48 protein-coding genes and 2 tRNA genes (1 of these 50 running past the window's edge) are annotated in these 57,671 nt (G+C 62.1%); 11 read left to right on the top strand and 39 right to left on the bottom strand.

Annotated elements, in window-relative coordinates:
- Positions 1–590, top strand: partial view of a transglycosylase SLT domain-containing protein gene (locus tag DL240_RS05000; protein WP_111728779.1) — the 3' portion only. Its footprint begins 1,621 nt before the window's first position; the window shows 590 of its 2,211 coding nt (coding positions 1,622–2,211); the start codon falls outside the window, past its left edge; it ends in the stop codon at positions 588–590.
- A gap of 19 nt (positions 591–609) precedes the next feature.
- On the opposite strand, the gene DL240_RS04995 is transcribed toward DL240_RS05000, so the two are convergent.
- Together DL240_RS04995 and DL240_RS04990 are read right to left on the bottom strand one after the other, a co-directional pair.
- The gene (locus DL240_RS04995; protein WP_111728778.1) at positions 610–1,959 is read right to left on the bottom strand and encodes a BamA/TamA family outer membrane protein; all 1,350 of its coding nucleotides are present in this window, start codon (positions 1,957–1,959) and stop codon (positions 610–612) included.
- A complete protein-coding gene (locus DL240_RS04990; protein WP_111728777.1) occupies positions 1,952–3,499 on the bottom strand; it encodes a sigma-54 interaction domain-containing protein in 1,548 nt (515 codons plus the stop codon). Before DL240_RS04990 ends, DL240_RS04995 begins: the two co-directional genes overlap by 8 nt.
- Positions 3,500–3,650: 151 nt before the next feature.
- On the opposite strand from DL240_RS04990, the gene DL240_RS04985 reads away from it, so the two are divergent.
- Complete coding sequence (locus DL240_RS04985; RefSeq protein WP_111728776.1) at positions 3,651–4,211, top strand: AgmX/PglI C-terminal domain-containing protein; 561 nt, start codon at positions 3,651–3,653, stop codon at positions 4,209–4,211.
- Positions 4,212–4,233: 22 nt separating this feature from the next.
- Here DL240_RS04985 and mltG read toward each other — a convergent pair whose 3' ends face one another.
- A complete protein-coding gene (gene mltG / locus DL240_RS04980) occupies positions 4,234–5,340 on the bottom strand; it encodes an endolytic transglycosylase MltG (protein ID WP_111728775.1) in 1,107 nt (368 codons plus the stop codon).
- 5 nt (positions 5,341–5,345) lie between these two features.
- Complete coding sequence (gene ruvX, locus DL240_RS04975) at positions 5,346–5,798, bottom strand: Holliday junction resolvase RuvX (RefSeq protein ID WP_111728774.1); 453 nt, start codon at positions 5,796–5,798, stop codon at positions 5,346–5,348.
- A gap of 140 nt (positions 5,799–5,938) precedes the next feature.
- Here ruvX and DL240_RS04970 point away from each other — a divergent pair, with 140 nt between their 5' ends.
- The gene (locus tag DL240_RS04970; protein WP_111728773.1) at positions 5,939–8,353 is read left to right on the top strand and encodes an efflux RND transporter permease subunit; all 2,415 of its coding nucleotides are present in this window, start codon (positions 5,939–5,941) and stop codon (positions 8,351–8,353) included.
- Here the strand turns inward: DL240_RS04970 and serS are convergent.
- The gene (serS, locus tag DL240_RS04965) at positions 8,334–9,611 is read right to left on the bottom strand and encodes a serine--tRNA ligase (protein WP_111728772.1); all 1,278 of its coding nucleotides are present in this window, start codon (positions 9,609–9,611) and stop codon (positions 8,334–8,336) included. The genes DL240_RS04970 and serS overlap by 20 nt on opposite strands.
- A gap of 276 nt (positions 9,612–9,887) precedes the next feature.
- On the opposite strand from serS, the gene fsa reads away from it, so the two are divergent.
- From fsa to DL240_RS04950, 3 genes are all read left to right on the top strand, one after another.
- Positions 9,888–10,538, top strand: coding sequence for a fructose-6-phosphate aldolase (gene fsa / locus DL240_RS04960; RefSeq protein WP_111728771.1), 651 nt, complete (start codon positions 9,888–9,890; stop codon positions 10,536–10,538).
- Between the two features lie 61 nt (positions 10,539–10,599).
- Positions 10,600–11,142 (top strand): FxsA family protein, encoded by a 543-nt coding sequence (locus DL240_RS04955; protein WP_111728770.1) that lies wholly within the window; start codon positions 10,600–10,602, stop codon positions 11,140–11,142.
- Between the two features lie 123 nt (positions 11,143–11,265).
- The gene (locus tag DL240_RS04950) at positions 11,266–12,060 is read left to right on the top strand and encodes a PHP-associated domain-containing protein (RefSeq protein WP_111728769.1); all 795 of its coding nucleotides are present in this window, start codon (positions 11,266–11,268) and stop codon (positions 12,058–12,060) included.
- Positions 12,061–12,152: 92 nt separating this feature from the next.
- Here DL240_RS04950 and DL240_RS04945 read toward each other — a convergent pair whose 3' ends face one another.
- Positions 12,153–13,043: a carbohydrate kinase family protein gene (locus DL240_RS04945; RefSeq protein WP_158542359.1), complete on the bottom strand. Its 891-nt coding sequence runs from the start codon at positions 13,041–13,043 to the stop codon at positions 12,153–12,155.
- Positions 13,044–13,251: 208 nt separating this feature from the next.
- Here DL240_RS04945 and DL240_RS04940 point away from each other — a divergent pair, with 208 nt between their 5' ends.
- The gene (locus DL240_RS04940; RefSeq protein ID WP_111728767.1) at positions 13,252–14,985 is read left to right on the top strand and encodes an aldehyde dehydrogenase family protein; all 1,734 of its coding nucleotides are present in this window, start codon (positions 13,252–13,254) and stop codon (positions 14,983–14,985) included.
- A 16-nt stretch (positions 14,986–15,001) separates the two neighbouring features.
- Here the strand turns inward: DL240_RS04940 and DL240_RS20940 are convergent, their stop codons facing one another.
- Positions 15,002–15,334 carry a Rieske (2Fe-2S) protein gene (locus tag DL240_RS20940; protein WP_111728766.1) on the bottom strand — a complete coding sequence of 111 codons (333 nt, stop codon included), beginning with the start codon at positions 15,332–15,334 and terminating at the stop codon, positions 15,002–15,004.
- A 63-nt stretch (positions 15,335–15,397) separates the two neighbouring features.
- Here DL240_RS20940 and DL240_RS20935 point away from each other — a divergent pair, with 63 nt between their 5' ends.
- Positions 15,398–15,736, top strand: coding sequence for a nucleotide pyrophosphohydrolase (locus DL240_RS20935; RefSeq protein WP_111728765.1), 339 nt, complete (start codon positions 15,398–15,400; stop codon positions 15,734–15,736).
- Here DL240_RS20935 and DL240_RS04925 read toward each other — a convergent pair.
- The 6 genes from DL240_RS04925 to DL240_RS04900 all read right to left on the bottom strand — a co-directional run bounded on the left by DL240_RS04925 (position 15,733) and on the right by DL240_RS04900 (position 22,971).
- The gene (locus DL240_RS04925) at positions 15,733–17,373 is read right to left on the bottom strand and encodes an ABC transporter ATP-binding protein (protein ID WP_111728764.1); all 1,641 of its coding nucleotides are present in this window, start codon (positions 17,371–17,373) and stop codon (positions 15,733–15,735) included. The two genes, DL240_RS20935 and DL240_RS04925, sit on opposite strands and share 4 nt — an antisense overlap.
- A gap of 12 nt (positions 17,374–17,385) precedes the next feature.
- Positions 17,386–18,498, bottom strand: coding sequence for a rod shape-determining protein RodA (gene rodA / locus DL240_RS04920; protein WP_111728763.1), 1,113 nt, complete (start codon positions 18,496–18,498; stop codon positions 17,386–17,388).
- Positions 18,499–20,484 carry a penicillin-binding protein 2 gene (gene mrdA, locus DL240_RS04915; protein WP_111728762.1) on the bottom strand — a complete coding sequence of 662 codons (1,986 nt, stop codon included), beginning with the start codon at positions 20,482–20,484 and terminating at the stop codon, positions 18,499–18,501.
- Positions 20,485–20,520: 36 nt separating this feature from the next.
- A complete protein-coding gene (locus DL240_RS04910; protein WP_111728761.1) occupies positions 20,521–21,036 on the bottom strand; it encodes a hypothetical protein in 516 nt (171 codons plus the stop codon).
- Between the two features lie 5 nt (positions 21,037–21,041).
- Positions 21,042–21,872, bottom strand: coding sequence for a rod shape-determining protein MreC (gene mreC, locus DL240_RS04905; protein WP_111728760.1), 831 nt, complete (start codon positions 21,870–21,872; stop codon positions 21,042–21,044).
- A 61-nt stretch (positions 21,873–21,933) separates the two neighbouring features.
- Positions 21,934–22,971, bottom strand: coding sequence for a rod shape-determining protein (locus tag DL240_RS04900; protein ID WP_111728759.1), 1,038 nt, complete (start codon positions 22,969–22,971; stop codon positions 21,934–21,936).
- 379 nt (positions 22,972–23,350) lie between these two features.
- Here DL240_RS04900 and DL240_RS04895 point away from each other — a divergent pair, with 379 nt between their 5' ends.
- On the top strand, positions 23,351–25,093 hold the full coding sequence (locus DL240_RS04895) for a peptidylprolyl isomerase (protein WP_111728758.1): 1,743 nt from the start codon (positions 23,351–23,353) through the stop codon (positions 25,091–25,093).
- A 439-nt stretch (positions 25,094–25,532) separates the two neighbouring features.
- Here DL240_RS04895 and DL240_RS04890 read toward each other — a convergent pair.
- From DL240_RS04890 to DL240_RS04865, 6 genes are all read right to left on the bottom strand, one after another.
- Positions 25,533–25,604 (bottom strand) — tRNA-Gly (locus DL240_RS04890).
- A 164-nt stretch (positions 25,605–25,768) separates the two neighbouring features.
- Positions 25,769–25,840 (bottom strand) — tRNA-Gly (locus DL240_RS04885).
- A 105-nt stretch (positions 25,841–25,945) separates the two neighbouring features.
- Positions 25,946–26,818 (bottom strand): hypothetical protein, encoded by an 873-nt coding sequence (locus tag DL240_RS04880; protein WP_146618108.1) that lies wholly within the window; start codon positions 26,816–26,818, stop codon positions 25,946–25,948.
- 179 nt (positions 26,819–26,997) lie between these two features.
- Positions 26,998–28,893, bottom strand: coding sequence for a molecular chaperone DnaK (dnaK, locus tag DL240_RS04875; protein ID WP_111728756.1), 1,896 nt, complete (start codon positions 28,891–28,893; stop codon positions 26,998–27,000).
- 155 nt (positions 28,894–29,048) lie between these two features.
- Entirely contained in the window at positions 29,049–29,279 is a 231-nt protein-coding gene (locus DL240_RS20860; protein WP_111728755.1) for an FmdB family zinc ribbon protein, read from the bottom strand.
- Positions 29,280–29,526: 247 nt separating this feature from the next.
- Positions 29,527–30,945 (bottom strand): cytochrome c biogenesis protein CcdA, encoded by a 1,419-nt coding sequence (locus DL240_RS04865; protein ID WP_111728754.1) that lies wholly within the window; start codon positions 30,943–30,945, stop codon positions 29,527–29,529.
- A 100-nt stretch (positions 30,946–31,045) separates the two neighbouring features.
- Between DL240_RS04865 and DL240_RS04860 the strand changes: the two genes are divergently transcribed.
- Positions 31,046–31,888 (top strand): redoxin domain-containing protein, encoded by an 843-nt coding sequence (locus DL240_RS04860; protein ID WP_111728753.1) that lies wholly within the window; start codon positions 31,046–31,048, stop codon positions 31,886–31,888.
- Between the two features lie 129 nt (positions 31,889–32,017).
- On the opposite strand, the gene DL240_RS04855 is transcribed toward DL240_RS04860, so the two are convergent.
- The 5 genes from DL240_RS04855 to DL240_RS04835 all read right to left on the bottom strand — a co-directional run bounded on the left by DL240_RS04855 (position 32,018) and on the right by DL240_RS04835 (position 39,044).
- Positions 32,018–33,343 (bottom strand): hypothetical protein, encoded by a 1,326-nt coding sequence (locus DL240_RS04855; protein ID WP_111728752.1) that lies wholly within the window; start codon positions 33,341–33,343, stop codon positions 32,018–32,020.
- Between the two features lie 57 nt (positions 33,344–33,400).
- Entirely contained in the window at positions 33,401–34,384 is a 984-nt protein-coding gene (locus DL240_RS04850) for a hypothetical protein (RefSeq protein WP_111728751.1), read from the bottom strand.
- Between the two features lie 251 nt (positions 34,385–34,635).
- Complete coding sequence (pnp, locus tag DL240_RS04845; protein ID WP_111728750.1) at positions 34,636–36,741, bottom strand: polyribonucleotide nucleotidyltransferase; 2,106 nt, start codon at positions 36,739–36,741, stop codon at positions 34,636–34,638.
- 359 nt (positions 36,742–37,100) lie between these two features.
- The gene (rpsO, locus tag DL240_RS04840; protein WP_111728749.1) at positions 37,101–37,370 is read right to left on the bottom strand and encodes a 30S ribosomal protein S15; all 270 of its coding nucleotides are present in this window, start codon (positions 37,368–37,370) and stop codon (positions 37,101–37,103) included.
- A 165-nt stretch (positions 37,371–37,535) separates the two neighbouring features.
- Complete coding sequence (locus DL240_RS04835; RefSeq protein WP_146618107.1) at positions 37,536–39,044, bottom strand: prolipoprotein diacylglyceryl transferase; 1,509 nt, start codon at positions 39,042–39,044, stop codon at positions 37,536–37,538.
- A 102-nt stretch (positions 39,045–39,146) separates the two neighbouring features.
- Between DL240_RS04835 and DL240_RS04830 the strand changes: the two genes are divergently transcribed.
- Positions 39,147–39,482, top strand: a complete 336-nt coding sequence (locus DL240_RS04830; RefSeq protein ID WP_111728747.1) for a hypothetical protein — start codon at positions 39,147–39,149, stop codon at positions 39,480–39,482.
- A gap of 19 nt (positions 39,483–39,501) precedes the next feature.
- Here DL240_RS04830 and DL240_RS04825 read toward each other — a convergent pair whose 3' ends face one another.
- From DL240_RS04825 to mraZ, 15 genes are all read right to left on the bottom strand, one after another.
- Positions 39,502–40,275 (bottom strand): RNA methyltransferase, encoded by a 774-nt coding sequence (locus DL240_RS04825; protein WP_111728746.1) that lies wholly within the window; start codon positions 40,273–40,275, stop codon positions 39,502–39,504.
- A gap of 72 nt (positions 40,276–40,347) precedes the next feature.
- Positions 40,348–41,658 (bottom strand): cell division protein FtsZ, encoded by a 1,311-nt coding sequence (ftsZ, locus tag DL240_RS04820; protein ID WP_111728745.1) that lies wholly within the window; start codon positions 41,656–41,658, stop codon positions 40,348–40,350.
- Between the two features lie 225 nt (positions 41,659–41,883).
- On the bottom strand, positions 41,884–43,116 hold the full coding sequence (ftsA, locus tag DL240_RS04815; protein ID WP_111728744.1) for a cell division protein FtsA: 1,233 nt from the start codon (positions 43,114–43,116) through the stop codon (positions 41,884–41,886).
- 132 nt (positions 43,117–43,248) lie between these two features.
- Positions 43,249–44,049, bottom strand: coding sequence for a cell division protein FtsQ/DivIB (locus tag DL240_RS04810; protein ID WP_146618106.1), 801 nt, complete (start codon positions 44,047–44,049; stop codon positions 43,249–43,251).
- Between the two features lie 141 nt (positions 44,050–44,190).
- Complete coding sequence (locus tag DL240_RS04805) at positions 44,191–45,171, bottom strand: D-alanine--D-alanine ligase family protein (protein WP_111728742.1); 981 nt, start codon at positions 45,169–45,171, stop codon at positions 44,191–44,193.
- Between the two features lie 6 nt (positions 45,172–45,177).
- Positions 45,178–46,140: a UDP-N-acetylmuramate dehydrogenase gene (gene murB / locus DL240_RS04800; protein ID WP_111728741.1), complete on the bottom strand. Its 963-nt coding sequence runs from the start codon at positions 46,138–46,140 to the stop codon at positions 45,178–45,180.
- Positions 46,141–46,418: 278 nt separating this feature from the next.
- Positions 46,419–47,531 (bottom strand): undecaprenyldiphospho-muramoylpentapeptide beta-N-acetylglucosaminyltransferase, encoded by a 1,113-nt coding sequence (murG, locus tag DL240_RS04795; protein ID WP_111728740.1) that lies wholly within the window; start codon positions 47,529–47,531, stop codon positions 46,419–46,421.
- 41 nt (positions 47,532–47,572) lie between these two features.
- Positions 47,573–48,835, bottom strand: coding sequence for a putative lipid II flippase FtsW (ftsW, locus tag DL240_RS04790; RefSeq protein ID WP_199589741.1), 1,263 nt, complete (start codon positions 48,833–48,835; stop codon positions 47,573–47,575).
- A gap of 50 nt (positions 48,836–48,885) precedes the next feature.
- The gene (mraY, locus tag DL240_RS04785; RefSeq protein WP_111728739.1) at positions 48,886–50,025 is read right to left on the bottom strand and encodes a phospho-N-acetylmuramoyl-pentapeptide-transferase; all 1,140 of its coding nucleotides are present in this window, start codon (positions 50,023–50,025) and stop codon (positions 48,886–48,888) included.
- Between the two features lie 3 nt (positions 50,026–50,028).
- Positions 50,029–51,486 carry a UDP-N-acetylmuramoyl-tripeptide--D-alanyl-D-alanine ligase gene (locus tag DL240_RS04780; RefSeq protein WP_111728738.1) on the bottom strand — a complete coding sequence of 486 codons (1,458 nt, stop codon included), beginning with the start codon at positions 51,484–51,486 and terminating at the stop codon, positions 50,029–50,031.
- Positions 51,483–53,021: a UDP-N-acetylmuramoyl-L-alanyl-D-glutamate--2,6-diaminopimelate ligase gene (locus tag DL240_RS04775; RefSeq protein ID WP_111728737.1), complete on the bottom strand. Its 1,539-nt coding sequence runs from the start codon at positions 53,019–53,021 to the stop codon at positions 51,483–51,485. Before DL240_RS04775 ends, DL240_RS04780 begins: the two co-directional genes overlap by 4 nt.
- An 11-nt stretch (positions 53,022–53,032) precedes the next feature.
- Complete coding sequence (locus tag DL240_RS04770) at positions 53,033–55,102, bottom strand: penicillin-binding transpeptidase domain-containing protein (RefSeq protein ID WP_111728736.1); 2,070 nt, start codon at positions 55,100–55,102, stop codon at positions 53,033–53,035.
- A 31-nt stretch (positions 55,103–55,133) separates the two neighbouring features.
- Complete coding sequence (locus DL240_RS04765) at positions 55,134–55,487, bottom strand: cell division protein FtsL (protein WP_158542358.1); 354 nt, start codon at positions 55,485–55,487, stop codon at positions 55,134–55,136.
- An 11-nt stretch (positions 55,488–55,498) separates the two neighbouring features.
- Positions 55,499–56,470, bottom strand: coding sequence for a 16S rRNA (cytosine(1402)-N(4))-methyltransferase RsmH (gene rsmH / locus DL240_RS04760; RefSeq protein ID WP_430673504.1), 972 nt, complete (start codon positions 56,468–56,470; stop codon positions 55,499–55,501).
- 223 nt (positions 56,471–56,693) lie between these two features.
- Entirely contained in the window at positions 56,694–57,152 is a 459-nt protein-coding gene (mraZ, locus tag DL240_RS04755; RefSeq protein WP_233497050.1) for a division/cell wall cluster transcriptional repressor MraZ, read from the bottom strand.
- Positions 57,153–57,671 lie beyond the last annotated feature (519 nt).

Below are 57,671 nucleotides of genomic sequence, written 5' to 3'. Positions count from 1 at the left end.
CCCGACGGACCATCCCCGGCCGCCCCTGGGCTCTCCCCCGCCAGGGGCGAGTCGCGCGCTGGCAGGTCGCCTGGCCGAACCCCTTCGTCGACCTCATCGTCCAGGCCGTCGACGCCGAACGCGCTCAAGCGCCATCGGTCGATGTACACCCGGGATTTCCCGCCTCCATCATGCGCGAGGAATCCAGCTTCATTGAAGATGTCATCTCGTGGGCCGGTGCTCACGGACTCATGCAACTAATGCCGGCTACCGCCCTCGATCATGACAACGACATTGAGGGGAACGCCACCCCCGAGCGCCTGCTCCACGCCGAGGTCAACATCCGCGTAGGTGTCGATCACATCTTCACCCTGGCCTCGCGTTTTGAGGGGCACCCGGTCCTGATGGCAGCGTCGTACAACGCCGGTGCAGGCCGCATCAACGGTTGGCTGCGCCGCCAGCCCAACGACGAAATTGCCCTCTGGGTCGAAGATATCCCCTTCCTGGAAACCCGCGACTACTCCAAGCGCGTCGTCGGCACCTACGCCGCGTATCAGTGGATGCAGGGCCAACGTGAACTCGATCCGCGTATCGCCAAACCGGCACGCTGAACGGGAATCGGGGCCGCCATCAAAAGACCTGGCCGGCCCCGAAACTTAACCCCGGCCCATCAGCACCGCCCAGCGGAAGCGCATAGTCGATGCGAACGATCAATCCGTAGATCTTTGGCGAGAGCAGCCTCAGCCCCACTCCGGTGGTGAACGCCGTGGTCCCGAAAATCTGATAGGGATACGGAGTCACACCGACCGCATCCACAAACGCCACGTGCTGCAACACCAGCCAACGATGATCGAGCGAGGGGATGCGGTACTCCGCATTAAAGAGCCAGTAGTTTTTTCCACGGTAGCGCATGCTTACCGTCCCCCGCAGCCCGTTCAGCCCGCCGGCGTTGAACTGAAGATGCTCGGCTTCGACGTTGCTAAACCCCATGATCGCGCGCACACCAAGATTGGCTTGCCAGGGCAATTTCCAGAACTTGAGCAAGCTCATCTCAAGCCGGCTGGACCCCGTCGGCTCACCCCCGAAATGAAAGCTCTGATTGAACCTCAGCGTGTAGAGCGTGCCCTCGCGCAAATAACTGTCGCGATTGATGCGCCCCAGTGACGTGGATGTCCCCAGGGTCAGCGTCTGCATCTCCGAGGGCAGCCCGCCGCGCTCTTCCTGGCGAATACGTCGCGACTCCTCGGTCCGCTGATAGCTGAATGTATCATCTGAAAAAGAGAGGTATAACCCGGAGGTCAGCCAGCGCCGCCATTCTCTCTCCAGCGAACTCCCGAAATAGCGCCTCGATACCGCATAGCCCCCTTTAAGATCGCCGGCGATGTCGTAGACCGATTCGACCCGGTTCCTTAGCGAGCCCTCCACAAAGAGCGCCTGGCGCTGAGAGAGAAAACGCGGATCGCGAAACCAGATCGAGTACGAGTTCACCCCGGCCAACCTGTGAAAACTACCTCCCAGCTGGAGGTAACTCCCAAAGAGGTTGGCGTCCTGCAAGCCCAGCAGAAGCTCCACATCATCGCCCCCGCGGCCGAACCGAATGGAGGGCAACAAGGTCCAGCGCTCATCGACACGCACGCGCAGCAGCCGCCCTGACTCTACCGTCGCCACCGGCGCACCCACCGCGGCCACCGTGGTATCCACCACGTCGACGTCCACCGCCCGAAAGAGCCCGGTGTTGCGCAACCGCTGCAGACTCTCATCGAGTTGCGCTTGTTCGATGCGATCGCCTTCCCCAAAAAGCAACTCTTGCTCCACAACCTCCCGGCGCGTACGCAAGAGCCCTTCAACAACGATGGCATCTACCCGATAGGACTCGCCACCGCCCTGAGACTCCTGGGCATTCACGACCCCAGCAACGAGGCTCAGCGCTGTGAACAGCCCCAGCGCGGCGAGCCCTTTAGCGCACACCGCGTTAGTCATGAGCGCGTTCTTCCAGCTCGAACTGAGAGACCTTCCGAATGAGGTTGCGTCGGGAAATGCCCAGGTCCTTTGCCGCCTGAGACTTGTTCCAACCGGCTTTCTGGAGCCCCTCCAGGATCATCTGACGCTCCAGCAACTCGACCGCCTCCGGCAAGTTATACCCCTTCGTATCGAGCACAGGGACCTGCTCGACCTTGCCGACGATCCGTCGACTCAACCACTCCGAACCGATCTCCTCAGCATCGCCGGAGAGGATGACCAGACGCTCAATCTCGTTTTCCATCTCGCGTACATTGCCCGGCCAGGGATAGCTTTCGAGGTAGTCCTGACACTCTGCGCTGAAGCGCTTCACCGCGCGCCCATGGCGTTTGGCCGTCGCACTCAAGAAATGGTTGGCCAGCAGCAGGATATCTTCCCCGCGCTCCCGCAACGCGGGCAATGCCAACTCGATCACCCGGATTCGGTAGTAGAGATCACGGCGAAACTCTCCGCGTTCCACCATGGCCTCCAAGTCGCAGTTCGTCGCGCAGATCACCCGCACATCGACCTTGCGGACCTGGTTGTCGCCGACGCGTAAAAAGGTCCCCTCCTGGAGCACCCTCAACAACTTCGTTTGAAGCATCGGATCCATGTCCCCGATTTCATCCAGGAGCAAGGTCCCGCGATCGGCGGCCTCAAAGAGCCCGGCCCGGTCGCGGTGCGCACCGGAGAACGCCCCCTTCACATGACCGAAGAGTTCGCTGGCGATCAGGTCGCCGGGAATGGCCGCACAGTTCACCGGAATGAACGCTTCGTCGCGGCGCCGACTGTGGCGATGAACCGCGCTCGCCACCAGCTCTTTCCCCGTACCGTTCTCCCCGGTGATAAGGATCGTTGCATTAGTCCGGGCCACCCGCTCAATCTGGCCGAAGAGGTGGGTCATGGGTCCGCTGGCCCCGAGCATCCCGCATAAACGTCGCGCTCCGGGCTGGTAGGTGGGCACCTGCTCCTCCGCCAGCCCATTGGCCATCACCCGGGCAATCCGCTGGCCGAGGCGATCCATCCAACGACGGTCCTCTCGTCCCAGCTGGGGGACGCGCGGCCCCTGACCGCTCTCGATCGCCTCCAGCACGTGATCCGGCAGCACCTTGCGAATCGACTCCAGACTCTGTGCGGCACTCTCGGTATTTACAAACCCGGCACAGACGATCGCGGCCCGCTCCCGTTGAGTGGCGATCGGATAGAGGTGGGCGCAAAACCCGGGCGCGCGCTCCAGAATAACCCGCTCGGTGCCCGCTTCCACCTCCAGACAGGCGTTGCTCCAGGCGCGTACGGTCTGGGCGTAGGTGACCCGATGCTCGGCGCTTCCCCACCGCCCCCGGGTATCGGCAAACACGTCGAACAACGCGGCTTCTCCCCCCGTCGCGTCTCCCAGGTCCACAACCTCTCCCGATGCGCAGACCAACGCCACACGCACCTGAAGGTTCTCTCGCAACAACGTCGCCAACTCCCTCACCGCGACGTTGAGACTCAATGCATTCCAGTCTACGATGCTGCTCATCTCGGCCTTTCGCCTCGGGTGGTGTCACTCACATGGAGTCCAGTTCGCTTCATCTGCGTGACTATAGCAAAGCCCCGGGGGTTGTAGTACCCCGCATTCTCAACCGCCTTCGGCACGCTGGCCTCGCCAACCTTACGCCTCAGAGCTGTTTATGAGCACTTCCTCTTCGGGCTGCGGCCCCCTTGTTGTCATCATCATTGCCATCTTCACGGGAACGCTCGGTTTCATGTCCGGCGCCGGCGGACTCTACCTCTATCTCGCTCAGAGTTCGGACGGGCTGGAGCGACTCAAACTGGGGGATGGCCCCCAGCGTGACGTCAACGGCGCGGCGGAACCCACCGCCAACGGTGAAGACGCCTACGCGATGGTGTACCCGATCCTCGACACGCTGCAGTTTCAGGGCACCATCGATCAGAAGAGCGTCCGCACGCGCATCGCCAACGAACGCACCGCCTTTCAACGCTGCTACCAAAAGGAACTGGAGAAAGAGCCCAACACGCGCGGAGAGCTCTCCCTGCAATTTACGGTCTCGGGCTCCACGGGGGGGGTGATTGCTGCTGTGACCAGGGACAACTACACCGGGAGCGAGGGCCTGGCGGCCTGTGTGACCGACGTCCTCAAAACCTGGAGCTTCCCCGCGCCGAAGACCTCCCAGATCGCCGTCGTGCGCTTCGAAACGCTCTTTCTGCCATTCCGTGCCGAGCAGGGTTAACCGGGCGCCCCCCCCCCCTCAACTACTTACCCAGCAGGTACTTGCGAATGGCCTGGCGGTGCTCCTGGTAGGTTTTTGAGAAGTAATGCCCCCCCTTACCGTCACGACGGGCGACAAAGTATAAAAACTCCAGGTCTTCAGCCGCTTCACTGGGGTTGAGCGCAGCTACGATGGCCTCCTTACCGGGGTTAGCAATCGGCCCCGGTGTGAGGCCGTCGATCACGTAGGTTGAGTAGCGGTTGAGCTTGTCGTGACAGTAGCGCGGATGAGGCACCTCCATGTAGGTGTCCTCGCCATAGACACAGGTCGGGTCGGTCTGCAGGCGCATCCCGCGATCAAGGCGATTGTAAAACACCCGGGCCACCCGGCCCCGTTCGCTGGTCATGCCCGTCTCCCGCTCGACCAGGGACGCCATGATGACGACCTCCCGAAGCCCAAACGCATAGGCGTCCTGGAGCCGGTCAAGGGATTCGCGATGCGACTCCACAAGCGGCTCCACGACCTGCTTCCAGCGTCCGTGCAGCGTCCGGATGACCTGCTCGGCCGATGCCCCCTGATGAAAACGATAGGTGTCGGGGAAGAGATACCCCTCCACGCTTTCTCCCTCGATGCCGAGTTCGGCCAGCAGGGCTTCGTCGCGCGCCTTTTTCAAAAACTCGCTGCGACTGGCTAACCCTACCGCCTCAATGCGATCGGCGATGTGATAGATCGTCCACCCCTCCGGGAAGGTCACCGCGACCTCTTCGGCCAGCCCCCCTCGGCGCAACACCTCGGCGAGCTCCTCGATCGTCATCGGGCCTGCCAGGTGAAAGGTGCCTGCGCGCGCTGTACTGGCCAGCCCGGTCCGCCGGCCCCACATATCGAAATAGCGCTCCGGCTCGACCAACCCGGCGTCGCTCACGCGGGCAACAACCCCCGGCCAGGCCGTCCCTTCGGGAATGACCAGGGTTCGCGTCTCGCCCTCCCCGAGCACCGGGCGCCCGACCACGCTCTGGTAGTGCACGTACACCCCCGCGGTCGCCGCGGCCACAACCACCAGCGTGGCGGCCAATAAAGCCGCCCCCCAACGCCAGATACTGCCCCAGAGGCTCCCCCCCGCCTTGCCTACACGTCGCTTCGATACGCTCATCGGCCTTACCCTCGCTCCGCCTCGATTCTCAAGCGGTCCATATAGCCCTGCAAGATATGGCACGCCGCAATCTGATCGACGGCCTCCTTACGCCGCTGCCTGGAGACGTCGGCCTTAATCAAGCTGCGCTCCGCCGCGCTGGTGGTCAGTCGTTCATCCCACCGCACCACCTCCACCTGGCCGCCGGTGGCGCGCAACGCACGCTCAAACCCTTCCAAAAAGCTACGCACCCGCCCCACCGCGATGCCCTCTCGTCCCTTCATATCCAGCGGCCAGCCCACAACCACAATCGCAGCTTCATAGTGAGCGACAAGTTCCGCCAGCCGTACCGCCCCCTGGCGAACATTGCGCACCTCAATGGTCTCGACAGGCATCGCCATAAGCCCCAGCGGATCGCTGGCTGCCACCCCCACCCGCCGGGTTCCCACATCGACTCCCAGCATTCGATTCGTGCTCATGAGACTTCCTTGTATCGGCGGGTCCCGCCAGCAAATTGGCCGGGTTGTTGACCCTGCTACTGCGGTAGTAAACTTGGGGCCGCGGCGAACCCTTTCCTCGTAGACTCCTCACCACCGCGTTCTCTCCCGGGACTTACCCCATGTTCAACCGACTCGCCACGCTTGTCTTACGCCACCGCCTGGCGGTGGTCATCGCCATGGCCCTGTTCACCCTGGGCAGCCTGGCCCTGGCCCCACGGGTCGGCTTCAACTTCACCCCTCAGCAGCTCTTTGAGGGGCGGGGCGACGATGACCAGTACCGCGAGATCTTTGCCGAGCGTTTTGGCCGCGAAGATAACGTGATCATTGTCCTCGTCGAAGCTCCCGACGTGCTCGCCACGCCGGTGGTCAGCCTTATTCGCGACCTGACCTACGAGCTGCGACGCCTCGACACCATTGAAGACGCCCAGTCACTGGCCACCATCGCCATCCCGCGTCCCGAAAGTTTAAGCTCTGAGCCCTACTTAGGCGACCTCTCCCAGCAACTCGCCAGCGCCCCGCCCCCCTTTCGCGGACCGCCGATCAGCCCGGAGCAAGCCCGGGAGCTGGGCGAGTACGCGCTGGGCGAACCACTGATCGCCGGACGCCTGCTCAGCGCGGATCAAAAAAGCGCCATCGTTGCGGCTCGTATTGATACGGCGATTCAAGACGTCAACGAGCTTCGCGCTATCAACCACCGAGTGGCCGAAACGCTGGCACTCTACGACCTCCCCGAAGGGGTCCGTGCCACCCTGGCCGGGGTACCGCCGCTACGCGTCGAGATTGTCGACAACCTGCGGCGCGAGCAGCTGCTCTTTGTACCGCTTACGGCCCTTGTCTATCTCCTGGTGCTGATCTTTCTCTTTCGCACCCCCAGCGGCGTGCTCCTACCGCTGGGCACCGTGGTCATCGCCCTGCTCTCTACCCTGGCGATGCTGGTGCTCACCAACTATCCGATCAACATTATCAACAACGTGCTGCCAACGCTGATCTTCGTGATCGGCATCTCCGACAGCATCCATATGCTCACCCGCCAGGCCGAAGAGGTCGAGGCCGGGCGCCCTCACTCCGAAGCCATCCGCCAGATGATCCGCCACACCGGCGTGGCCTGCCTGCTGACAACGGGAACCACCGCCGTGGGGTTTCTGAGCCTGTACAGCGCCGAAACTACCATCCTGCGCAACTTCGGATGGCAGGCCGCCACCGGCGTGATGTTGGCCTACCTGGCCACGATGCTCTTTTTACCCGCTGGCCTCACGTTTCTTAAACCCGCGCGTTGCATCCACGGCCACGACACCCCGGTCCCTACCCAGGCTCCGCAACGCCAGATGCCGGCGTTAGAGCGGCTCCTGGTGCGTAGTGGCGACGCCCTGCTCTCGCGCCCCTGGACAGTGCTGACCGTCTCGCTGGTCGCCTGTGGGCTGCTGATCGCTCAGGCATCCCACGTGATCATTGACACGAAGATTCTGGAGGTCTTCTCCCAGAACCACCCCACCTTCCAGAGCACCGTAAAACTCGAGGAGGACTTAAGCGGTATTCTCCCCATCGAGATCAGCCTGGAGTCGCCCGTTCGCGACCGCTTCAAAGATCCGCAAGTCCTGGATCATATCAGCCGCCTTCAGGCATCGCTCCGCGACCACCCGATTGTGCTGAGCACCGAATCACACGTCGACTACCTGCGTGCCGCTCGCGCCGCGATCACCGGCGACCCCACCCAACGCGACGCCGCGCCGGCGTCACTCGCCGAGGTCGAGCAACTCCTGCTCCTTATCTCCGATGCTCCTGACACCCGGACCGGCGTCCATGGCTTTGTGACCGGCGACTTTCGCAACGCCCGCATCCTCCTGCGGGTAAGCGACGCCGGCGCCAAAGCCAATCTCAAGCTCGCGCAAGAGCTCCACACCGAGTTGGAGCGACGCTTCCCCTCGGACTCCAACATCTCGTACCGACTCACCGGCGACGCCTACGTGGCCTCGGCCGCGCTCGATTCCTTTATCCGCGACCTGTTGGTGAGCATTCTGCTGGCCATGGGCATCATCTTCGGGCTGCTGACGGTGGTCTTCCGCTCCTTGAAAATCGGACTGATCAGCCTGATTCCCAACGCGCTCCCCCTCTTAATGACCCTGGGCTACATGGGATGGGCTGGCATCAACATCAACACCACGACCATCATCATCTTTGCCATCAGTCTGGGCATCGCGGTCGATGACTCCATCCACTTCTTCGCCCGCTTTATCGAAGAACTCCCCCAATCCGCGTCCCTCAAAGAAGCCATCCTCAACACCTACTTCGGTGCCGGTCGCGCCATCCTGCTCACGAGCGTGCTCCTGCTCATCGGCCTGAGCGTACTCACGCTGAGCGACTTCGTCCCCACCCAACAATTTGGAATCCTGACCGGGATGACCATCGCCGGCGCACTTGTCGCCGACCTGGTCATCCTCCCGGTCTTGCTTTACCTGGTGCTGGGCCGCTTCCCGCTCAAGGTCCGCCGGCCCTCAACCCCTGGCGAGCGCTCGCTTACTGGGCCTTCGGCTTAATGACCTCAATGCCGTGCATGTAAGGCCGCAGGGCATCGGGCACCGTCACCGAGCCATCCTCGTTCTGGTAGTGCTCGAGAATCGGAATGAGGATGCGCGGGCTGGCTGCCAGCGTGTTGTTGAGCGTGTAGCAGTAGCGCATCTGCCCCTGCTCATCGCGGTAGCGAATGCCACTGCGGCGCGCCTGGTAGTCGTAGAGGCTTGAGCAGCTATGCGTCTCGGAGTAAGTGCCGCGCGAGGGCATCCAGGTCTCGATCTCGTGCTTGAGCACCTGCCCCAGCCCGATCTCCCCAGTGCAGGCCACCGCCACCCGATAGGGCAGCCCCAGACGCTGCATCAACGCCTCGGAGTTACCCAAGAGCTCGTCATGCAGCGCCCGCGACTTCTCGGCATCAGCCTCACAGATAATGACCTGCTCGACCTTGGTGAACTGATGCACGCGATAGACCCCGCGGGTGTCTCTGCCCGCGCTCCCGGCCTCTCGCCTGAAGCACGGAGAGTGGCCACAGTAGCGCCGCGGCAGCGTGTCCCGCTCCAGGATCTCGTCGGCATTAAGGCTGACCAGAATCACTTCGCTGGTGCCGACCAAAAACTTGTCGTCTTTCTCAAGGTGGTAGGTGTCTTCTTTCCCGTAGGGGAAGAACCCGGTGCCGACCATCGCGCTCTCGTTGACCATCAACGGACCGATGATGGGCTCGTAGCCGCGCTCCACCATGATATCCATGGCCAGACGCATCACCGCCATCTCCAGGAGCGCCCCGGCCCCGCGCAGCGCGTAGGAGCGCGCTCCGGCCACCTTAATCGCCCGGTCCTTATCGATGATCCCCAGCAGCTCTCCCAGCTCCTGGTGATCGCGAGGTTCGAACTCAAACGTACGCGGCTCACCCACATGACGGATGACCTCGTTATCGTCATCCGACTCGCCAATCGGCACCTCAGGCAGGGTCACGTTAGGCACCATCAAGAGCAGCCCTTCGTACTCGGCTTGCACCCCGGCGAGTTCTTCTTCGTAACGCGCCAGGTCTTCTTTGAGTTGCTTGCCCTCATCGATCAGCGCCGGACGGTCCTCCTTCGACGCCTTCGGGATGAGCTGCGCGACCTCATTGCGACGAGCCCGAATCTGCTCGGAGGTACTCATGAGATCGCGACGGCGCTCATCAAGCTCCAGCAAGCGATCAATATCGACGTCAAAGCGCTTGTTTTTTGCGGCCTCTTTCACCTCTTCGGCGTGGTCGCGAATGAACTTGATATCCAGCATGGTAAAGGCCTCGTTCGTGCTTAAGAAGAAAGGTCGTACGCGCACAGGATGCGTCAACTCAGGACGGGTCCGCATAGCACACCGAGACGGGCCTTTTCCAGCGCCACCACGCAGCGCACCCCACACCCGGAATCCCACCGCCACCCTCCCGGTTCTTGAACATGAACACCGAGGTGGCGACCGACGCGCCCGGATTTGCGCCTGCACCGCTCCCGATGTTAGGGAGCCGAGGTCCGAATCTGAGTTCCTCTCCACCTTTTGAAACGAGCGAAACCTATGAAATTTTTCATCGACACCGCCGACACCACCGAAATTCGCAATGCCGCCGAGATCGGCATCCTTGACGGGGTGACCACCAACCCCAGCCTGATCGCCAAAAGCGGGCGCGCCTTCAAAGACGTCATTCTGGAGATCTGCGAGCTCGTCGACGGACCGGTCAGCGCCGAAGTCACCGCCACGGATTACGAAGGTATGGTCCGCGAAGGTCGCGAGTTCGCCGGCTGGGCGGAAAATATCGTGGTCAAGATTCCCCTGACGCGCGAAGGCCTCAAAGCCTGCAAAACGCTCACCGACGAAGGCATCGGCGTCAACGTCACCCTGTGCTTCTCCACCAACCAGGCGCTCCTGGCTGCCCGGGCCGGTGCTACCTACATCAGCCCCTTTATCGGGCGCCTCGATGATCTCGGGCAGTCAGGCATGGACCTGATCGAAGAGATCGTGGCCGCCTATGCCAACTACCCCGAAATTCACACCCAGGTACTGGTCGCCTCGATTCGCCACCCTCGCCATGTCAGCGAAGCGGCCCTCCTCGGCGCGCATGTGGCCACGGTGCCCTTTGGCGTGATCGACAAGATGTTCAACCACCCCCTGACTGACATCGGGCTGGAGAAGTTCCTCAAAGACTGGGAGAAGGTCCCCCAGGGCTGACCCCCATATCGGTGTCGAGGGCCCGGCCGTTAAGCCGGGCCCCGACCCACTGAGAGAAGCCGTGCTGCTTAAACTGCTCTTCCTTTTTACCGTCATCCCCCTCATTGAGCTCGCGTTGCTCATTCCGCTGGGCCAACTCATCGGGCTCTGGCCAACCATCGGCCTGGTGGTAGCTACCGGTCTGCTTGGGGCGGTGCTGGGCAAGCTCGAAGGCCTGCGCGCCTGGCACGCCATTCAGGAGGACTTACGCACCGGCAAAATCCCGGCCGACAGCCTGCTTGATGGGCTCGCCGTCTTTGTTGCCGGCGTCTTTTTAATCACCCCCGGCGTGCTCACGGACGTCGTTGGGCTCATGCTGCTCATCCCCCCACTCCGCGCGCCGCTGAAGCGTGCCATTCGCGGCCGCTTCCAACACGCCCTGGAGAGCGGCACATCGTCCTTCTTCATCTCTCAGGGCTCTCAGCACTTCGGCTCCTCGCCCTTCGCGAACGGAGCTGGTCGTTCTCCCTTTGAGCGCGGTGGCGATGTCATCGATGTCACTCCCAATCGTTCGCCAGACTCGACAGACGACGCCTCGGACGCTAGCGTGCCACCGAAGCGCTGAACCTGCGCCGGAGGGAAACCCACCACCGGCCCGCATCTTCGGGCGACGCGCAACTTCTACGACACCTCCGATTCAGCGGCCCCAGCGCGGCCCATTCAGACTGATTAGACGAAGACGACTTATATGCTGATTGATCTTCACGCCAAATCCGACCGCTCGAAAGGCGTTTCCGTCTCGGCGCGCCAGGTGCTTAGCCAGGCCCGCGACGCCGGCCTCGACGCGGTGGCCTTCTGCGAGACGCTTTCCACCGCCGGTAGTAACGGCCTGCTTGACCTGGCGCGCGAGGAGTTCCCCGAACTCACGGTGTTTGTGGGCGTCGAAATCCCCACCGACCGCGGCATCCTCCTGGGCTTTGTGCCTGAGATTGACAGCTTCTACCTGGCCGAGGAGTGGCGTGCGATCACCTACATGACCACGCCCGCCGCCGAAGCTGTCATGCAACTTTTTGAGAAACACAACGGCGTCACGATCGCCGCGCGTCCCTACGATCTTGAGATCCCCTTCAACATGGGCGATCACGTCTTCACCTTTGATCGCCTCAGCGCCGTCGAAGTCTTCAACCCACGCGTGGGAGCCCTCCAGAACAACTTCGCTCTGGAAGCAGCCACCTTCATGGGACTGAACACCGTCGGAGGCTCCGATCCGAGTGACGACGTCAAGAGCGTCGGCCGCTACGCAACGTTCTTCGATGACGAGATTCGCACCCAGCGCCAGCTGGTCGACGCGCTCAAGAGTGCCGAATTCTGGGCCGTCCAGATCGGCGATGTTGAGCAAAAACCGTCCAGCCGCGCCCGGCGCAGCTCCAAAGGCGGCGGACGCCGCGGCGGCTCCGGCGGCGGACGTGGTTCCAAGGGCGGACGCCGGGGCGGCTCCGGTGGCGGACGCGGCTCACGAGGTCCACGCGGGAAGCGCTCCTGAGCCCGACCGACCATCGTCGACCAGCTCGACGCCAGCTGAATAAAAAAGACCGCGCCTGGGCGCGGTCTTTTTTTGATACGACGTCATCGTCTTTAACCCAGCATCGCCTCCAGCCCCTCGCGCGTGGTAAGCGAGCTGCGGCCACCGAGTCCCTCACAGGAGCGCGCGGCCGCGACGTTGGCAAAGGCCAACGTGCGAGCAAGTGGCCACCGATGCAACTCTCCCAGGACCACCCCGGCCAGAAACACATCTCCGGCTCCGGTCACATCAACCTCCCGAATCCGACGAGCCTCCTCCCGTAGAAGCTCCCCGTCGTTATCCATACCCGCCGCGCCTTCCACACCCAGGGTGATGATCGCGCGTCCAGCCCCCCGCTCCACAAGCTCTTTGCAGATGCTGCGTAGCGCCCCCACCCCGCTCAGGTCACTGGCCACGCGCTCCGAACTCACCACCACGTCCGCCAATGACAGCAGCTCTTCGGCAACGTCTCGCGCAACCCCTTTGAGCTCCGCCACCACTCGCACGCCGCGCGCCCTGGCCCTGCGAGCCAAGAGCAGCTGCGCCTGAGGATACGCACCATCGACCAGCAACACATCGATACCGTCGAGCCACGCCTCATTCACGTCATCCACCGCCAGGGGCGCAACGTTCCCGGGCGTCACATACAACCGACGTCCCAACTCCGGATCGAGCATCACCATCGAGAGCTGGCTAATCTGCCCCCGGCGTCGGACTACCTTCGAGGTGTCCACCCCTACCGCCGAAAGCGTACGTTCGATCTGCCGGCCGCGCTCATCATCCCCCACCACTCCCACAAAACGAACGTCTGCGCCCCAACGCGCCAACGCCACGGCTGCAGTCGCGGCGGTCCCGCCCCCCTGCACCGACAAAGTTGAAAGCTCGCGCCGATTCTCACTGCGACGGGTCGGCTCCACCACTCCAATCTGGTCGAGAGTACAGTAGCCAACGGAGAGAACTCGCATCATCACTCCTCAATCAAAATTCTGACATCTTCACTCAAACACATAGCATTGCAGCTATCGATGATAAGTCAGCGCAGTATATACCAAAAGCCACACACACACATGCAACTTCCACAGCATACATTGCCAGGGCGCTTCATACGTCTTAACCTCTCTCCACGCAGACAACCCTACTTCGACACCAGCGCCCCACGTTGACGAGTTCGCCATGGCCACAACCACCTCCCCCCCTTCGCCAGACCACCCGGCACGCCCGGCCCACGCCAGTGAGCTCGATCACCGCCTGAAAGTGCTCCGTGACAACGCCGACGCCTGGGCCCGGCTCCCCCTGACCGAAAAACTCGAGATGGCGCGACGGCTCCTCCGGCGCTCGGTCGATGTCGCCCCCCGACAGGTCGCCGCCGCGACACGCGCCAAACGCATCCCGGAGGGCTCACCGCTGGCCGGAGAAGAATGGCTCGGCGGCCCCGTCGTCATCGCACGCAACCTACGCCTGCTCATCGACACTCTGGAAGCGATCGCCACCCATGGCAAACCCGTCCTGAAACCCGGAGCCGTGCGCACGCGTCGAGACGGCCAGGTAGTCGTCGACGTCTTCCCCCTCAGCACCCTCGACAAACTGATGTACCAGGGGTTCACCGCCGAAGTATGGATGGAGCCCGGCATCACCCCCGAGAACCTGACGGAGCATACTGCCGGGTTCTATGATCAAGATCTGCCCGAGGGACAGGTGGCCCTGGTTCTGGGCGCCGGCAACGTTTCCAGCATTGGCCCCTTAGACGTCGTCTACAAGCTCTTCGCCGAGGGACAAGTCTGCCTCCTCAAAATGAACCCGGTCAACGACTACCTGGGCCCCTTCATCGAAGAGGCCTTTGCCGAATTCATCGAGCGAGGCTTTCTCGCCATGGCCTACGGAGGCGCCGATGTGGGCGCCTATCTCTGCCAACACCCCGGGGTCGACGAGATTCACATCACCGGTAGCGATCGCACCCACGACGCCATCGTCTATGGCACCGGCGCTGAAGGCCAGGCCCGCAAGACCCGCGACGAGCGCCTGATCGACAAGCGTATCACCAGCGAACTCGGCAATGTCAGCCCCATCATCGTCGTTCCGGGCCTTTGGTCGGACAGCGAACTCCAATTCCAGGCCGAAAACGTGGCCACGCAACTCGCCAACAATGGCGGCTTCAATTGCAACGCTGCCCGAGTGCTCATTACTCAGAAGTCCTGGCCCCAGCGCGAGCCCTTCCTCCAGCGCCTGCGTGCCGTACTCTCCAGTATCGAAAAACGCGTGGCCTACTACCCCGGCGCCGAGCAACGTTTCGACTCCTTTGTAAACGCCAATCAAGATCGCGCCGAACTTTTCGGACCGCGCGATGACGGACTCCTCCCCTGGGGACTGATCCCAAACGTACCCGCCGACGACTCCGACAACATCTGCTTTACCACCGAGTCCTTCTGCGGCGTGATGTGCGAAACCTCAATCGCTGCCGATTCGGTCGGAGACTTTCTCAACGCCGCCACCAACTTCTGCAACCAGACGCTCTGGGGCACCCTGAGCGCGGCCATCCTCATCGATCCGCGCACTCAGCGTGCCGAAGCGGCAGCCCTGGAGCAGGCCATCGCCAAGCTCCGCTACGGCAGCGTCGTCATCAACCACTGGCCCGCCATCAGCTATGGCCTGGGAGTTACCCCCTGGGGCGCCTTCCCCGGACACACATACCAGGACATCGGCTCAGGCATCGGCGTGGTGCACAACACCTTCCTCTTTGATCGCCCGCAGAAGAGCGTCGTCCGAGGTCCCTTTAAGTCCTTTCCAAAGCCCCCCTGGTTTGTGACCACCAAAAACACCGCCGCAGTCGCCGAGCAACTTACCCGCTTCGAGCTCAACCCGGGAGCGCTACGCTTTGCCGGCGTTCTTACCCGGGCGCTGCGCGGCTGAGCTGCCTGCACCCTATCTACTCGGCGACCCCAACCAACACCCGCCCCCCCTCGACACGTACCGGATAACGACGTACGTCGTAGCGGGGGTCACTCAAGCAATCGCCCGTGGTGAAATCGAACGCCCAGTCATGCCGCGGGCAGCGAACCTGACAGCCCTCTACCCGCCCCAACCCCAAAAATCCACCGGCATGCGGGCACCGGTTCTCAATGCAGTGAACGTCCTCCCCATCACGAAACAGGGCGAGCCGACGCGCGCCTACAAAAACGATCTTTCCCTCGCCTTCGACCACTTCATCGACACCGGCTACGTCCACAAAACGCACCGCATCCACGACCGGACCTGCCATCTCGCCTCCTTCTCAGGCAACTCAAACCCTAAACCACAACCTTCAAGATCCCCAAAACAACACATGAACAAAACACACGCGTCGCTTCCGGAACTTCAATCTCTGGTCCATGACTGGATCAGCCAATGGGACGAGGGCTACTTCAGCCCCCTCTCCAACCTGGCACGCCTCACGGAAGAACTCGGTGAGTTAGCCAGAGTCGTGAACCATCTCCACGGCGACAAGCCTCCAAAGCGTACCGAGGCTTTGGGTGACGTCGGCGAAGAACTCGCCGACATGCTCTTTGTCATGCTCGCCCTGGCAAACTCGCTGGACGTTGATCTCGAACAAAACCTTAATGCAGTGCTTGAGAAATACAACGTACGCGACGCCCAACGCTTCACGCGCCGCGACGACCACTAGGCCTCGAGGCCCCCTTCTCGCCGCGCGGCGGCCTGACGCTCCTGCTCAGCCACGTCAGCAGCATAAACGAAGTTGCGCACCCGCTCATCCTCACTCTCTGCGATGGTTTGAGGCGGCCCATACGCGATGATCTCCCCCTTATGCAACATCGCGATCACGTCGGCCGTACGAAACGCCGAAGCCATATCGTGACTGATGACGATGCTCGTCACATCGAACTTCTCCTGCACCTCCATGATCATCTCCTCCACGTAGAGCGACATGATCGGGTCCTGACCGGTGGTCGGCTCATCGTAAATCAGCAGCTCGGGCTCCGTAATCAGCGCCCGCGCCAGACTCACCCGCTTCTGCTGACCGCTGGAAATGTCCACCGTACTGGCATCCGCAATCTCGCTGAGCTTTAGCTGCTCCAGGAGCCTGTCAGTCCGCTCTCTGGCCTCCTGGCGGCTGCATACTCGGCGCTCGACCAGCGGAAAGGCCACATTGTCACGTACGCTCATCGAATCGAAGAGCGCCGCGTGCTGAAAGAGCATCCCCACGCGAGTGCGCAACTCGCGCAATTCGCGCTCTCGGAGCGTCGCGAGGTCCTTTCCAAACACCTCCACCTTCCCCCGATCGGCCTTAAGCAACCCCAGGAGGTGCTTCATCATGACGCTCTTACCCGAGCCCGAGCCCCCGATCAGCGTGGTGAGCTTTCCCTTCGGAACCTCAAAATCCACGCCACGCAGCACCTGATTGCTTCCCCAGCCCTTGTGCACCCCCGATAGCCGCACGAGCATCTCCTCGCCATCGGCGCCATCGGCCTCATGAACCTCGATCTGGGACTTGGCCTTGCCCCCGATCAGCTCCTGAACGCGCGCATCGTCGCTCGCCCGAATCTCCTCCGGCGTCCCTACGCTGACGATCTGCCCCTCGGCGAGCACCGCCACCTGATCGGCAATCCGAAAAATCGTGGCCAGGTCATGGCTGATCAACACACTGGTCAGCTCGTACGTCTCGGTGATCTCCTCGATGAGTTTGTCGACAAACTCCATCATCACCGGGTCCAGCCCGGTAGTGGGCTCATCAAAAAGCACCACCTCGGGGTTAGTCACAATAGCCCGCGCCAGACTCACCCGCTTCTTCATCCCTCCGGAAAGCGTCGCGGGATACTGATCCAGCGCATGCCCCAGATCGAGCTCCGTGATGATCTTGGCGGCCAACGCTTCGGCATCCCCTCGGGACATCGTCCCGTGCTCCACCAGCGCAAAGGCCACATTCTCCCGAACCGTCATCGAGTCAAAGAGCGCATAGTTCTGAAACATCGTCCCGATACGCTTGCGCAGCCGATCGAGCTCCTGGTCGCCGAGCTCCGAAACATCCTTGCCGAAAAGACGCACCGTGCCCTTATCCGGACGCAGCAACCCATTCATGTGCTTGATGAGCACGCTCTTTCCCGAGCCCGACGCCCCGATGATGATCGTGATCTTCCCGGGCCAGATCTTCAGGTTGAGCCCGCGCAGTACATGCTCCTCACCAAAGCTCTTATACACGTCCTGCAATTCGATGATGGGCTGGCCTTCGCCCCCCTCCCAACGCCCCTGACCCGGCATCAAGAGGTTCTCTCGCCCCGGCTGCTCAGCGCTCTTCTCACTCATCGCCACACTCGTTCATCCATAAGAGGGCCGATGAAAACTCACATTAAAGAGCAGCCCCACCGCCGCCAACATCGTCAACAGACTACTGCCCCCGTAGCTGAGCATCGGCAGCGTCAACCCGACCACAGGCAACATCCCGGTGACCATCCCCAGGTTGACCACGGTATGCCAGAAAAAGAGCGCCGCCACCCCCACCCCCACCAGAACCCCGTAGCGATCGCGGGCTTTGCGCGACACATTGAGCGCTGCGGCGATAAACGCGAAGTAGAGCCCCAGCAGCAGCAGCATCCCCATAAATCCCCGCTCCTCCCCCCAGTTCGCGGCGATAAAGTCGTTCTCCTGCTCCGGCACAAACCCCTTCTGCACCTGAGTCCCCTCTTCGTGCCCCTTGCCCCAGAGGCGCCCGGAGCCAAACGCGATCATCGACTGACGCACCTGCCAGGACTGCCCGTGGGTGTCCGCGTCCAGGTTCATAAACGAGCTGATGCGGTCGCGCTGGTACTCCTTGAGCCCGAAGGTATAGCCCAGTGGCAAAGCAATGATGCCCGCGATCGCCAATGCCATAAGGCTCTGCCAACGCACTCCTTCAAAGAGGACCATCGCCCCGTAGATCGCCAGAATCACCAGTGACGTACCCAGATCCGGCTGATTAAACACCCAGAACACGCCTGCCAACACCACGGCGGTAGGCGCAACCAGCTCCCGCAACGCGTAGCTCCCCTCTTTATTACGATCATTAAAGTAGCGCGCGGTCACCACGATCACGGCGATCTTCAGCAGCTCAGATGGCTGCATCAGAAACGACCCGAAACTCAACCAACGCTTCGAGCCGTTGAGCACGGTGCCAAAGATCGCCACCGCGATCAGCAGCAAGATCACCGCCCCGTAGCCCACATAGGCCCAGCGCTGAAAGAAGCGGGTACGGATCACCGTGACCACCGCAACGACCCCGGTACCGATCAGGTACCAGAGCGCTTGCGTCAGATGAAAGGACGCCGGCAAGTTAAGCGACGCGTTGCGCAGATTCAAAAGCCCCAGCGCCGCCAGGAGCACGACAACGATCGCCAGCGGCCACTCAATGCGCTCGGCCAGCGACGCGAAGCCGGTTTTCGGTCCCATTCGCATCTATTGCTCCTCGTCCCGGACAGGCTCCTCGGCCTGGGCAGGCTCTTCAATCGGCGGTGCGGAGGGCTCGCGCATCGCCTCGGGAAGCGCCTTCTGACCCACACGCAAACTCAACGCGTCGTAGTCATCATCCCGCGTGAAGTAGCGGTCGTAGATCTCCATCGCCACCGGCGCGGCCTCCTTCCCTCCGGAGCCGGCATGTTCCAGAAAGACGACCAGCACAAGTTCGGGGTTCTCGTAGGGTGCGTAGGCTGCAAACCAGGCGTGATCGCGAAGGCGAATCTCCTTATCGCGGTTTGCTACCCTCACCGCGCCGATCTTTGCCACCTGGGCGGTGCCCGTCTTGCCTGCAACCTGCGTATGAGACAGGCGCACGCGAGACGCCGTGCCAATATCATCCTCCACGCCCATCCACAGCGACTTGCGCAACACCTCCAGGTGTTCCGGCTCAATCCCCAGGGTCTTCCGAACCCGGGGCTCGTACTCAAAGATCGTCTCGCCACCGGCATTTCGAATCTCCTCCACCAGTCGCGGATAGTAGAGGTCGCCTCCGTTGGCGATCGCCGCGTAGGCCAGGGCCATCTGCAACGGGGTGGTCAGCGTATCGCCCTGCCCCAGCACCGAGTTCAGGTCCATCCCCCGGGTGTACCCGTCGGGCCCATGCTGACGATACCATTCGGTATCCGGGATACGCCCGGCCGACTCGTGGTTGATCGGTAGCCCGCTGCGCTCGCCAAACCCAAAGCGCCTGGCAAATTCCGCCATGCGATCCATGCCCATCTCTTCGGCGAGCTGATAAAAGTAGACATCGCAAGACATCGCCATCGAGGTGTACGCGTCGACATCTCCGTGCCCTCCCCACTTGTGGCAGCGCCAGCGCCGCCCCCCGAAGTTATAGTAGCCGGGACAATCCACCTCGTCGTGCGGCTCGTAGATATGGTCGTGCAGCGCCGCCCAGGTCCCCACGATCTTATAGACCGACCCCGGAAAGTAAGCGCTCACCGTCTTATCGAGCATCGGCTTAAAGGGGTCGTTGTCGCTGCGCATCTTCTCCATCGCCGAGAGCCGTCCCGACCAGGCGTTGGGATTAAAATGCGGCTTACTGTAAAGCGCCCGCACCGCCCCATCACGCGGGTCAATCGCGACCACCGCCCCGGCCGCGTACTTTCGCATGGCCTCATCAATGATCACCATCAAATCGGCATCCAGCGTCGAGACAACATCTCGTCCGGCCACCGGCTCAACCCGCTGATACTCCCCGATCAAAAATCTCGTCTGCGACTCCCCCTGCCGGTTCCCCCGGGCATCAACCACCACGCGATCGAGCCCCGGCGAACCATGAAGTACTTCTTCAAAGGCGCGTTCCAGTCCCATACGCCCCACCCGATCGCCGGCGCGATAGCCATAAGGGGCAAGATCACGAAGTTCGCTGCGACCGACCTCCGCGACAAAGCCCACCGCGTGACCCCCAACATGGTGCAAGGGGTAATGGCGGTGCGCCTGAGCTCGCACCTCAATCCCGGGCAGGCGCAGTCGATCTTCCTCCAGCCGGGCCACCTCCAGGCGAGAGATATCCCTACGGATCAGCTGCTCGCCACGGTTCGACTCCACCATGGAGCGAATGCGTGTGAGTTCCCCGTCCGAAAGGTTCATGTACTGCCTTAACAATTCATACGATGTCTCATCCGCATGACGCCGAAAGATATGAGGCACCATATAAACATCAAACGAGGGGCGATTCTCGGCCAGCGCGACCCCGTTGCGATCCAGGATCTTTCCGCGCGGAGCCGAGACCTCCACCTGCCGGATGATGTTCTCCGTGGCGGCTCGATAGTAGCGCTCCCCCTCAACGACCTGGAGCTGCCAGAGGCGCAACGCAATCATGCCAAACGCCAGGAGCACCACCGCAAGCGCCCAACCGTAGCGCTGATCGTACTCCGCCAGTTCGCCGCGACGTCCCCGCTTTGGAAGTTCTCTGATGGCCATTGTACTGCCCTGCCTGCCGACCGCTCACCGCTGGCGTTAAGGTCGAAACTCCAACACGTTACGCCCTCGCCGCGGGTCCATCACCCGGTCCATTCGGGAGAGCAAACGCCCGACGACCAACGTCGCCAGCGCCGTGGAAAAAGCGCTGGCCCACATCTGCCAGCCGATCGATGTCATCACCCGCGCGTTGGACTCCGAGAGCGTGAACACGAGCAACATCATCAGACTGTGACCAAGCGTCGCCAGCGCCGCGACCACCCCGCGGGCGATGCCCCAGGTCGGCTGAACACGGCCCCGCAACAGCTGCATCACGAAAAACACAGCCACCAGCGCGAAGCTGTAGACACCTGGCACCCCGGTCACAAACCACTCCACCGGCCACATCAGCGCCAGCAAAACCACGCCTCCACGTACCAGCGACCGCTCCAGTCCCAAAAACACCACCAGCGCGATCCCGATCTGCGGAACGACCCACTCGCCAACAAGCCCGCCAAGCGCGCCCTGAATCACGAGCAGCAGCCAGGCCATCGCCACAAGCACCAGCGTCGGCATCGCGTCTACTCCGCACCGGTGATGACAAACACCTCTTCCAGCCTGGAAAAGTCCACCGCCGGCGTAACAATCACCTCCTGAAAGAGGCCTCGCCGCGATTCGCTCACCTCGGAGATCGTGCCGACAATGAGCTCCCGGGGAAAGATCCCTCCCATCCCACTGGTCACCATCACATCCCCTGTTTGCAACTCATCGCCCTCCGAGAGGTACGAGACCCGCGCCAGGTAATCGCGCTCGTGGCCCAGTCCCTCGACCACGCCCTGCGCCCGGTTGCGCTGACTTACCGTATCGATACTGCTACGCGGGTCCGAAACCAGCACCACATCCGCGTAGCCTTCGAACACCTGGTGTATCTGTCCCACAACCCCTTGCGCGCTGACCACGGGCATACGCGGCTTTAACTCGGCCTCAGAGCTGATCTGCACCTTGAGCACGCGGAAGTAAGGCGTAATGTCGCGTCCAATAACCCGGGCCGGCACCAGCTGATGCTCGGGACGCCGCGCTTGAAAACCCACCAGCTCGCGTAGCCGGCCGTTTTCCTGAAGCACCCCGATCAGCCGCGTGTTTTCTTCGCGGAGCTGCGCAACTTCTTCACGCAGACGCTCATTTTCCTCGACAACGTCCGCCTGCCCCCAGCCCGACCAGAAGCCGCCAACGCCGATCACTGCTGCAATCTTCGACTGGGTCCAGCCCATCGGCACCGCCGCGAAACGCGCGGGAGCCGACTTCTCATCTCCCAGTGATGCCCCCGCCGACGTCGCGATCATCACCAGGGGCACCACCAGCAATACCAGGGCCACAATCTTGCGGCGATGCTGTTCAAGCAATGCGAGCATTGCACGCACTCACGCTAAGGGAGAGGTATCAAGGCGGCGAGTGGACGAGGTCCGAGGTCTATCAATGCGTATGATCGGCAACCTCGCTGAGCAGCTCCATCTCATCCAGCGCCTGCCCGCTGCCCAAAACAACGGCCGACATCGGATCATCGGCGATCAGCACCGGAAGCCCCGTCTCCTCCCGCAAAAGGATATCGAGGTTCTTCAACAGCGCCCCGCCCCCGGCCAGAACAATGCCTTTGTCGACGATATCAGCGGACAACTCCGGAGGAGTCCGCTCCAGCGCAATGCGCACCGCTTCCACGATGGCATTAATGGGCTCCTGAAGCGCATCGCGAATCTCGTCGGAGTTGACCTCCAACGTCTTCGGAAGACCCGCTACAAGATCGCGCCCCTTGACCTCCATCGTCATCACATCTTCGGTCGGATAGGCCGTGCCGATGGTGCACTTAATCATCTCGGAGGTGCGCTCACCAATGAGCAAGTTGTACTTGCGCTTCATGTGCTGGACGATCGCTTCATCCATCTTATCGCCGCCCACACGTGCGGACTGGGAGTACACGATCCCCGAAAGACTGATCACCGCGACCTCGGTGGTTCCCCCACCGACGTCGACGATCATGTTTCCCGAAGGCTCGGCAATGGGAAGCCCGGCGCCGATGGCCGCAGCCATCGGCTCCTCGATCAAATACACATCGCGGGCACCGGCCTGCAGGGCCGACTCGCGCACCGCACGCTTTTCCACCTCGGTGATCCCGTAAGGTACACAGATAATCACCCGCGGTGAGTAGAGCTTTCGCCGGTGATGCGCGCGCCCCATGAAGTAGCGCAGCATCGCCTCGGTAATCTCGAAGTCGGCGATGACACCGTCCTTCATCGGCCGAATCGCCACGATGCTTCCGGGCGTGCGCCCGAGCATCTCTTTGGCGACTCGTCCCACAGCTTTGACGCGCTTGCTTCCTCGCGCGTCACGCTGCACGGCGACCACCGAGGGCTCGCAACAGACGATGCCCTTGCCTTTGGCGTAGACCAATGTGTTGGCCGTACCCAGATCGATGGCCAGATCATCGCTGAAGAGGCCGAGGAGCTTGTTGAACATGCTGCTTTCCTGTACGTGACGTGCTTCGACGGCAAACTCGCCAACTGCGAGCAGACCTGCTCCCTGATTGGGGCGCTCAAGCAGCCCGTCGACTAACAAAGAAGGTTAAAGCAAGACAAGCGAAAAGACCACGCTCCAACGTTGTGCGCCTGCTTTTCCAAAGCGTACTTACAGGCTGTTACGTCGCGGCGGTGCAAGCCCTGCACGTGCTTGCCATCCTGATCTCGACTCGTTAACATCCCCCGCCTTGAGCCGCCCGGCGGAATTGAACCTATCGTACCAGGCATTGATTCCCCCCTGTCCTGGTTTGCGCACGCCGTCACGGAGACGCGTTGCGCCGTCGGCCCTCGTTAAGAATTGTCGCAGGAGTAACGTCCCCATGCTCGATCAAATGCGCCGCGCCACCAAAAGCGGTTTCTCGTACATTCTCGTCGGTCTGTTGATCGTCGTCTTCGCGGTCTTCTTCGGCGTGCCCACCGACGGCTGCCGCCCGTCCGGCTCGCGCGCGCACCTGGCCACGGTCGGCGGTGAGGAGATCTTCACCGAAGATGTCAACGTGATCTACAACCGCTACTACGGCGCCAACCGCTCCACCACGCTCGACGATACCTTCTACGAGCAGCAGGCCACCGCGCTTAAAGCCGTCCTGGCCACCTACGTCCTGGCCAACCGTGCCGAAGAAGCCGGCCTGCGTGTCAGTGACGAAGAGTTTGCTGCCTACATCACCGACGGCTCACGAAATGTGGAGTTCTTGAGCAGCTACGGCCGCACCGGTGAATTCGATGGCCCCTTCTACGAGCGCTACGTCAAGTTCGGCCTCAGCGTGCCGCTGCAGCGCTACGAGAACTTCAAGCGCCGCGAACTGCTCGCCCGCAAATACATGGCCATGCTCGACATGCAGGTCTCCGCCTCCCCGGCCGAAATCGATGAACTCAACGAACTGCGCAATACCCGGGTGAATCTGGAGCTGGTCAAGTTCAACGAAGAGACGATGGCCCAGGCCCTCGATCTCAGCGATCAGGCCATCGCCGCGTTCATCGCCGCCAATGGCGATCGTATCGCCACGTACTTCAAAGAAAACCGCGCCGACTACGAAACGGATGAGCGCGTTCGCATCCGGCGCATTTACATCACCAAACCCTCCGACGAGACCGAAGACGCCGACGCACTGGCCCGCTTCGAAGACGCGAAGAAGCGCGTGGTGGATTCCGGCGAAGACTTCGCCACCGTCGCCACCGAACTCTCCGAAGACTATGCCAAGAGCCAGGGCGGCCTGATGGACTGGACCACCCCGGAGAACCTGGACAGCGCGATCGCCAAAGCGATCGAAGGCGTCAACGTCGGTGAGGTCCGCGAGGTCGAAACCGACTTCGCCCGCATGCTCATCAAGGTCGAGGAACGCGAAGAAGCCGGCGTTCCCGAGATCACCGAAGTTCAGGACGAAATTGCCCAGACCCTGCTTCGAGAAGATCTGGTCGGAGAGCGTGGCGCGCAGATGGCACAGAAACTTCACGCCCGTGCCCAGGCCGACCAGAGCTCGCTGGAGGAGGCTCTCACGGCGATCCGCGAAGAAGTGGCCCTGCAGGAAGACGCCGCAGAAGAAGCCACCCTCTGGCAGAGCCTCAACGTTGAGAAGACCGGCGAGTTCACCATGGAAGGCCAGCAAATCCCGGCGATGTTCCGTGCACAGCTCGCGGGCATGAACTTCGGACGCAGCTGGGACGAAATTCCCCGGCTCGGCAAGAACTCCGAGCTGATGATCGAAGTCTTCAACCTGACCGAAGCCGCCCCGCTGCTGCCGCGCGTTGCGAAGATTGACAACACTCTGGCCGTGATTCGTCTCAGCGAGCGCAAGGATGCCGGCGAACTCACCGCGGAAGAGCGCACGGAGCTCGAAGGCGAGATCCGCGCCGAGAAAGTCGCCGAGTTCCTGGGCCCCTGGCGTTTCCTCTTTGTTAACCCGCTGGAAGCTCCCGGCCACTTCGTGGACAGCGCTCTTACCGAAGCGCTCGAAGACGGCACGATCAAACTTCATGAAAAGAACAGCCCGGCAGCTGAGAAGGTCAAATCGATGATCACCGGCGACGATCCCCTCGCCGACCTGGTCGGCATGACCGAGTAACTGGTGCCAGATGCTTGAAAAAAGCCCCCGATTTCAGTCGGGGGCTTTTTTTTGCCATCCACCTCGCCCTACTGACCCGCGATGGCGACCTGGTGGAGCCCCCCCCCGGTCGGAAACACCCACCTGACCTCCTGAGGCGCCCCGTGAGCCCACGCCGCATACCATACGCAGGTAGAGCCACATTCGCCCCTCCTTGGCTTCTCCGTGCCGATCTGTTCCACTTCCCCTGAGAACTCCCAGGCACCTCTGACGCACGCTCCGGTCGGTCGCATCCAGAACACCCTCAGACGCTCGCAGCGTCGCCACCATACGTGTTCTTAGGCATCCCCTTCCCCATCCCAGAATGTGGCCTGTCCTACAGTCGACCGACCCTCGCCCCCGAATCAAAACCACCCCAAACGCAAAAAGGCCCCGAAGCGTTAGCTTCGGGGCCTTTGAGAGCGGGAGACGGGATTTGAACCCGCGACTTCAACCTTGGCAAGGTTGCACTCTACCACTGAGTTACTCCCGCTTAGGAGTCAGTTGCCACCTCGGCGACAACGAGATGGGTTATAGGCCTGAGGACCGAACCTGTCAACAGCTTTCACGCAAAAAACGAACAAAAATATGAAGCCTGCCAGCTCAGCGAAAACGACAAACAAAAAGCCCCGAAGCGTTAGCTTCGGGGCTTTTGAGAGCGGGAGACGGGATTTGAACCCGCGACTTCAACCTTGGCAAGGTTGCACTCTACCACTGAGTTACTCCCGCTTAGGAGTCAGTTGCCACCTCGGCGACAACGAGATGGAATGTATGCCAGTGTAGGTGAGCCGTCAAGAGCTTTTTTGCCACCGCGCTAAAATAAATGGCGTCTGGTCAGTAAGCCACCTCGTCCCAGGACTCATCCTCAGGCATGACTTCACCCTCTTCGTAGTACTCTTCGTCCAACAAGTCCTCGTCGCCAAAGTACTCGGCTTCGTCTTCGAGAAACGCCTCCTCCTCTTCCAAGAAGTTGGCCTTCCGTCGCTGCTGAATCGGAGCATCCGTTTGGCCGTACTTTTCTCTAAGGCGTTGCTGAAGCCCTTCCCCGAGACGAACCCCTGGAGCAACCTCAACTCGACCGATCCCCTCTCGGCTTGGAACCATCAAGCGCGAGTTGATTGCGTCACGTACCCGCGCACGCCGTTCAAACTCGTACTCCGACTCATCAATGGCCTGGACCATTTTCTTAGCGCGAATCTCGGCCTCAATCTTCGACATCGGTTCCCCGCTGGAATCCGCAATGATTCTCTTGCCGTCGATCTCTTTGCCAATCACATCCACTTCCGAAATGCGCCAGTCTGGCTCTTCAGGCTCATCATAGACCGTCTCGGCCTCTTTGGCGCTCTTCGCTCCGATGCGAACCTCGGGCCTTGGCGATGCTTTCGGCGCAGCAGGCGCGCCACTACCTCCGTACGCCCGAAACGAAGGAACCTCGTCGAGCACCACGTCGGCCGGCTCATCGGCCTCTCCGGAAAGCGCCATACCGATAGCAACTGCGGCGCCAATCCCCACCACTCCCACAATGCCCAGGGCGATGAGCCCACGCCCCCTGGACTCACCCGCGCTTGCAGTTGAACCCCTGGCGGCTCCAGCGGCTGTTCCCATAGGTGGCGCAGCCTCGTCGACAACGAGTTCAAAAGCGCCATCGTCTAACTGGTGGCTTTCAACTGAGGCCTGACGTCCAGTCGTGGGTGTGTTTTTTCGCATAGGTCTTACTCCAGCCCTTGAGGGCGATCGTGCTGGCCGAACTCAACAGGTGCATTCTAAACGGCTTACCACCATAACAAAAGCCAGCGAGGAATGCCTCGCTGGCTTTTGTCATCGGCCACTTCCCGACGCTAGGGGCTCAAGCCCGCTGAGCGCTTCTCAGCTCGGGATATGACGCCTTACTTGGCTTCTTCGAACTCGGCATCAATGACATCATCATCGTCATCGCCGCCCTTGCCCGAGGTATCCGCACCACCCTCACCACCCGGAGCCTCTCCGGTGGCCTGGTACATCGTCTCAGCAGCCTTGTGCATCAACTTTTCAAGCTCTTCGATGCCCGCGCTAATGCCCGCATCATCATAGGCATCCACGGCTTTGCGGAGCGTCTCGACCTTGCCTTCGATCTCCGACTTGGCGCCAGCGTCAAGTTTATCACCAAACTCGCCAAGCGTCTTCTCAGCGGAGTGGATCATCGCCTCGGCCTTATTGCGACGCTCAGCCTGCTCGCGCTTGAGCTTATCACCCTCACGGTGTTCTTCGGCCTCTCGCACCAACTTCTCGACTTCGTCATCGGCCAGACCGCTGGAAGATTCGATGCGAATCTTCTGCTCCTTGCCGGTGGCTTTATCCTTGGCCGAGACGTGCACGATACCGTTGGCGTCGATATCGAAGACAACCTCAATCTGCGGTACCCCCTGCGGCGCCGGCGGAATCCCATCAAGGTTGAACTTGCCCAGCGTACGGTTATCACCGGACATGGGGCGCTCACCCTGAAGCACGTGGACCGTTACCGAGGTCTGATTATCCGTCGCCGTGCTGAAGACTTCGCTGCGCTTGGTCGGAATCGTCGTGTTACGCGGGATAAGCGTGGTCATCACGCCCCCCTTAGTTTCGATTCCCAACGAAAGCGGCGTGACATCAAGCAGAAGCATGTCACTGACGTCTCCGCTGAGAACGCCGGCCTGCACCGCGGCCCCCAGGGCAACAACTTCGTCCGGGTTGACGCCCTTATGAGGCTCCTTCCCAAAGAAGTCCGCGACTTTCTTCTGAACCAGCGGGATGCGCGTGGAGCCACCGACGAGAATGACCTCATCAATATCGCTGGCTTTGAGGTTGCGATCCTCAAGCGCCTTACGGCAGGGCTCCAGCGTGCGTGCGATAATCGGCTCGATCATCGCCTCGAGCTTCGCCCGGCTCAACTTAATATTGAGGTGCTTCGGACCGCTCTGATCTGCCGTGAGGAAAGGCAGGTTGATATCGGTCTCCAGCACGCTGGAGAGGTCGATCTTGGCCTTCTCGGCGGCTTCTTTCAGCCGCTGCAGGACCATCTTGTCGCCGGAGACATCGATGCCGGTGTCTTTTTTGAACTCCGAGATCAACCAGTCGATGATCTCCTGGTCGACGTCATCGCCACCCAGATGGGTGTCGCCGTTGGTGCTCTTGACCTCAATGACATCTTCGCCAACTTCCAGAATGGAGATATCGAAGGTACCACCGCCGAAGTCGTACACCGCGATGAGCTCTTCTTCGGTCTTCTCCAGTCCGTAGGCCAGCGCAGCGGCGGTCGGCTCGTTGACAATACGCTTGACCTCCAAGCCAGCGATGCGCCCGGCATCTTTGGTGGCCTGACGCTGAGCGTCGTTGAAGTACGCAGGCACCGTGATAACGGCCTCGGTCACCGGCTCGCCAAGATAGTTCTCAGCCGCTTCTTTGAGCTTCATCAAGATCTTGGAAGAGAGCTCCGGAGGGCTGTACTTCTTGCCGCGCAGCTCAATGTGAGCATCGCCATTGTCCGAGGAGACCACCTTGTAGGGGACACGATCCGTCTCGTTTTTCAGCTCGTTGAACTTCAGCCCCATAAAGCGCTTGACCGAGAAGATCGTATTTTCCGGGTTCGTGATGGCCTGGTTTTTGGCCACGCGCCCCACTAACACGTCTCCCTTCTCGTCATACGCCACGACCGAAGGCGTGGTGCGAGCACCCTCCTGATTGGCGATCACTTTGGGCTCTTTGCCCTCCATCACAGCGACCACCGAGTTGGTCGTACCAAGGTCAATTCCGATCATCTTGCCCATTTTGGTCTCTCCTTGCTGATTCAATAGAACCCCGGGGCCGAACCGACAAACGCCGCATCCCTTGCGGGTCATCGACCTGTTCGGCCCTCTTCATCTGTCAGCGGCAATCCTAGACACCTTCCAGTAATCACCAAACGTTTTTTCAGCATTCCTGCTCAACCCTCACCACCACCGCCGCCGGAAGGGTTCGACGAGGTGGACGATGAGCCTGAATAGTCCTGCGCGTACCATCCTCCTCCCTTGAGTTGAAAGGAGTTTGCCGAGATTTTCCGGCTCACCTGGGGCGCACCGCAACTGGGGCACACTTCCGGATCGGGATCGGAGAAGCGCTGGATTTCTTCGAAAACATGATCGCAGCTGGCACAACGGTACTCGTAGATTGGCATGAGCTCTTTACCTCCTGATGGCTCAGGCTTGCGTAACATTTCGGGCCCATACGCGATACACGCAGGGCCTGAAGGCACGCCACTGTCTGGTTTAAGATGACCCGTATTCAGGGGGCTTTCCCCCCGATACGCGGAGCGTGGGCACGCGCAGCCGGGCCAAATCGCGCCCAACTTATACACGCCCCCTTTAGCGTCAAGCAGCGAATCCATCATCCCTGGCTGCGCCATTTGGCCGCGGCCAGGCTCCTCAATGAAGCAGCGGCGAAGCCAGTGCCAACCAGACGCGCTCGCTGGCAATGACCAGCACCGGCAGCGCCAGGCGCGCATAAAAGATTGCCAGTCCAAAAAAGACCGCACTAAAAACCGCCTTACTGCCCTCCATCCAGCCACCGGCGCGCGGCAGCTTTTGAATCAGCCCCGAAAAGGTGCCCAGCACTAAAAAGAGCAGTCCCAGCCCCAGCGCAAACGCCGAGAGCAGCGACCACCCCAACACCAGGTCGCCCTGCTGCGCAACATACACCAGGATTCCGGCAACCACCGGACCGATACAGGGAGCGGCGATGGCGCCGGCAACCAGTCCCATCACGAACGCGCCGGCAAAACCGGCCCCGCCGGCCTGTCCCAGCCGCGTCTGAAGCCCGCCGGGCAAGCGCATATCCCAGGCGCCCAACGTTCCCAATCCCAACGCGACGAAGAGCCCGGCGATGCCCAGCTGCACCATCGGATGCTGTAAGAACCCACCGAATACCGTGCCCAGACTGGCCGCAATCACCCCCAGTGCGGAGTAGGTCAAAACAATGCCCGAAACATAGGTCAGACTGAGCAAAAATGCCTCGCGACGACTGGCGGCCTGACGAGCACCAAACACCCCGATGGTAATGGGGATCAGGGGGTATACACAGGGAGCAAAACTCGAGAGGATACCGGCACCAAAGACCAGCAAGAAGACCGCCCAGAGGCCGCGCTCATCCAGGGTGCTCTGCAGCCAACCTTCACTCTGGGCATCCTGCCCTTCCAGCGCCGCGTCGAGCCTGGCGAGAAACTCGTCGACGCTGAGCTTGCCCTCGAAGCTGGCACCTCGCAGATAGGTTCCATCGGCCCCCTCAAAGGCCACACGCGGCAGTCCCGAAACCTCAAAACGTTCGATCGCCGCGATAGTCTCCGCATCGCCGGCGTCGTAATCGATCTTGAGTGCGACAATCTCCTGCTCCAGGCGCTGGCGCACACTGGGATGTTCAAACACTTCCCGCTCCAGCTCTCCACAGGCCAGACACCAGTCGGCGGTGAAGTCGATCATCAGGGGCACACCGCGCTCCTGTGCCAGCTCACGTGCTTCGGTGTACGAACTCATCCATACGACCCGCTCGCCACCCGGAGGGGGCTCGGTAGCGCCGAAGAGGACGCCGTAGAACCCCACGCCGGCGAGCAAAACCCCGACGACTCGCCAGAGCTTTGCGCGCGAGGAAAGCTCAAACCAGGCTCCTCTCAGCGTCATCAGCGCCAGCCCGCCGGCCACCAACACAACACCGGCCAAAAGCATCGGCCAGCGTGGCGCGGGTTCGCCAGACGATGACGCCCAGGCCAGCGAAGGCGTCGTAGCGACGACCATCAGACTAATTAGCGCAACTACCCCTGACCAGGTCATGGCCTTAGGTTTTGAACACATCACCTACCTCTCACGTCGACTCATTCTGTCGGCAGTCTCGCGACCGCCGAGTGCGCATGCTATCAAGGGGCACACTGGCCGAACCTAGAGCAGAAATCTTATGAGTCACAAGCTATTCCAACGAACTCTGTTGATGTTGATGGTGGGCGGCGCCGCGCTCAGCCTGCCCGCGGCATCGAGCTTCGCCGAAAGCCCATCCTTTGCACGCCCGATGGCACGCCCCTGGCTGGGCATCATTCTGGGATCCAGCGATGGCACTGGCGTTTTGGTCAATGAGGTACTGCGTACCTCGCCAGCCGACGACGCGAACCTCCAGCCGGGCGATCGTGTGGTGGCCGTCGATGGGGAGCCGGTTCGCACGGCGGGCAAACTTCAGGCCCTGATCCGCGGCAAACGCCTGAACCAGAGCGTGGATCTCAGCGTGCAGCGAGGAGAGGCGACCCTCACGCGCACCCTGACCTTGCGCGCGTCACCGGAGCCGGACGAGGTTGCTCGCCGTCACCTGGTAGGCGCTCCCGCCCCGACCTTTGCGCTGAGCAGCGTCGATGGCGAGTCGATGACCCCCGATGCCCTGAAGGGGACGGCCTACATCGTGGACTTCTGGGCCACCTGGTGTCAGGCCTGCAAACTTGGTGAGCCTCGCATTGCCGCACTCAACGAACGTTTTGGGGACCGGCTTCAGGTCATCACGGTAAGCGATGAGGAGGCCGAGGTCGTGCGGGCCTTCTTTGCCGATGGCCCCTCCCGTCACGCACCGGTGTACCTGGATCATGAGCGCACGTTGACCGAGGCCTACCTCGTCCGAGCGCTCCCGACGTATGCCCTGGTGAGCGCCGAGGGCCAGGTCGTGGAGCTTGCCTTTGGCAACGACCAGCTCGATCGCCTGCAAGCCGCCATTGAGCGCATCCTCCCGGAGGCGCCCTCCCCCTCTCCAGCGGATTAACGCCTGCTTCGGTCGCGCTGGCACGCTGCCTGGCGCCGGATACGCATCCGTCAACCGCCACACCCTCCCAACACGCCGAAGGCCGCGCACATGCGCGGCCTTCGGCAATGTTCTCAGATGTTCAAAGTCTCACTCGGCACTCTGAGCAGCAACAAGATCCATCACTGCCTTGGGCATAAACAGCGCGAAGAGACCGTCGAAACATCGGCTGAGTTCCATCTGAACCACACGACCTTCCGGGTTCGACAACGCCCGACAACGCCCCACAACCGACTGATCGGTGGTATCCACGCCATCGACATTGGTAAGGCGCTCCCAGGCCAGGAGTTCCACATTGACCCCGCCCAGGTACTCAAGCAGACGGTTAAAATAGTTGGCCTGCTGCGTGTAGGCGGTCTGTGTGGTGATGGGGCTTCCGGCGGAGTACACGATCACCGGCTTACTCACCCCATGCAGCGACTCAACACGGCGCAGGTACTGGTAATGCGACGCCACCATATCGTTGGGATTCGCGTAGCTGCGTAACGCAAGTGCATCACCAGCCTTCACAAAGGGGAGCACAACCTCGGCGAATGCTTTATCGATCGCCTGATCGTTCACGTCGCCATCAGTGTAACGCGCGGCGATGGGGCCGGTGATGTTCTCCCAGTGAAAGCCCGCGGCAACACCGGTATCCGGGGAGACTTCCTTGATGGCGTCGACAGCCTGGACAAAAAAGTCTTCAAACGCCTCGAACTCTTCTTCCGAGAGGGGCTCCCCTTCCGGGCCGGCCAGGAAACGATCCATGGCATCGCCCACAATGATCCAGCGGGGTTTGTGGGTCTGCGCAACCTCGACCAAATCGTCGAGCAGGTCCGTGACCATGTCTTCGCGGGTGAACCCGTAGGTGCCCTTCCCTTCGATGTTGGTATCCTGGTTAAGCAACCCATCCCAGCGAACCACCCAGTCGCCGCGTTCCCGCCAGAAGTCGACCACCACGCTCAACTCGGAGAATACGTCAACGTCGGCCCGCTCGCGGGCGGCGGCAACCTCCTCGTAGAGATCGTTGGTCCGCGGTGCCAGGCGCCCGGCCGGTGTGCCGTTGGTCGGGAAATCCGCGCTGGTTCGCGGCTCATACTCGGCGGGAATCGAATGGGCGTGGTACTCACCGACCACCGTGGAGAGTTCATCGTACGACTTCACCCGGAGCATCCCGTGGCTGATGGACTGCTCGACCAACTCCACGGAGATCGGACGCTGGATCGCCATCGCCAGCGCATCGCCATGATGGACCCCGACGCCGAGCTGCGACGCATCCAACGAAAGCGGCGCGGCCGGCTCCAGCGGAGCAAAGGGATCTTCGTCACCACCGCAACCGGCCAGCATCAGCGTTGCGAGGCCCGCACACACAAGCGGCCCGGTCAGCGACCGGGCCGCCGAGGCGACACCACCCGAAGTTTTCCAAAACATCACCATCGGCCTTACTCCTCAGCAGGTCTTATGAGGCGGCCCGGAGGCCGCCTCGTTGTCTGTTCAGTAAATGATCAAATCGTCACCGCCACCGGCTTCAAGATCGCTGAAATCGTTGCGGGGCTGACGACGCTTTTTCTTCTTCTTTTTCTTCTTTCTTTCTTCACGTTCGCGCTCCGCGCGCGCTTCGGCCTCGGCCCTGGCCTGAGCCTCGGCTGCCGCGGCATCCTCTTCACTGTAGTCCGGACGACCAGCCGACAGATCCACGGTGGTATCGCCGCCCAGCAATGAGTCAACCGCCCCGGCGTGACGGTCCACAGATTCAGAGCGCTGCAGCGCACGAACCCGCTCGGAGACTTCCCCCTGCCCCTGCTCCTCGGAGCTTGCCAGGCGATTGGCGGAACGCAGCTGCGAGATCATCTGTCGGTCACTGAACACCATCGCAAAGGTGCCGAAGAACTCGCGTTTATCCTCCACGCGAAGCTCAGAGCTGCCATCCTCCCAGCGGGCTCTCACAAGAACCTCTTCGCCGAAGATCTCCCCGTAGTCGGTGGAGACGGGGCGACCATAGCGGCGACTGGCCTGCGACAGGAAGGTTTCAAAGCCAACATTGGCCACGTAGTCGCGATTGTAGGCCACGACCACCCGGTAGAGCTTGCCATCGACGAAGAGGTAGTAGCGCTGAGCCATCTCATCGCGGACCCGCAAGAGCTCCTCACGGTTATCCTTCTTAAACTCCCCGGCGATGATGCTCACCTCATAGCCGGTGCGAGCCCCCTGGAGCTGGGTGTGACTGTCCTCGACGGCACGAGCGCGATCGAGTGCACGCTGACGCTCCCGCTGCATGGCGACCCGATCGTTTCGAAGACGCTCGTCGTTGCGAAGCTCCGCCAGCATTTGGGTACGCAGTTTCTCGACCACATCCTGACGACTATCCCCCCACTCAATATCGCCAAGCATCGCGGCGATGCCGTCTTCGGCACTCGCCGGCGCGGAAATGGCGAGCATAAACAGCGCCAGAATCGCCAGGAAGTTGAACTTTCGCATTGATGACCTCCACCAGGGTTCAGAAGAGACAGTGACCGGTAGAAACTCAAGCCACGTCGACGGGTTCACGCTACCAAATAAGCCCCCTGACCAACAACCTCTGGCGAGTTGAGCCCCCGGGATAGACGCCCCAGGCCCCCACTCATTCACCATGCCGGCCAACAAAAAGCCCGCGCCGACCAGCGTCGGCACGGGCTATCTTGCGTCCGATTGCGGCGAGTGACACCAGGTCACTCAGCGATCAGACCGTGTCACTCGCCAGCGTCTTCGCCACGCTCGGCCAGGGCCTCACGACGGCTGAGCTTGATCTTACCGCTGCGGCTGTCGACGGCAATGACCTTGACCAGGCATTCATCGCCTTCGCGAAGCACGTCTTCGACCTTGTCGACACGACCTTCGGTCAGCTCGGAGATGTGACAGAGGCCGTCGACGCCGGGAAGCACCTCGATGAAGGCACCGAAGTCGACCACGGTCTTGACCGTGCCCAGGTAGATTTTGCCGACCTCGGGCTTCTCGGTCAGGCCCTCAATGATCTCGATGGCCTGCTGCGCGGCCGCCTGACCGGAGGAGGCGATGCGCACGGTGCCATCGTCGCTGACGTTGACCGTGGTGCCGGTGGTCTCCTGGATGGCACGAATGGTCTTTCCGCCCGGTCCGATGATCGTGCCGATTTCGGAGGTCGGGATCTGGATGGTCACGATCCGCGGAGCGGTCGCCGCCAGGTCCTTGCGCGGGGCGCTCAGCGCTTCGTTCATGATGTTAAGGATGTGCAGACGCCCTTCTTTTGCCTGCATCAGCGCATCGACCATCGTCTGGCTGGAAAGCCCCTCGATCTTGGTATCGAGCTGGAAGCCAGTGATGCCCTTTTCGGTCCCGCAGACCTTGAAGTCCATATCACCCAGGTGATCTTCGTCGCCGAGAATGTCGCTGAGGATGACCAGGTCATCGCCCTCTTTGATCAGGCCCATGGCGATGCCCGCGGTGGCGTGCTTGACCGGCACCCCGGCGTCCATCAGCGCGAGGCTACCTCCGCAGACGCTGGCCATGGAGCTCGACCCGTTGGACTCCAACACATCGCTGACGATGCGAATGGTGTAGGGGAACTCGCTCTCCTGGTTCGGCAACGACGCGGACACCGAACGCTCGGCCAGCGTGCCGTGGCCGGTTTCGCGGCGCGAGGTGCCACGAAGCGGCTTGGCTTCCCCCACGCAGAAAGGCGGGAAGTTGTAGTGCAGCATGAAGCTCTTGGTCACATCGCCTTCCAGCGTATCAATACGCTGCGCGTCACGCTCGGTCCCCAGGGTCGTGGTCACCAGCGCCTGGGTCTCACCGCGGGTGAAGAGCGCCGAGCCATGCGCCATGGGGAGGACACCAACTTCGCAGGTGATCTGGCGGATATCTTTGGGGCCACGACCGTCGATGCGGATCTTGTCTTTGACGGTAGCCTTGCGCACGACATCTTTTTTCAGGTCGCCGAACGCGTCTTTCACGTCACCCAGGTTCTCGGGGAAGTCTCCCTCGAGTTTGGCCACGATTTCATCTTTCAGGGCATCAAGCGCCTTGTAACGCTCGAGCTTGTCGGCGACGGCCAGGGCCTTTTTGAGCTTGGTGCCGGCAGCCTTCTTCACGGCCTTATCGATGGCTTCGTCACGCTGGACCTGCTTGACCACCATTTTTTCTTTGCCGATGGCGCGGGCGAGCTTGATCTGAAGATCGAGCACATCCTGGACCGACTCACGGCCGAACTCAAGCGCTTCCACCATCACATCTTCGGGCACCTCGTCGGCGAGGCCTTCGACCATCACCACGGCGGTGGGGCTGATGGCCATCACCAGGTCGAGCGAGGACCGCTCACGCTCTTCGAAGCTCGGGTGAGCGATGAACTTTCCGTCCACCAGCCCCACACGTACACCGGCCACCGGCCCGTTCCAGGGAATATCGCTGATCATCAGCGCGGTGGAAGCACCGGTGATCCCCAAAATGTCGGTATCATGCACGCGATCAGCGCTGATCACCCAGGCGATGAGCTGGGTGTTGTTCATGTAGCCATCGGGGAAGAGCGGACGACAGGGCCGGTCGATAAGACGGCTGCTGAGCACGGCCTTATCGCTGGGCTTACCTTCACGCTTGAAGTACCCGCCAGGGATCGTACCGGCTGCCCACATATTTTCGACGTAGTCGCACATCAGCGGGAAGAAAGACAGGTCGGGACGCTCGCCACCGGCGGTAGCGGTGCACAGCACCATCGAATCGCCGTACTGTACGACCACCGAGCCGTTGGCCTGGCGTGCCATCCGGCCGGTCTCGATGATAAGTTCGCGGTCCCCAAATTTTGCGCCTTCACGAATGATTGCCATTCCTATCTCCTCTTTCATTGTCTCCGCCCACGGGGCCGATCCCCGAAGAAGCGGTAGTACATAGGTACACGCCCGCAGAGTCCTGTATCCGGGCTGAACCTCGGCCTCTCGTCAGACTTTGCTGAGCCTGCTTCTGAGAGTGACGAGAGCACCGGAACGGGGGGACTCGAACAACTTTGGGAGGGTGCGATTGCGTAGCATGTAACAGGACTCGCCAGCACCACCATGCGCTGACGGGGCCAGTTACAGGCTACCCTATCGCCAACTTCGTCGTTGTCCTCACCCTGAATCGTCTCTTCAACTCGGGCTTGTCGATGAAAAAACCCCCGCTGAGCCATCTCAGCGGGGGCAACAACGCGTTACTTACGCAGGCCAAGAGCCTGAATCAGCTCCCGGTAGCGGTTGACGTCGGTCTTGCGAAGGTACGCAAGGAGACGGCGACGCTGGCCGACCAGCTTGAGCAGGCCGCGGCGCGAGTGGTGGTCATGCTTGTGGGACTCAAAGTGCTGTTGCAGATCGTTGATGCGCGTGGTCAGCAGGGCCACCTGAACTTCGGGGCTCCCGGTGTCGTTCTCATCACGCTTGAACTTTTCAATGATCTCAGCTTTGCGATCCGGATGCAGGGCCATGGGCTTTCCTTTGGTCAAAAGTAAATATGAATGCTCCGGTACGCGAACACTCCCGCGGCAACCCACCCATGGAGAGTCCGCCGAGGCTGCGTACGGCGCGGGACACTAGGTGCGCCCCCCCCGAAAGTCAAGCCCTTCCCTGCCTGAACACCGGTGTTTCAGGAGTCACGGATCGCGCTCGGCGAGTCGAAAGATCTTGGCACCGAAGGTCCCACAGAGGCGCTGATTTCGATAAAAGTCCCAGTGGATGTAGACACGGCCATCCGGACTGATCACCTCGTCGGGGACCGGTGCAAGCGAGCCGATACTCCAGGCGATCATGATGGCCTGACCATCGTAGACCTCATTTCCCGAAGGCCGCAGGCGAATCACATCCACCACCGCCCCGCTCTCCCCATCGATGACGATCTCAAGCTGGGTGTAGAGGCTAAGATCATTGAGCGGATGCCGCCCAGGCAGCGTGGTTTCGATGCGTTGCACAAAACTCAGCGCCCACTGAGGGTGGATGTAGCGGCGATGCATCCGCGCGATCATCGTGGCGTGCGCCGCCGACGCTGCGTTGACCTGGGTGTGGTTTCCCACCTGGACATGGGGAATGTAGTTCTCCAGGGTCGCGCGAAGACGCTCGCTATCTCCTCGCCAGTTCGCCAGTAAGCGGCGGCGCTGAGCGGATCGCCCCTCCGCAATCTCGTCGGCGCGCTCGGCGTCGCGTTGTTCAAAGACCTCTTGATAGGACTGCATACTCCGTCCGAAGAGTTGCGCCGGCCCCAGCGACTCCTCGGTCTGCCCCGTTGAGGGGTCCGGCGAGTCTACCGGCGCCTGCGACTCGGCCGGGCTCGGATCTCTACCTTCGAGTTCGACGGGTTGCTCCAGGCGTTCGGGAACGAGAGGAGCCTCCTCAAGATGCTCAGTAGGAAGCGCCATCGCCATCTCCGCGGCCGGCGGCGGGCGAGTGGGCTCCGGCGCGGGCTGCTCGCTCTGGGGAGCGGCCTGCGACGACTGTGAAAGCTGGTCGGGAGCGGGCGCCTCGTGCGCGCTGGCCGCCACCTGATCCTGTGTCCCCTCATCTTCCCTTGCGCCGACCAGATCGTCCTCGGTCCAATCACTGGCACTGCTCAGCATCTCTGGCGCCTCCGGCACCGGCTCCGACTCGGGCGCTTCGGCAGAATCTTCGGGCTCGGGCGGCTCCGTGTTCTCCAGCGTTGTCTCCGCCGCCACCATCTCTTGATCGACCCGCATCGCCACTTCGGCGATGAAGTCTGCGTCCTCCGGCTCCTCGCTCTCCCGGGTGACCTGCAACTCCACGGCAATGGCAGCGGGCGCCGGTTCTACTGGCGGCTCCTCTTGTGCCGCGCTCTCCTCGGCGAGCGCCTCCTCGCTCGGCAAAGGATCTGGCGGCGCCGGCTCTTCGGGCGCTTCGCGTTGTTCGTGTTCGGCCTCGCGCTCGCGGGCCTGCTCTTCCGGCCTATTCTCGGAAAGCTCAGGCGCGGGGCGTTCTGGATCAAACTCCGGCTCCCAGGGCTCCAGCACCACCTCCATCAGCTCGTCTTCGGGGTCAGGGGTTGGCCCGGCGATCACGAACGCCAGCGCGCCCGCCGCAAGCAGGTTTACCGCCACCGAGGCTCCCACCCCGATCAGCATCCCCCTTGTCTTCTGAGCCCGAGCTGGCTTCATCTTGTCAGCGCCTCCATGCGGCGGTAGAACGACCTCTGGAGCCGGCATTCTGCCAGCCCCGGCGCCTCGCGCCTCCCATCACCCAAGCCACAACGTTGCCCCATGCTACGAATCTTCCTCGCGCCCCGCTCGCTCGCCATTGCGTTTGCCGCCGCCCTACTGCTCACCGTAGGCTGCGCGCCGCAAATCGGCTCGGAGTGCGCGTCGGATAATGAGTGCCCTTCGGGCGCTCGCTGTGATCTTTCGGTCAAAGGGGGCATCTGCACCATTCGCGACTGCCGCCCGGGTGAGTGCCCGGAAGATTCCACCTGCGTGGCATTTGACCGACACCTGAGCTTCTGCCTCAAGAGCTGCCAGAGCGACGAGGACTGCCGTGAGGGGCATCGCTGCGTCGATGGCGGCCAGGACCATGAAGACTACTGCTTCTCCGCCGACTGAGAGCCGCCAGCGCTAACGCTCAGGGCTCGATCCCTTTGCGGCGAATGTAGGCGACGACCTCTTTGAAGATCCCGTGCCAAATGGCCAGCTCCCGGGTGTCCAGGCGAGCCCTGAGGAACATCGAGCGCAAGCTACGCATGATGTGATCATTGCTGCTGGCCTTGAAGAACTCCACGGCCCTGAGCGTCTCCTCGGCCTGTTCGAACATCCGGGTCAATCCAGCCAGCGGCGCCGGCTCAAACTCCGAATGCCAGAGCTGAGGTGCGGCCGGGGTCGCCTCCAGAGCACCGGCCTCGGCTTTTCGGGCCGCGCGCGCCACTTCCCAGACCATCAAGAGCACCGCCTGGCCCAGGTTGATCGAGCTGTACTCGGGATTGGTGGGGATGGTGACCACGGCCTGACAGCGATCGAGCGCGCTGTTAGGAAGACCGCTGTCTTCACGGCCGAAGATCATGGAGACGCGACGCCCCTTCTGCACTTCGTCAATGAGTTCGATCGCGGCTTGCTCCGGATCCACGACGCGCCAGTTCGCGGAGCGGGCCCGGGCGGTCAGCCCCACCGTCATCACGCTATCTTTAAGCGCCTCATCCAGCGACTCAAAGCGTCCCAGGCGCGCCACGCTCTCGTCGGCTCGCGGCGCGCTGATCAGAATGCGGCGAGGATCGGCATGGGCCGGATTGACCAGTCGAAGATCTTCGACTCCGAAGTTCTTAGACGCCCGCAGGGCGTTGCCGATGTTGATGTCGTCCTGGGGCTCCACCAAGACGACGGAGACGTGTTTCATCAAGTTCATAAGAAGCTCTGAAGACAAAAAAGCCCGCTCCCTGTGCGAGAGCGGGCTTGGAGCGACCGCGTCGCTCTTAGATCAGGAGTCGTTACGGCGCCGGGAGTTGCGAAGGAAGGTCGGCGTATCGATTTCCTCTTCTTCCATGGCACTGAGCCCGCCGGGAACCGAATGACTCCCGGTGTTGGAGCGGAGGAACGAAGCGCGACGCTCGGTGACCGTGTCGGTGGGGACGCGATCAAAGCGCGCGGCCGATTGCTGAGCGGGCGCGCCGCGATGGGCGGGAACGCTCTCCACGACCTGCGGCTCTTCGACCGGCTGACGCGAGGGCTCTGCCTGGCGCACCGGCGCTGCGGCCGCAGCCGGCTGAGAGTGGCGAGAGACCGTCTCACGACGACGGCTCATCTCGCTGTAATCCGAGCTCTGGGCGCGCGGCTTATCAAAGCCCGTGGCGATCACGGTCACCATCAGCTCATCGCGCATATCTTCTTCGATGACGTTACCGAAGATGATGTTGGCCTCTTCGTGGGAGGCCCCCTCGATCAGGCTCATCGCGTCGTTGATCTCGTTGAGGGTCATATCGACACCACCGGTGATGTTCACCAGGATGCCCGTGGCTCCCTCGATCGAGACGTCTTCAAGCAGCGGCGAGGAAATGGCCATCTCGGCAGCTTCCAGCGCCCGGGTGGGTCCGGAGGCGCGACCGGTCCCCATCAGCGCCAGGCCCTTGCCCGTCATGATGGTGCGCACGTCGGCAAAGTCGACGTTCACCAGACCGCGCACCGTAATCAGGTCGGAAATCCCCTGAACCGCATAGAGCAACACCTCGTCGGCCTTTTTAAAGGCTTCAAGGATCGTGGTCTGTTCGCCGGCGATCGCCAGCAAACGCTGGTTGGGGATCGTGATCAGCGTATCGACAGCACTGGAGAGGTTACGAATGCCCTCATCGGCCGAGCGACGACGGCGTCGGCCTTCGAACTGGAAGGGCTTGGTCACCACGCCGACGGTCAGCGCTCCGAGTTCGCGCGCGATGCTCGCGATGATCGGTGCCGCACCGGTGCCAGTGCCGCCGCCCATGCCGGCCGTCACAAACACCATATCGGCGCCCTTGAGGACCTCGGCAATTCGGGTCTGATCCTCCAGCGCGGAGTTGCGACCGACATCCGGATCGGCTCCCGCTCCCAGCCCCTTGGTCAGCGCTCCCCCCAGCTGAATTTTCACCGAGGCGAGGTTGGTTTCCAGCGCCTGGAGGTCGGTATTAGCCGCAATAAACTCCACATTGGAGATCCCCTCGGTGATCATCGTATTGATGGCGTTTCCGCCCCCGCCACCCACGCCGATCACTTTTATATTCGCCGCGCTTGAGACATCGGCGTCATCGAACTCGAGCATACCTTTTCCCTGGACTCCTGAGTCAGAACTGAACATCTCACCCACCCGAGGGCGGGCGCAGATGATACGCCTCAAAGCGTACGCATCGCAAGGAGGGACTTGGAAAAGCACACCTCCTGCCTGGTGTCGACAACGCCTCGGCCGCGCGCCTTGTTTCAATTAAAAGCTGAGACATGGCGCGACGATAGCACCGCCCCGGCCCTGCAGCAAGCCGGAGCGAGGCGCTCAGAACATCTCGGCGATCCACTCTCGCATCCGAGAGGTCAGGCGCTGATACATGGAGCCCTCCTGATCACCGAAGAGATTGCGCTCCGGAGACTTGGCGCCGTACTGCACCAGGCCCACGCCGGTGGCGAACTTGGGGTTACGCACCACGTCGACCAGCCCGCCGATGTTACGCGGAACGCCGCGACGCACCGGCAGTCCGAGCACTTCTTCGGCAAGCTCCGGCATGCAATCGAGCAAGGTGGTTCCACCGGTGATCACGACGCCACCGGCGATCAGATCTTCGCAGCCCGATTCTTTGATCTCGCGGGCGACGTAGGCAAAGATCTCCTCCACCCGCGGCTCGATGATCTCGCTGAGGATCTGACGGCTCAGGATCCGCGGAGGACGTCCCCCAACCGAGGGCACTTCAATGGTCTCTTCGGCGCTGACCTTCGTGGTCATCGCACACCCGTAGCGCTGCTTAATACGCTCGGCCTCAGCCATCGGCGTGCGAAGCCCCACGGCGATATCGTTGGTCAGGTGGTTACCGCCGACCGAGAGCACTGCCGTGTGAACCAGGCTGCCACCGCTGTAGATCGCGATGTCCGTGGTACCACCACCGATATCGACCACCGCCACACCGAGTTCCTTCTCATCGGCTCCCAGCACCGCCTCGCTGCTGGCGAGCTGCTCCAGCACGATATCCGCCACATTCAGCCCGCAGGCGCTGGCGCACTTCACGATGTTTTGAGCGCTGGTCACCGAAGCCGTGACAATATGGACCTTGGCCTCCAGGCGTACCCCGGTCATTCCCAGGGGCTCCCGGATGCCATCCTGATCGTCGATGATGTACTCCTGCGGGATCACATGCAGGAGTTGACGATCCATGGGAATGGCCACCGCGCGGGCTGCGTCGACCACCCGTTCCAGATCGCCCCCTTTCACCTCTTTGTCTTTGATCGCGACGATGCCGTGGGAGTTGAAGCCCAGCACGTGCCCGCCCGCGATGCCCGCGTAGACGGTGTTGACCTCACAGCCGGCCATCAGCTCGGCTTCTTCGACGGCCTTTTTGATCGAATTGATCGTGGCGTCGATGTTGATCACCACACCTTTGCGCATCCCCTTCGACGGGTGCGACCCGATGCCGATGATGTCGATCCCCTCAGCGGTAACCTCGCCGATGATACAGGCGATCTTAGTCGTCCCGATATCAAGCCCCACGATGATCTCGCCATTACGTCGATTTGCCATACCGCACCTTCCCTGGTCTCGGCCCGAACCCCGTGCCCTCGCCACCCCACGTAGCGACCATCACGAGTCCAGAAACTTCTTTCAACAAACGCTCAACTACCCAACTCCAAACGACCTGCCCTACTTCTCGTGCTACGGAACCTCCGCAGGGCCGGCTTCGTTGCGCATCCATGGCTCGGCGCGCGGCCCTACTGTGACGCGATTCAAATCACGTTCTTGGTCGACAAGCACATACTCCGCATCCATCCCTCGCCGGATCAGCGAACGCTGGACGACGTTTAACCGGTGGAGACGCTCTTCCCAGCGCCCCCAGCCCAGGCGAATTTCCGTGCCGGTTTCCTCGGTGACAAACGAGAGTCCCAGCCCGGCATCAAGATGAAGTTCGCTCAGGCGCTGCTGCTTCTCCATGCCCATCGCATGGTAGAGGTCCCACACCGAGAGCGCTTCCAACAGACGCTCTCGCCCCGACTCGCTGGCGAGTTCTCCCCGGGTCACCCCGGTTACCAGCGGCAGGTTCCAGAGCCCTTTAAGGGCCTGGGCGCTATCCATCGCCAGGAACACCTCGCCGGACTCGTCCGCCAACCACAGCCCTTCATCGACGATGATTGCCGCCGGACGGTGTTCTTCGATCGCGATTCGCAGGCGATCGGGCAGACGCCGCTCCACCGTGACGGAGCGCACAAAAGGCAGCCCACGCATCGTGCTCTCCAGGCGGCGCGGATCGATGTTAAGAATGTTCTCCCCGGCGATTCGCTCGGCCGCCTCCAGAAGCACGCGCTCCTCAAGGTACTCCAGGCCCTCGACATCGAGGTAATTCACCTGAAAGTACTCACTTGTCATGGTGTGCGTGTAGCCCTGAAGCACCAGATACGGCAGCCCCAGCCCGACAAGCAGCACGCCCAGCGTGGTGCCCACACGGCGCACCCATCGCACAGCCGTCTCTTTTCGGCTGGCGCGGCGCTGCTCGCGGCTCGGCTTTCGCCGATTATCTCCACGCTTCTGAAACACTGCTCATCCCTGAAAAGCTGCCGCACATCCGTGCGCGGCGCCCAAAACCACAACACCCCAAAGGACTCAACGCTGCCGGTCAAGACGTGCGCTGGCCAACATCAACTCTACAAAGTCATCAAATGCCACCCCGCGGGCTGCCGCCATTTTGGGCACCAGGCTGGTGGCAGTCATTCCGGGGATCGTGTTGACTTCCAGGAAGCATCCCTGGGCCGTGGTCACGTCGCCCTTAAAATCGACGCGGGAGACCCCTCGACATCCCAGGGCCTGGACTGCCTGACGCCCTAACGCCTCCAGACGATTAAAAAGCGCTCCCGCATCAATTGGCGAGTAGATCGTCTGGTCGCTGCGATACTTGGCTTCGAAGTCGTAAAAGGTCTGCGCAGCGGTGATCTCAATCGCGCCCAGGCACACGTCGCCGAAAAAGCCGACCGTATACTCCGGGCCTTCGATCAGCGATTCGACCATCAGCGCCGACGCCGGGTCGGCGCTAAGCTCGGCGCGCAGCTCATGCACGGCTCGCTCTAACTCCGCCTTGCTGTGGCAGAGGTAGATTCCGACGCTGCTTCCCGCGTCATTGAGTTTTACAACCAGCGGCAGGCTCAAGCCGGAATCTTCGATCCGGGACACCACATCCGCGTCACTGAGCGCCTGAATCTGGTCGCGAGAGTATGCCTTACCCGCAGCCACCGGCACGCCCTCTTCGGCCACTGCCTGCCGGGCGCGGGCCTTGTTCATGGCCAAAGCAGACGCCAACACGCCACTACCGGCATAGGGAATACCAGCGCATTCCAACAGCCCCTGCAACGCGCCGTTCTCGCCAAGGCCGCCGTGACTACCGATCAGCACCGCCGCCGGGGCATCGTCAAAGAGACGCCCAGCATCGGTGGCCAGGTCGTAGACGGTGACGTCGTAGCCTTTGTTGCGTAACGCCCCTTCAAAGGCCGCGCCCGTCTTCAGGCTAATTTCGCGCTCTGGCGAATCGCCCCCGGTAACGATGCCGACGGCCTTGCCCCGGTAGATTGTCGTATCAAGCTCGCTGAACATCCGTGTTCACCTAAGCAATGCTTCCTGCTCGTTTAGCCACGCCCAGCCGTCAAATCCCACAAAGCGAACTTCGGGCCGAAGCTCCACTCCGAACTGTTCGCGGACCCGGTGCCGGGCCAGCGCCATCAACGCGACAAAATCCGCCGCAGTGGCGTCTTCGGCGTTGATAAAAAAGTTGGCGTGAAGCTCACTGATCTGGGCTCCGCCAATCCGATGACCTTTGAGACCGACGGCCTCAATAAGGCGCCCGGCGTAGTCACCTTCGGGGTTTGCGAAGGTGCTTCCGACGCTCGCCAGACGGTAGGGCTGAGTGCGATTTCGACGTTCCTTGTCTTCCCGCACCCGTGACTTCGCCTCGTTGACGTCGCCGCGCTCCACCGCAACCACTCCGCTGAGCACCAGGTCGCCTTCGGAAAGGCCGGCATGCCTGTAGCTCAGGTCCAGCTGCGAGGCCTGGAACGTACCCACGTGCCAGACGCCCTGCTCTTCGTTGACGCGAGCCAGCTCGCAGCTCTGCAGCACTTCGGAGAGCTCTCTCTCCCGGGTGCCCGCATTGAGCGCCACCGCGCCGCCAAACGTGCCCGGGATAAGTGACAGGAACTCAGCTCCCGTCCACCCATCCCGCAGCAGCCCACGCACCAGATGCGCGTTGACTGCTCCGGCTCCGACCCTGGCGTGCCCCTGCTCCACCTGCCAGGCAGCCAGCTGCCCACTCAGGCGAACCACCACGCCCTTGATGCCTTCATCCGGAAAGAGCGTATTGCTGCCCAGCCCGATCCAGACAAGACGGCGCCAGTCTTCGCCAACCGCCGCCAGCAGCAGCGCGAGGTCGTCAAAACTGCCGACTTCCACAAAGCGCCAGGCAGCTCCACCGATTCGCAGCGATGAACGGCGCCGCAAGGGTTCGCTTTCACGCATCGTACTGACGGACGCTTGCTGAGCAAAGAGCTCCAGCCGTCGTTCGAGCACAACGTCGCTGCGTGACCACGCTATGGTTCGTTGTTCTTTCAGCGTGATCGCCTATCCGTTCGTAAACACTGTAAATCCGCCGCGAAGACGTGCCTAAGAATACACGACCAAAACGGGTTCGCAACCCGTTCTTTGCCACACACATTCCCCTTCCATTTCAACAACTTAAATCAACGACCTGAAGTGAAATTTTAGGATTTTTCCACCCCATAAAGCGAGTTCTCCGGCCTGAAAACTTGCCTTAAAAGTAACACTTCAAAAGCACCACTTCAGGTTCATCAGCCGCACATCTCAATCAACGCGCGGGCGATCGTCTCGGCCGCCTGCGCCTTCCCCTGGGCGCGCGCGCCCGCGGCAAGCCGGGAGAGCGACTCGGGATTTCGCATCAACCCGGCCAGCAGGTTCACCGCCCGCGTGGAGGCGATCTCGTGGTCTTCGAGCATCAAGCCCGCACCGGCCTCGACCACCGAGCGGGCGTTGAAGCGCTGGTGATCGTCGGCGGCGTTCGGAAAGGGAATGTAGATCGCCGGGATCCCCAGGGTCAGGACCTCGGCGATGGTGGTGGCGCCAGCGCGGCAGATCAGCAGATCGCACCAGCGGTAGGCTTCGGCCATATCGTCGATAAATTCCACGACCTCGGCCCGGCCCTGAAATCCCTCGTAGCGTGGTCGAACGTCCTCAGCGCGGCCACGCCCCGCCTGATGACGCACGGCGAGTTGCCCCTGCAACTCCCCCATCTTCGTAAACCACTCGGGGAGATGCTCGTTAAAGCTCCCGGCCCCGCCACTTCCTCCGATCACCAGGATGCGGAAGGGGCGTTCGGGTGAGGGCCCCTCGTAGTCAAAGCGGCTGGCCAACTCGATGAGCTCCTCGCGCACCGGATTTCCGGGCACAGAATGCGGCAAGCGGCCCAGGTACTGAGCGCTCTCCTCAAAGGTGAGGAAGGCGTGGTCCACGACCCTGGCGAGCAACTTGTTGGTGAGGCCGGGAATCGCGTTCTGCTCCATGAGCGCGGTAGGGACCCGGGCCAGCGCGGCGGCCAGGGTAATCGGCCCGGCGGCGTAGCCGCCGACGCTGACCACCACCGAGGGCGCGAGATCTTTGACGATACGCCGCGCCTGCAACCCGCTGCCGGGCAGCCGAGCCACGCCCCGCAACAGCCCCAGCGGACCGCTGCCCTTGAGCCCCACCACATCCACCAGATGGAGCGGATAGCCCAGTTGCGGAATCACGCGGGCCTCAATCCCCCGTTGCGTGCCTACAAAACTCACGCGGGAGCCCGGCGCGAGCCGCTCAAAGGCCTGGGCCACGGCGACGCCCGGGAAGAGGTGCCCCCCGGTGCCGCCCCCGGCAATGACCAGGTGAAGAGGATTGGACTGAGGCTCTGTCATGCGGCAACTCTCGGAAGGGGAACATCTGTGGGTGTTCGGCGTTACTGTCGAAGATCTTTACGGCGTTTGAGAATGTTGCGGCGCTTTCGTTCCCAGCGACGCTCTTCGCGCTGGGAGGCCCGGCGATCGCGGTCACTCTCCCAGGTGTCCTCGTCATTTCGGGAGATGTTGAGCACGATGCCGATCGCAAAGAGGCTGATGATCATGGAGGTGCCGCCAAAGGAGACAAAAGGCAGCGTCAGACCTTTGGTGGGCAGCATGCCGGTGACGACAAAGAGATTGGCCATGCCCTGCAAAGCAAAGAGCGAAGTGATGCCAAACGCCAGGTACATGCCAAAGGCATCCACCGCGTGAAAGGCCACCCGGTAGCCGCGCCAGAGCATCCCCAAAAAGAGCATCAACAGGCAGACAACCCCGAAGAACCCGAGTTCTTCGGCGATGATCGTGCCGATAAAATCGTTCCAGAGTTCGGGGACGTAGCCCAGTTTACCCGACCCGTTGCCCAGCCCCCGGCCCGAGAGTCCGCTGGCGCCGATGGCGATGAGCGACTCACTGATCTGGTAGCCGATATCCTGGCGATGGCTCCAGGGGTCGAGGAAGGCCAGGATGCGCTTCATGCGGTATTCGCTGTTGCTGATCGCCACGTAGGCCAGCCCGGCCCCGCAGAGGGTCATCACCAGCAGGTACGAGAAACGCGCGCCGCTGACAAAGAGCAGGAGCATCATCATGCTGATGAGGATCACCGAGCTCCCGAAGTCGGGCTGCAACATCAGCAGGCCGACCATCAGGCCGATGATCACCAGGTGCGGCAAAAACCCGATGGTGAACGAGCCCATCCGCTTGGCCTTCTTGCTCACCGAGTAGGCCATAAAGATCACCGAGGCCAACTTGGCGACCTCAGCCGGCTGAAACGAGAACCCTCCCAGGCTAAACCAGCGCCGAGCCCCGTTCTGCACGGTCCCGATGCCGGGAATGGCGACCAGCACCAGGAGGAATACGGTGCCCAGAAGGATCGGATAGACCAGGCGCTTGTACCAGCGGTAGTCGAGCTGCAGCGCAAAGAGCAGCAGGCCCACGCCCAGCACCACGCGTTGAGTTTGGCTCCACAGCAGCACGTAGTGATCGGCCATACGCTGAGACGCCATCACGGCGCTGGCCGAGTAGAGCATCACCAGCCCGTAGGTTACCAGCGCCCCCACAAAGAAGAGCAGCCAGATATCCCAGCTTCGCGCGGCGGTATCAGCAGAGTCTCGACCCGATGGGGAGGCCGAGCGGGTCAGGTTGGAAAGAAGATCGCTGCTCACGGGCCCTCCATGGCCTATGGCGTCGGTGAAGCACGTACCGGGGAGGTGGTTCAGCGCAGCTTAAGGCTCATCAGGGCCACCAGGCTGAGCATAATGGCGATGATCCAGAAGCGCACAATAATCTTGGGCTCCGGCCAGCCTTTCATCTCGAAGTGGTGATGAATCGGTGCCATGCGAAAGACGCGCTTGCCGGTGAGTTTGTAGCTGGTGGTCTGGGTAATGACGCTGAGCGCCTCGACCAGAAAGATGCCAAAAATGATCGTCGAGAGAAGCTCATGCTTGGTGACCACCGCCAGGGTTCCCAGCGCGCCTCCCAGCGAGAGGCTCCCCACGTCGCCCATGAACACCTGAGCCGGGAAGGAGTTGTACCACAAGAATCCCACCCCGGCGCCGATGATGGCGGCACAGAAAATGGCCAACTCCTGGACCCCTTCGACCTTGGGAATCATCAGGTAGCGAGCCACGTCAAAGCGGGAGACCACCTGCACGCCGTCAATGATCTCGGTGGTGTGGAGCACCGTGGCGGTGCTCCAGGCCAGGATCAGAAAGGTACCCGCGGCAATGATCACCGGACCGATGGCCAGTCCGTCCAGGCCGTCGGTGAGGTTGACGGCGTTGGCCGTGCCCACGATGACCAGCATGGCAAAGGGCACATAGACCCACAGGGGTAAGGTCAGGCTAAAGCGCTCGGTGCTGACAAAGGGAAGGTAGAGCTCGGTCGAGTAACTGAAGGCCTCGCTTTTGAACATCAAAAGCATCATCAAGAGCACCACGCCGAACTCAATGGCCAGGCGCGCCTTCCCGCTTAAGCCCGCACTGGAGCGCCCCCGAATCTTCATGTAGTCGTCGAAGAATCCCACGACCGCAAAACACACCGTGACCCCGAGCACGACTCCGACATAGGGGTTCTTGAGGTCGGCCCACAGCAGTGTGGAGATCACCACGGCAAAGAGAATCAGGACCCCGCCCATGGTCGGCGTACCGGCCTTACTGAAGTGGGACTGCGGGCCGTCATCGCGAATGACCTGGCCTATCTGCTGGGCCTGAAGTTTACGAATAAACCACGGGTAGAGCAGGAAGCTGATGATCAGCGAGGTGAACATCGTCGCGACCACTCGGAAGCTGACGTAGCGGAAGACGTTGAGCCCCGAGACGTCGTCTTTGAGCAAAAAGAAGAGTTCGAAAAGCATGGCTTAAGCCTCGCTGGAAGAGTTTCCCCGGGCGGAGGCCGGAGGAGCGTGCTGGAGTGCGTCGACGATGGTTTCTAAGCGCGCGCCCCGGCTGCCTTTGAGCAAGACGGCGGCGCCCTGGCGACCGGCGACCCAGGCGATCAGGTCGTCATCCACCAGGGAGTGGGCTCGCACTTCATGTTCTGGCTGAACTTCGGAATACGCCCGGGCCATCACTTCGGCGTAGGTTCCGACGAAGGCAACACCACCGAGCTGGTCTCGTGTGGCGAGCCAGGCGGCCAACTCCCGGTGCGCCCCCTCGGCGTGTTCGCCGAGCTCTCGAAGCTCTCCGATGATGGCGAACGCCGAGGGGCAGCCGCGCCGCTGAGCCCAGCGCTCAAACGCTTCGACCGAAGCGCGTACGCTGGAGGGATTGGCGTTGTAGGCATCATCCAGGATGTGGACGCCGCCGACCTCGAGCTGACGAAAGCGGCCACCGGGCAACTGGAGTCTGGCGAGCGCCTCGTTGAGCTGCTTCGGCTCCAGCTCCACCTGTCGGGCGGCCAGCGTGGCCAGCGCCGCGGCCAGATTCGTAGCGTTGTGGATGCCGAGCAGCGGGAGCGACAACGTCAACTTGCGAGAATCAGCTTCAAGTTCCACATCCATCGCGGCGTTTCCATCGGCAGCTTCATGGCAGGTGACAACCCGCACGCGGGCGCCCTCCTCCACCCCGAAGGTCCACAGGTCGCCGGCGAAACCCTCAAGCATCAGCTTATCTTTTTCGGCACAGGGCAGGATGGCGTGAGTGGCGGCATCGGCGCATTCGAAGATCTCGGACTTTCCCTGGCGCACACCATCGAGCGAGCCAAACCCCTCCAGATGTGCCGCGCCAATGGAGGAAATCACCCGAGTGTCGCCCGGTGCCAGTCGAATCAGCCCGGCAATCTCACCGATGTGGTTCGCCCCCATCTCACAGATGAGATGATCGCAGCTCTCGGGCAGCGCGCAGAGGGTGAGTGGAACCCCGATGTGATTGTTTAAGTTTCCGGGTGTGGCCCACACCTCGCCCCGGGTCGACCACAGCGCAGCCAGGAGCTCTTTGGTGGTGGTTTTGCCATTGGAGCCGGTCACCGCGACGGTGCTCATGCCCGCACGCGTGGCCTCCTGCCACAGCGCATGGCCCAGGCGAGTGAGCGCAGCCAACGTGTCATCGACGACCAGGAGCGGTTGGGGGGTCGTAGACGCCGGAGCCCCCCGGCGATCGACTAAGGCGGCGGACGCTCCCCGCTCAAAGGCCGCATCGAGGAAGCGATGCCCGTCGAAACGCTCGCCACGCAGGGCCACAAAAAGACTGCCCGAAGTGATGGTCCGCGTGTCGGTGTTCACACCGCTGATATGGAGATCCCGTCCGTGGCGAAGCTCCGCGCCGCAGGCCGATGCGATCTTCTGCAAGGACCAGGTGCTGATTCTCAACCCGCTCATTCCTCCCCCTGCTGCTCTCGCTTGGAGCGCTCGCGCAGCAGGCGTTCGGCGATCTCCACGTCATTGAAGTCCCGGCGTTTGCCGTTGATCTCCTGATAAGTTTCGTGGCCCTTGCCGGCAATCAGCAGAGCATCTTCCGGGCCGGCGGTCGCAATCGCGCGGGCGATGGCGCGCTCCCGGCTGACCTCCTGATCCACCTCAAGCCCGGGACGCTCAACCACCCCGGCGGCAATCGCCTCAATGATGGCAAGAGGCTCTTCGGAGCGCGGGTTGTCCGAGGTCATCACGATGCGATCGGCCAACTGCGAGGCGATCCGCCCCATCGGCGCGCGCTTGTCGCGGTCGCGGTCTCCGCCGCATCCAAAGACCACGTGCAGGCGCCCGGTGACCACCGGGCGCAGGGTTTCCAGCACCCGCTCCAGCGCGTCAGGCGTGTGCGCGTAGTCCACAAAGACCGCTGGCGAGCCCGGCGGTCCGCAGACCCGCTCCAATCGCCCGCGCACCCCGGGAAGGTCCGCCAGGCCCTGACGAATCGCCTCATCGGGGATACCCAGCGCGCGGGCTGCCCCCACCGCAGCCAGGACATTGGAGACGTTAAACGCCCCCTGGAGGGCCACCGCCAGCTCCAGGTTCGCGCCCTGCCCTGCGACGGTGAGCGACGTGCCCTCGACACTCATCTGAACCCGGGTCGCCCGGAGCTCGGCGGCGTCAGCTTCAGCCGCATAGCCGACCACTTCCAGCTCCGGATGCACACTGAGAAGCGTCTTCAGGGCGCGCCCCTCATCATCGTCGAGATTGATCACCGCCACCGCCCGAAGGCCGAGCCGCTTTTGTCGGCCCGGCAACACTCGGGTAAAGAGCGCTCGTTTAGCGTCGCGATAGGCCTCCATCGTTTGATGAAAGTCCAGGTGATCCCGGGTGAGGTTGGTGAAGAGCCCCACATCGACCGCGACCCCGTCCACTCGCCCCAGCGCCAGACCGTGGCTGGAGATCTCCATCACCACCAGATCGACACCGTCATCAGCCATCTCTCGCAGCCGACCATGGAGCGCCAGACCGTCGGGGGTCGTGTTGACCGTCGGGACCTCGCGCCCCTTCCACCGGTTGTTGATGGTCCCGATCACGCCGACCTCTCGGCCGGCGGCCCGGGCGATGGCCTCCACCAGGTACGAAACCGTGGTTTTACCATTGGTACCTGTCACCCCGACCACGTCGAGTTCGCGGGAGGGGTTACCAAAGAACGCCGCGCCCAACCGACCGAGCACCGCGCCGGTATCCGGCACGGAGAGCACCCGGCCGTCCGCCGAGGGAAGCTCTGTGCCACGGTCGACAAGAACGGCAGCGGCCCCCTTGTGCAACGCCTCGTCGACAAAAACGTGGCCGTCGAAGCTCGCGCCTCTGACGGCCACAAAGAGCGCCCCGGGCTGCACGCGCCGGGAGTCCTGAGTCACCGAGGAGATCTCCCCTTCGGCTCCCCCCCGCTCCAGCCTTAAGCCGTGCTCGTGCAATGCTTCTAAAAGATCTTTCAACTGCATGGATGCTCGCCTCACTCCTGGTCCTTTCCGCCCGTTGAGGGCTCCCTGGCCAGCATCCCATGCCTGCCTCCGGGCGCAAGTGCAAGCTCCAGATGCGCCACCTCTTCCAGGGGGGTTCCGGCCGGGGGATCCTGATGAACGACTCTTCCCCAACCGCTAATATCAGGCACGACACCGACCCCGCGGGCCCGATCCACCGCCTGCCGCAACGTCAGCTCCTGGAAGTTCGGCAACTGACCGTGGGCGACCTCATCTTCGGCGATATCAAGCACTCGCATCGTCGGCAATGTCACCACATGCTCGGGCGCCGGCGGTGCCACCTGGGTATCGAGTGCGGCGGGCGGCTCCTCTTCGAGCTGGAAGCGATCTTCCGGGGCCAGGGGCAACACGCCGCGCACGCGCAGGGCCTCCGCGGTGATTTTAGCAAATGCCGGGCCGGCCACCTTGCCACCGTAGTGGCTCTTCTGGGGCTCATCGATAAAGACCACTACGGCAACGTCCGGCTCCTCCGCCGGGGCAAACCCCATAAAGCCGGCGATCCACAGGTCCGGATCGTAGCGACGCGTCTCCGGGTTGACCTTCTGAGCGGTACCGGTCTTCCCGGCCACCGTCACATGGGGGATGGCGGCCCTTGTGCCGGTGCCGCCGGGGATGGTGACCAGCGACATCGCCCAGGCAGTCTGCGCGGCGGCCTCCTCGGAGACCACGCGCCGCACCAGCGTCGGCTCCTCACGCTCCACGACCTCTCCGTCACGGTTGAGCACCGCATCGATGATGCGGGGCTTCATCAACATACCGCCATTGGCCAGCGCGGCAGTGCCGGCGGCGAGTTGCAAGGGCGTCGTGGTCAGACCATGGCCAAAGGAGATGTTAGCAAAGGTAATTTCCGCCCAGCTGTCGGGCCGTCGAAGCAGGCCGGCCTGCTCGCCGCGCAGCGCCACGTCGGTACGCTGCCCGAACCCGAAAGCACGGATGTAGTCATAGAGCAAATCGCGCCCGATCTCCTGAGCAATCTTGTAGGAGCCAATATTGCTGGAGACCTGCATAATTTCTGCAGACGTCAGCGACTCGCGGCGCTTGGTGTCACGGATGAAGTTCCGCCCGATCTGCATACGACCGTTCTCCAGCTCGTAGGACTTATCCAGCGTGGTCGCCTGCTCCTGCAGCGCCGCCGCGAGCACAAAAGGCTTAAACACCGAGCCCGGCTCAAAAGTGTCGGTGACCGCCCGCAGGCGCCAATCGGCGCTGACATGTTCCCGGAAGCGGTTGGGATCGAAGCTCGGCGTATTGGCCAGCGCCAGGATATCGCCGGTATGCACGTCCATCGCCACCGCCCAGCCGCCTTTAGCCTCAAACTCCGTGACTTGCTCTGCAAGAGCCTGCTCGGCCACGCGCTGAATCTTCTCGTCGATGGTCAGACGTACGCTGTGGCCCTCGAACTCTCCGAAGCTGGGCGCATCGCTCAGGAGCATCGCGCGACCTTGGGCATCACGCGTCACGCGCATCTGGTAGGTCCCGCCGGCCAGCGTGCTATCAAGCTGCCTTTCCAGGCCTTCCAGACCTTCGCCATCGATGCCCACAAAACCGATGAGCTGCCCGGCGATCTCGCGCAGAGGATAGTAGCGCTTGTACTCCTTGGTGATATGCACCCCGGAGAGCTTCAGCTCGCGAATTGCCTCGGCCGCCGAGGGGTTCGTCTGCCTCTCCAACCACACAAAACTCGCGTCACGGCTCAAGCGAGCAACGAGCGTATCGAAACTCAACTTCAGATGAGGAGCCAGACTGCGGGCGACCAGCTCCGGATTCTCGATCTTTCGCGGGTTGGCGTGAATGCTGGGCACTTCCACCGAAACCGCCAGTTCGGCCCCGTTTCGATCCAGGATATCACCGCGCCGCGCCTGACGGGTGACCTCTTCGTTCCATTCGATCGCCGCGCGCTCCTGGAGCGCCCGGGACTCGACCGTCTGCAGGTAGTAGACGCGGGCCCCCACAGCCACAAACCCCAGCGAAAAAAACGCCGCGACCAGCGAAAAGCGCGTCTTCAGCCAGAGTCGTTCGCGCGGATCGTCGACGTGATGCATCGGTTCGCTCTCAGAGGATCGTCGGGACGGTTCAACGGGTGAACACGGCCCCCGGGTTGAGGCTGGCGTGCTCTTCGGGACCACCCTGAACGTCGAGTACAATGATCTGCTCGGGGCGCGCCGGCTCCAGGCCGAACTGCTCCCGGGCGGTCAGCGCAACGCGGTCGGCCCGCCCGTGCATCGTCGCCTCGACCGTCAGACGCTTATGCTCCTCCAGCAGGTCGCGGTGCTCCTGTGTTACCTCGGCAATGGCGTAGCCCGCCTGAGTGATCTGGTACTCTTGCCAGACATGAAAGAGCAAAAGCGCCCCGGGCACGCCCACCACCACCAGAACTTTGCAAACTTCGCCAAGATCGCGCAGCGCGCGCAACATCATCGACTTCATAACGGTCCTCATCACGACACGTCGTGGGATGAAGGGGAATCGAGCACACGCACCGCACGAAGGCGAGCACTACGAGCTCGGGGGTTTGCCTGAACTTCGTCGTCGCTGGCGACGACCGACTGGCGGGTAAGCACCTCCACCAGCGGCTGTTTCGCGCACATGCACCGGGGGAAATCACGGGGGCAATCGCAGGGGTCGGCCAGTTCTCGGAAGGTATGTTTGACGATGCGATCTTCGAGCGAATGAAAGCTCATAAACACCCCGCGTCCCCCGGGCTTTACCACCTCGGGAATCTGCCGTACCGCGGCCTCAAGATGCTCGAGCTCGCGGTTTACCGCTATGCGCAGAGCCTGAAAGACCAGCGTCGCCGGATGAATTTTCCGTTTACTGTGGCGCTGTTTCGACGCCACAAGCTCCGCCAGATCGAGCGTGTCCTTGAGTTCGCCGCGGCCCAGCGCCGCCTTGATCGCGCCGGCCAGTCCCCAGGAGCCTCGCAGCTCACCGTAGACCTTGATCACCCGCGCCAGCTCCTCCTGCGAGACCTCATCTAAGTACTCCGCCAGCGTGGGGGCATCGTTGCCCATGCGCATATCGAGCGGACCGGCCTGCTGAAAGCTAAAGCCGCGCGAGGGCTCATCGAGCTGATACGAGCTGACTCCGGCGTCGACCAGCCAACCATCGGCACGTTCGCCGCGCTCGGCGACGATTCGGGCAGCCTCGGAGTAGTTTGCCTGAATCAGCTCCAGGCGCTCCCCGGCCGACTCCGCCAGGCGCTCGCGCACCGTGGCCAACGCCCCCGGATCGCGATCAATGGCCAACACTCGGCCGTCAGGAGCGCTTGCATCAAGAATGGCAGCACTGTGCCCACCGCCGCCGGCGGTTCCATCGACATAAAAGCCTCCCGGCTTTACATCGAGGCTCTCAAGCACCTCCTCGACCATGATCGGGACGTGGTACTCGGTGGCGTAGGGGTTTGGTGACACTGGCGACCTCTCTGACTTCTCTTCAACTTCCACCAGCGCTGCGGCGTTCACTGCTGCCGGGATGGTTCGCCCTTCCCTGGGCGTCTCGCTCAAGAGGCTCTTACAAGCCCCTTCTTACGAAGCTTCATCCTTGAAGCTCCCGGCCGCCTCATCCCTGAGTCTCACCGCACAAAAACTCCGTGCGCGGCCCGCTCATCCTTGAGCGTTAAGACAAAAACATTCCTCAGAGACCGAGCTCCGACATCGCCGCGGAGAGCGCCTGGGGATCTTCGAGTGCCTGTTCCACGGCACCCTCCCACTTGGCCCGCGACCACAACTCCACGGTATCGAGCTGCCCGACCCAGACGCACTCACGATCGAGCTGCGCGAAGTCGCGCATCGCCTGCGGCACCAGGAGCCGACCGTGGCTATCGATCGAGCACTCGACGGCTCCGGCAATGTAGACCCGTTTGAGCTGCTGGACGTTGGGGTTGAACTGAGGCAACGAGCGCACTTTCTCCTCGAAGGCCAACCACTTGTCCATGGGATAGACCACCAGGCACTGCTCGAAGGTGCGCGTCAAGATGAGGCGATCGGCGTGTTCTCCGGTGAGGTCGTTCGCCGCCAGCACATCGCGATAGCGAGCAGGAACGCTGATACGCCCCTTCCCGTCCATCGTATGTTCGTACTGGCCTCGAAACATCGACACACCTGACGTCCATCACCAACCACACTCCATCCATGGAACCCATCTCAACGACCGTCGCGCCTTCCCTGGCGCTACCGGCTAGCTTTTGCTCCACCACTTCGTGCCACCGGATGGGAATTCATCCCACTGCCGGCACTATAGGGGGGCCACACCCCAGCGTCAAGAAAAGTATTTGACGCGCTCCCCCGCATAAAACGGGGCCGATCGGCAATTCCAACCCACCCAAAACACCCACAATAAAACCTTAAAAAACAAACACTTAACACCTGCAAGCCATCAAAAAAGCCCACCTAAAGACACCCTCCGAGCGATCTCTAAAACGCCGGGCGCCTGCCGGGTGGGAACCAGTCCCATTAGCTCCGTCTCGTCGCATCCAACGCCATCAATACGGCCCTAATCTGCTCGAGTTTTCCCCAGTCGAGATGCCCCCCCCCTCCTCGTAGGGATAAAGTGGGATACGCCGGGGGACGCGGTGGGATACGCCGGGGGACGCGGTGGGATACGCCGGGGGAC

This window comes from Lujinxingia litoralis (assembly GCF_003260125.1).
Lineage (GTDB): Bacteria > Myxococcota_A > Bradymonadia > Bradymonadales > Bradymonadaceae > Lujinxingia > Lujinxingia litoralis.
This window is presented reverse-complemented; position numbering and strand designations above follow the sequence as displayed.

Bases quoted from the DNA above. Each gene is read 5' to 3' on its own strand.
- mltG (WP_111728775.1), bottom strand. From the start codon at position 5,340: ATGAGCGTATCGAAGCGACGTGTAGGCAAGGCGGGGGGGAGCCTCTGG.
- DL240_RS04925 (WP_111728764.1), bottom strand. From the start codon at position 17,373: ATGAGTGAGAAGAGCGCTGAGCAGCCGGGGCGAGAGAACCTCTTGATG.
- DL240_RS04860 (WP_111728753.1), top strand. From the start codon at position 31,046: ATGAGTCACAAGCTATTCCAACGAACTCTGTTGATGTTGATGGTGGGC.
- DL240_RS04775 (WP_111728737.1), bottom strand. From the start codon at position 53,021: ATGCAGTTGAAAGATCTTTTAGAAGCATTGCACGAGCACGGCTTAAGG.
- DL240_RS04770 (WP_111728736.1), bottom strand. From the start codon at position 55,102: ATGCATCACGTCGACGATCCGCGCGAACGACTCTGGCTGAAGACGCGC.
- serS (WP_111728772.1), bottom strand. From the start codon at position 9,611: ATGCTGGATATCAAGTTCATTCGCGACCACGCCGAAGAGGTGAAAGAG.
- DL240_RS04900 (WP_111728759.1), bottom strand. From the start codon at position 22,971: ATGTTCAACAAGCTCCTCGGCCTCTTCAGCGATGATCTGGCCATCGAT.
- DL240_RS04805 (WP_111728742.1), bottom strand. From the start codon at position 45,171: ATGTTCAGCGAGCTTGATACGACAATCTACCGGGGCAAGGCCGTCGGC.
- dnaK (WP_111728756.1), bottom strand. From the start codon at position 28,893: ATGGGCAAGATGATCGGAATTGACCTTGGTACGACCAACTCGGTGGTC.
- DL240_RS04830 (WP_111728747.1), top strand. From the start codon at position 39,147: ATGCTACGAATCTTCCTCGCGCCCCGCTCGCTCGCCATTGCGTTTGCC.
- DL240_RS04985 (WP_111728776.1), top strand. From the start codon at position 3,651: ATGAGCACTTCCTCTTCGGGCTGCGGCCCCCTTGTTGTCATCATCATT.
- ftsA (WP_111728744.1), bottom strand. From the start codon at position 43,116: ATGGCAAATCGACGTAATGGCGAGATCATCGTGGGGCTTGATATCGGG.
- DL240_RS04825 (WP_111728746.1), bottom strand. From the start codon at position 40,275: ATGAACTTGATGAAACACGTCTCCGTCGTCTTGGTGGAGCCCCAGGAC.
- DL240_RS04780 (WP_111728738.1), bottom strand. From the start codon at position 51,486: ATGAGCGGGTTGAGAATCAGCACCTGGTCCTTGCAGAAGATCGCATCG.
- ruvX (WP_111728774.1), bottom strand. From the start codon at position 5,798: ATGAGCACGAATCGAATGCTGGGAGTCGATGTGGGAACCCGGCGGGTG.
- rpsO (WP_111728749.1), bottom strand. From the start codon at position 37,370: ATGGCCCTGCATCCGGATCGCAAAGCTGAGATCATTGAAAAGTTCAAG.
- ftsZ (WP_111728745.1), bottom strand. From the start codon at position 41,658: ATGCTCGAGTTCGATGACGCCGATGTCTCAAGCGCGGCGAATATAAAA.
- pnp (WP_111728750.1), bottom strand. From the start codon at position 36,741: ATGGCAATCATTCGTGAAGGCGCAAAATTTGGGGACCGCGAACTTATC.
- mreC (WP_111728760.1), bottom strand. From the start codon at position 21,872: ATGCTCGCATTGCTTGAACAGCATCGCCGCAAGATTGTGGCCCTGGTA.
- fsa (WP_111728771.1), top strand. From the start codon at position 9,888: ATGAAATTTTTCATCGACACCGCCGACACCACCGAAATTCGCAATGCC.
- DL240_RS04910 (WP_111728761.1), bottom strand. From the start codon at position 21,036: ATGCCGACGCTGGTGCTTGTGGCGATGGCCTGGCTGCTGCTCGTGATT.
- murG (WP_111728740.1), bottom strand. From the start codon at position 47,531: ATGACAGAGCCTCAGTCCAATCCTCTTCACCTGGTCATTGCCGGGGGC.
- DL240_RS20860 (WP_111728755.1), bottom strand. From the start codon at position 29,279: ATGCCAATCTACGAGTACCGTTGTGCCAGCTGCGATCATGTTTTCGAA.
- DL240_RS04995 (WP_111728778.1), bottom strand. From the start codon at position 1,959: ATGACTAACGCGGTGTGCGCTAAAGGGCTCGCCGCGCTGGGGCTGTTC.
- mraZ (WP_233497050.1), bottom strand. From the start codon at position 57,152: ATGTTTCGAGGCCAGTACGAACATACGATGGACGGGAAGGGGCGTATC.
- rodA (WP_111728763.1), bottom strand. From the start codon at position 18,498: ATGCGAATGGGACCGAAAACCGGCTTCGCGTCGCTGGCCGAGCGCATT.
- DL240_RS04765 (WP_158542358.1), bottom strand. From the start codon at position 55,487: ATGAAGTCGATGATGTTGCGCGCGCTGCGCGATCTTGGCGAAGTTTGC.
- DL240_RS04865 (WP_111728754.1), bottom strand. From the start codon at position 30,945: ATGTGTTCAAAACCTAAGGCCATGACCTGGTCAGGGGTAGTTGCGCTA.
- DL240_RS04950 (WP_111728769.1), top strand. From the start codon at position 11,266: ATGCTGATTGATCTTCACGCCAAATCCGACCGCTCGAAAGGCGTTTCC.
- DL240_RS04990 (WP_111728777.1), bottom strand. From the start codon at position 3,499: ATGAGCAGCATCGTAGACTGGAATGCATTGAGTCTCAACGTCGCGGTG.
- DL240_RS04855 (WP_111728752.1), bottom strand. From the start codon at position 33,343: ATGGTGATGTTTTGGAAAACTTCGGGTGGTGTCGCCTCGGCGGCCCGG.
- DL240_RS20935 (WP_111728765.1), top strand. From the start codon at position 15,398: ATGAACAAAACACACGCGTCGCTTCCGGAACTTCAATCTCTGGTCCAT.
- DL240_RS04850 (WP_111728751.1), bottom strand. From the start codon at position 34,384: ATGCGAAAGTTCAACTTCCTGGCGATTCTGGCGCTGTTTATGCTCGCC.
- mraY (WP_111728739.1), bottom strand. From the start codon at position 50,025: ATGCTTTTCGAACTCTTCTTTTTGCTCAAAGACGACGTCTCGGGGCTC.
- DL240_RS20940 (WP_111728766.1), bottom strand. From the start codon at position 15,334: ATGGCAGGTCCGGTCGTGGATGCGGTGCGTTTTGTGGACGTAGCCGGT.
- DL240_RS04880 (WP_146618108.1), bottom strand. From the start codon at position 26,818: ATGCGAAAAAACACACCCACGACTGGACGTCAGGCCTCAGTTGAAAGC.
- DL240_RS04945 (WP_158542359.1), bottom strand. From the start codon at position 13,043: ATGCGAGTTCTCTCCGTTGGCTACTGTACTCTCGACCAGATTGGAGTG.
- DL240_RS04970 (WP_111728773.1), top strand. From the start codon at position 5,939: ATGTTCAACCGACTCGCCACGCTTGTCTTACGCCACCGCCTGGCGGTG.
- mrdA (WP_111728762.1), bottom strand. From the start codon at position 20,484: ATGGCCATCAGAGAACTTCCAAAGCGGGGACGTCGCGGCGAACTGGCG.
- DL240_RS04835 (WP_146618107.1), bottom strand. From the start codon at position 39,044: ATGAAGCCAGCTCGGGCTCAGAAGACAAGGGGGATGCTGATCGGGGTG.
- DL240_RS04940 (WP_111728767.1), top strand. From the start codon at position 13,252: ATGGCCACAACCACCTCCCCCCCTTCGCCAGACCACCCGGCACGCCCG.
- DL240_RS04895 (WP_111728758.1), top strand. From the start codon at position 23,351: ATGCTCGATCAAATGCGCCGCGCCACCAAAAGCGGTTTCTCGTACATT.